The organism is Modestobacter roseus, from assembly GCF_007994135.1.
Taxonomy (GTDB): Bacteria; Actinomycetota; Actinomycetes; order Mycobacteriales; family Geodermatophilaceae; genus Modestobacter; species Modestobacter roseus.
On sequence record NZ_VLKF01000001.1, the window covers coordinates 1321842 to 1379512 of the forward strand.

Annotated in this window: 52 protein-coding genes and 1 pseudogene (2 of these 53 cut by a window edge); 29 read left to right on the forward strand and 24 right to left on the reverse strand. The window is 74.3% G+C overall.

What is annotated here, in order from left to right; all coding sequences use genetic code 11:
• On the forward strand, positions 1-483 hold the 3' portion of the coding sequence (locus JD78_RS06300; RefSeq protein WP_153360968.1) for a LysR family transcriptional regulator. The gene continues 480 nt to the left of window position 1, outside the view; only the last 483 of its 963 coding nucleotides appear in the window; its start codon lies beyond the left edge, outside the window; its stop codon occupies positions 481-483.
• A gap of 495 nt (positions 484-978) precedes the next feature.
• On the opposite strand, the gene JD78_RS06305 is transcribed toward JD78_RS06300, so the two are convergent.
• From JD78_RS06305 to JD78_RS06325, 5 genes are all read right to left on the reverse strand, one after another.
• Positions 979-1782, reverse strand: coding sequence for an HpcH/HpaI aldolase family protein (locus JD78_RS06305; RefSeq protein ID WP_153360969.1), 804 nt, complete (start codon positions 1780-1782; stop codon positions 979-981).
• Entirely contained in the window at positions 1767-2552 is a 786-nt protein-coding gene (hpaH, locus tag JD78_RS06310; protein WP_153360970.1) for a 2-oxo-hept-4-ene-1,7-dioate hydratase, read from the reverse strand. The genes JD78_RS06305 and hpaH overlap by 16 nt, the downstream gene beginning before the upstream one ends.
• A gap of 39 nt (positions 2553-2591) precedes the next feature.
• Complete coding sequence (hpaD, locus tag JD78_RS06315; protein WP_153360971.1) at positions 2592-3758, reverse strand: 3,4-dihydroxyphenylacetate 2,3-dioxygenase; 1167 nt, start codon at positions 3756-3758, stop codon at positions 2592-2594.
• A gap of 72 nt (positions 3759-3830) precedes the next feature.
• A complete protein-coding gene (gene hpaE, locus JD78_RS06320) occupies positions 3831-5387 on the reverse strand; it encodes a 5-carboxymethyl-2-hydroxymuconate semialdehyde dehydrogenase (RefSeq protein ID WP_153360972.1) in 1557 nt (518 codons plus the stop codon).
• 77 nt (positions 5388-5464) lie between these two features.
• Positions 5465-6982 (reverse strand): fumarylacetoacetate hydrolase family protein, encoded by a 1518-nt coding sequence (locus tag JD78_RS06325; protein WP_153360973.1) that lies wholly within the window; start codon positions 6980-6982, stop codon positions 5465-5467.
• A 109-nt stretch (positions 6983-7091) separates the two neighbouring features.
• Here JD78_RS06325 and JD78_RS06330 point away from each other — a divergent pair, with 109 nt between their 5' ends.
• Positions 7092-8564, forward strand: coding sequence for an NAD-dependent succinate-semialdehyde dehydrogenase (locus JD78_RS06330; RefSeq protein WP_153360974.1), 1473 nt, complete (start codon positions 7092-7094; stop codon positions 8562-8564).
• A 37-nt stretch (positions 8565-8601) separates the two neighbouring features.
• On the opposite strand, the gene JD78_RS06335 is transcribed toward JD78_RS06330, so the two are convergent.
• Positions 8602-9885 carry an Nramp family divalent metal transporter gene (locus JD78_RS06335; protein ID WP_243730988.1) on the reverse strand — a complete coding sequence of 428 codons (1284 nt, stop codon included), beginning with the start codon at positions 9883-9885 and terminating at the stop codon, positions 8602-8604.
• A gap of 153 nt (positions 9886-10038) precedes the next feature.
• Between JD78_RS06335 and JD78_RS06340 the strand changes: the two genes are divergently transcribed.
• Positions 10039-10710, forward strand: coding sequence for a GntR family transcriptional regulator (locus JD78_RS06340; protein ID WP_194290542.1), 672 nt, complete (start codon positions 10039-10041; stop codon positions 10708-10710).
• Between the two features lie 20 nt (positions 10711-10730).
• Here the strand turns inward: JD78_RS06340 and JD78_RS06345 are convergent, their stop codons facing one another.
• From JD78_RS06345 to JD78_RS06375, 7 genes are all read right to left on the reverse strand, one after another.
• Positions 10731-11681 (reverse strand): AraC-like ligand-binding domain-containing protein, encoded by a 951-nt coding sequence (locus JD78_RS06345; protein WP_153361883.1) that lies wholly within the window; start codon positions 11679-11681, stop codon positions 10731-10733.
• 173 nt (positions 11682-11854) lie between these two features.
• Complete coding sequence (locus tag JD78_RS06350; RefSeq protein ID WP_228395343.1) at positions 11855-12439, reverse strand: TetR/AcrR family transcriptional regulator; 585 nt, start codon at positions 12437-12439, stop codon at positions 11855-11857.
• Positions 12440-12495: 56 nt separating this feature from the next.
• Positions 12496-14466: a primary-amine oxidase gene (locus tag JD78_RS06355; protein ID WP_153361885.1), complete on the reverse strand. Its 1971-nt coding sequence runs from the start codon at positions 14464-14466 to the stop codon at positions 12496-12498.
• Between the two features lie 19 nt (positions 14467-14485).
• The gene (locus JD78_RS22530; protein WP_153361886.1) at positions 14486-15763 is read right to left on the reverse strand and encodes a 2Fe-2S iron-sulfur cluster-binding protein; all 1278 of its coding nucleotides are present in this window, start codon (positions 15761-15763) and stop codon (positions 14486-14488) included.
• Positions 15764-15925: 162 nt separating this feature from the next.
• Positions 15926-17008, reverse strand: coding sequence for a ferritin-like domain-containing protein (locus JD78_RS06365; RefSeq protein WP_208104006.1), 1083 nt, complete (start codon positions 17006-17008; stop codon positions 15926-15928).
• Positions 17009-17114: 106 nt separating this feature from the next.
• A complete protein-coding gene (locus JD78_RS06370) occupies positions 17115-17972 on the reverse strand; it encodes a phosphate/phosphite/phosphonate ABC transporter substrate-binding protein (protein WP_153361888.1) in 858 nt (285 codons plus the stop codon).
• Entirely contained in the window at positions 17972-19144 is a 1173-nt protein-coding gene (locus JD78_RS06375; protein WP_153361889.1) for an acyl-CoA dehydrogenase family protein, read from the reverse strand. The genes JD78_RS06370 and JD78_RS06375 overlap by 1 nt, the downstream gene beginning before the upstream one ends.
• Positions 19145-19301: 157 nt before the next feature.
• On the opposite strand from JD78_RS06375, the gene clsA reads away from it, so the two are divergent.
• The 10 genes from clsA to gcvP all read left to right on the forward strand — a co-directional run bounded on the left by clsA (position 19302) and on the right by gcvP (position 28550).
• A complete protein-coding gene (gene clsA / locus JD78_RS06380) occupies positions 19302-19967 on the forward strand; it encodes a cardiolipin synthase ClsA (RefSeq protein ID WP_153361890.1) in 666 nt (221 codons plus the stop codon).
• Between the two features lie 163 nt (positions 19968-20130).
• Positions 20131-20895: a DUF881 domain-containing protein gene (locus JD78_RS06385; RefSeq protein ID WP_243730989.1), complete on the forward strand. Its 765-nt coding sequence runs from the start codon at positions 20131-20133 to the stop codon at positions 20893-20895.
• 3 nt (positions 20896-20898) lie between these two features.
• Entirely contained in the window at positions 20899-21231 is a 333-nt protein-coding gene (locus JD78_RS06390; RefSeq protein ID WP_153361892.1) for a small basic family protein, read from the forward strand.
• The gene (locus JD78_RS06395; RefSeq protein WP_153361893.1) at positions 21228-22010 is read left to right on the forward strand and encodes a DUF881 domain-containing protein; all 783 of its coding nucleotides are present in this window, start codon (positions 21228-21230) and stop codon (positions 22008-22010) included. The genes JD78_RS06390 and JD78_RS06395 overlap by 4 nt, the downstream gene beginning before the upstream one ends.
• Before the next feature lie 51 nt (positions 22011-22061).
• Positions 22062-22466: a glycine cleavage system protein GcvH gene (gene gcvH / locus JD78_RS06400; RefSeq protein ID WP_153361894.1), complete on the forward strand. Its 405-nt coding sequence runs from the start codon at positions 22062-22064 to the stop codon at positions 22464-22466.
• Positions 22467-22651: 185 nt separating this feature from the next.
• Positions 22652-23266 (forward strand): oxoglutarate dehydrogenase inhibitor Odhl, encoded by a 615-nt coding sequence (odhI, locus tag JD78_RS06405; protein ID WP_279526830.1) that lies wholly within the window; start codon positions 22652-22654, stop codon positions 23264-23266.
• A gap of 117 nt (positions 23267-23383) precedes the next feature.
• The gene (gene ftsR / locus JD78_RS06410; protein WP_153361895.1) at positions 23384-24097 is read left to right on the forward strand and encodes a transcriptional regulator FtsR; all 714 of its coding nucleotides are present in this window, start codon (positions 23384-23386) and stop codon (positions 24095-24097) included.
• Positions 24098-24212: 115 nt separating this feature from the next.
• Positions 24213-24704, forward strand: a complete 492-nt coding sequence (locus tag JD78_RS06415) for a bifunctional nuclease family protein (protein ID WP_153361896.1) — start codon at positions 24213-24215, stop codon at positions 24702-24704.
• A gap of 219 nt (positions 24705-24923) precedes the next feature.
• The gene (locus JD78_RS06420) at positions 24924-25523 is read left to right on the forward strand and encodes a MerR family transcriptional regulator (RefSeq protein WP_208104007.1); all 600 of its coding nucleotides are present in this window, start codon (positions 24924-24926) and stop codon (positions 25521-25523) included.
• Between the two features lie 87 nt (positions 25524-25610).
• Positions 25611-28550: an aminomethyl-transferring glycine dehydrogenase gene (gene gcvP / locus JD78_RS06425; RefSeq protein WP_208104008.1), complete on the forward strand. Its 2940-nt coding sequence runs from the start codon at positions 25611-25613 to the stop codon at positions 28548-28550.
• Between the two features lie 13 nt (positions 28551-28563).
• Here the strand turns inward: gcvP and coaA are convergent, their stop codons facing one another.
• A complete protein-coding gene (coaA, locus tag JD78_RS06430; protein ID WP_153361897.1) occupies positions 28564-29529 on the reverse strand; it encodes a type I pantothenate kinase in 966 nt (321 codons plus the stop codon).
• Positions 29530-29621: 92 nt separating this feature from the next.
• On the opposite strand from coaA, the gene JD78_RS06435 reads away from it, so the two are divergent.
• The gene (locus JD78_RS06435) at positions 29622-30461 is read left to right on the forward strand and encodes a GNAT family N-acetyltransferase (RefSeq protein ID WP_153361898.1); all 840 of its coding nucleotides are present in this window, start codon (positions 29622-29624) and stop codon (positions 30459-30461) included.
• A gap of 4 nt (positions 30462-30465) precedes the next feature.
• Here the strand turns inward: JD78_RS06435 and JD78_RS22060 are convergent, their stop codons facing one another.
• From JD78_RS22060 to JD78_RS06460, 5 genes and pseudogenes are all read right to left on the reverse strand, one after another.
• Positions 30466-31674: an amidohydrolase family protein gene (locus JD78_RS22060; RefSeq protein WP_194290543.1), complete on the reverse strand. Its 1209-nt coding sequence runs from the start codon at positions 31672-31674 to the stop codon at positions 30466-30468.
• On the reverse strand, positions 31671-32993 hold the full coding sequence (locus tag JD78_RS06445; protein ID WP_153361899.1) for an ABC transporter permease: 1323 nt from the start codon (positions 32991-32993) through the stop codon (positions 31671-31673). Before JD78_RS06445 ends, JD78_RS22060 begins: the two co-directional genes overlap by 4 nt.
• Positions 32994-33168: 175 nt before the next feature.
• A pseudogene (locus JD78_RS22850) lies at positions 33169-33972 on the reverse strand (ABC transporter permease); the annotation flags it as partial.
• Between the two features lie 134 nt (positions 33973-34106).
• The gene (locus JD78_RS06455; protein ID WP_153361901.1) at positions 34107-35645 is read right to left on the reverse strand and encodes an ABC transporter ATP-binding protein; all 1539 of its coding nucleotides are present in this window, start codon (positions 35643-35645) and stop codon (positions 34107-34109) included.
• A 2-nt stretch (positions 35646-35647) separates the two neighbouring features.
• Positions 35648-36691 carry a BMP family lipoprotein gene (locus JD78_RS06460; RefSeq protein ID WP_166521034.1) on the reverse strand — a complete coding sequence of 348 codons (1044 nt, stop codon included), beginning with the start codon at positions 36689-36691 and terminating at the stop codon, positions 35648-35650.
• Positions 36692-36858: 167 nt separating this feature from the next.
• Between JD78_RS06460 and JD78_RS06465 the strand changes: the two genes are divergently transcribed.
• From JD78_RS06465 to JD78_RS06480, 4 genes are read left to right on the forward strand one after another with little or no spacing between them, the layout of a single operon-like run.
• A complete protein-coding gene (locus JD78_RS06465) occupies positions 36859-37881 on the forward strand; it encodes a LacI family DNA-binding transcriptional regulator (protein WP_153361903.1) in 1023 nt (340 codons plus the stop codon).
• Complete coding sequence (locus JD78_RS06470; protein ID WP_153361904.1) at positions 37878-38633, forward strand: glutamine amidotransferase; 756 nt, start codon at positions 37878-37880, stop codon at positions 38631-38633. Before JD78_RS06465 ends, JD78_RS06470 begins: the two co-directional genes overlap by 4 nt.
• Positions 38630-40024, forward strand: a complete 1395-nt coding sequence (locus tag JD78_RS06475) for an amidohydrolase (protein ID WP_153361905.1) — start codon at positions 38630-38632, stop codon at positions 40022-40024. Before JD78_RS06470 ends, JD78_RS06475 begins: the two co-directional genes overlap by 4 nt.
• Before the next feature lie 52 nt (positions 40025-40076).
• Entirely contained in the window at positions 40077-40814 is a 738-nt protein-coding gene (locus JD78_RS06480; protein WP_153361906.1) for a creatininase family protein, read from the forward strand.
• A gap of 30 nt (positions 40815-40844) precedes the next feature.
• Here JD78_RS06480 and JD78_RS06485 read toward each other — a convergent pair whose 3' ends face one another.
• Entirely contained in the window at positions 40845-41390 is a 546-nt protein-coding gene (locus tag JD78_RS06485) for a YbhB/YbcL family Raf kinase inhibitor-like protein (RefSeq protein WP_166521035.1), read from the reverse strand.
• Positions 41391-41841: 451 nt separating this feature from the next.
• Here JD78_RS06485 and JD78_RS06490 point away from each other — a divergent pair, with 451 nt between their 5' ends.
• The 6 genes from JD78_RS06490 (at position 41842) to JD78_RS06515 (ending at position 49719) form a co-directional block, all read left to right on the forward strand.
• Complete coding sequence (locus tag JD78_RS06490) at positions 41842-43440, forward strand: ABC transporter substrate-binding protein (RefSeq protein ID WP_228395418.1); 1599 nt, start codon at positions 41842-41844, stop codon at positions 43438-43440.
• A 52-nt stretch (positions 43441-43492) separates the two neighbouring features.
• A complete protein-coding gene (locus JD78_RS06495) occupies positions 43493-45172 on the forward strand; it encodes an amidohydrolase (RefSeq protein WP_153362259.1) in 1680 nt (559 codons plus the stop codon).
• Between the two features lie 121 nt (positions 45173-45293).
• Positions 45294-45872: a MarR family winged helix-turn-helix transcriptional regulator gene (locus JD78_RS06500; RefSeq protein ID WP_208104009.1), complete on the forward strand. Its 579-nt coding sequence runs from the start codon at positions 45294-45296 to the stop codon at positions 45870-45872.
• A 34-nt stretch (positions 45873-45906) separates the two neighbouring features.
• Positions 45907-46638, forward strand: a complete 732-nt coding sequence (locus JD78_RS06505) for an HAD family hydrolase (protein ID WP_153362260.1) — start codon at positions 45907-45909, stop codon at positions 46636-46638.
• Complete coding sequence (locus tag JD78_RS06510; protein WP_194290570.1) at positions 46635-49007, forward strand: glycoside hydrolase family 65 protein; 2373 nt, start codon at positions 46635-46637, stop codon at positions 49005-49007. Before JD78_RS06505 ends, JD78_RS06510 begins: the two co-directional genes overlap by 4 nt.
• 10 nt (positions 49008-49017) lie before the next feature.
• Positions 49018-49719, forward strand: a complete 702-nt coding sequence (locus JD78_RS06515) for a hypothetical protein (RefSeq protein ID WP_153362261.1) — start codon at positions 49018-49020, stop codon at positions 49717-49719.
• Positions 49720-49728: 9 nt separating this feature from the next.
• Here the strand turns inward: JD78_RS06515 and JD78_RS06520 are convergent, their stop codons facing one another.
• Positions 49729-50451, reverse strand: coding sequence for a M50 family metallopeptidase (locus tag JD78_RS06520; RefSeq protein WP_208104010.1), 723 nt, complete (start codon positions 50449-50451; stop codon positions 49729-49731).
• A 94-nt stretch (positions 50452-50545) separates the two neighbouring features.
• Here JD78_RS06520 and JD78_RS06525 point away from each other — a divergent pair, with 94 nt between their 5' ends.
• Complete coding sequence (locus JD78_RS06525) at positions 50546-51151, forward strand: antibiotic biosynthesis monooxygenase (RefSeq protein ID WP_153362263.1); 606 nt, start codon at positions 50546-50548, stop codon at positions 51149-51151.
• Positions 51152-51169: 18 nt separating this feature from the next.
• On the opposite strand, the gene JD78_RS06530 is transcribed toward JD78_RS06525, so the two are convergent.
• A complete protein-coding gene (locus JD78_RS06530) occupies positions 51170-51838 on the reverse strand; it encodes a response regulator transcription factor (RefSeq protein WP_208104011.1) in 669 nt (222 codons plus the stop codon).
• A complete protein-coding gene (locus JD78_RS06535; protein ID WP_153362269.1) occupies positions 51835-53187 on the reverse strand; it encodes a sensor histidine kinase in 1353 nt (450 codons plus the stop codon). The genes JD78_RS06530 and JD78_RS06535 overlap by 4 nt, the downstream gene beginning before the upstream one ends.
• A gap of 144 nt (positions 53188-53331) precedes the next feature.
• Between JD78_RS06535 and JD78_RS06540 the strand changes: the two genes are divergently transcribed.
• Both JD78_RS06540 and JD78_RS06545 read left to right on the forward strand, forming a co-directional pair.
• Complete coding sequence (locus JD78_RS06540) at positions 53332-54249, forward strand: ABC transporter ATP-binding protein (RefSeq protein WP_153362265.1); 918 nt, start codon at positions 53332-53334, stop codon at positions 54247-54249.
• Positions 54246-55046 carry an ABC transporter permease subunit gene (locus JD78_RS06545; RefSeq protein ID WP_153362266.1) on the forward strand — a complete coding sequence of 267 codons (801 nt, stop codon included), beginning with the start codon at positions 54246-54248 and terminating at the stop codon, positions 55044-55046. The genes JD78_RS06540 and JD78_RS06545 overlap by 4 nt, the downstream gene beginning before the upstream one ends.
• 56 nt (positions 55047-55102) lie before the next feature.
• On the opposite strand, the gene JD78_RS06550 is transcribed toward JD78_RS06545, so the two are convergent.
• Positions 55103-56893, reverse strand: a complete 1791-nt coding sequence (locus tag JD78_RS06550) for a glycoside hydrolase family 15 protein (protein ID WP_166521036.1) — start codon at positions 56891-56893, stop codon at positions 55103-55105.
• A 249-nt stretch (positions 56894-57142) separates the two neighbouring features.
• On the opposite strand from JD78_RS06550, the gene JD78_RS06555 reads away from it, so the two are divergent.
• Entirely contained in the window at positions 57143-57448 is a 306-nt protein-coding gene (locus tag JD78_RS06555; protein ID WP_166521037.1) for a hypothetical protein, read from the forward strand.
• Between the two features lie 37 nt (positions 57449-57485).
• On the forward strand, positions 57486-57671 hold the 5' portion of the coding sequence (locus tag JD78_RS06560; RefSeq protein ID WP_208104012.1) for a type II toxin-antitoxin system Phd/YefM family antitoxin. Its footprint extends 54 nt past the window's final position; the window shows 186 of its 240 coding nt (coding positions 1-186); the start codon lies at positions 57486-57488; its stop codon lies off the right edge, out of view.

A 57671-nucleotide genomic window follows, 5' to 3' on the forward strand; every position in this document is an offset into this window, starting at 1 on the left:
TCGGTCCTGCTGTACATGGTCCGGCCCTACGTCGTGCTGCCGGCCGACCACCGCCTGGCCGGGGCGGGCTCGGTGTCCCTCGCCGAGCTGGCGGAGGAGCCGCTGATCCTCCTCGACCTCCCGCCCGCGGCGCAGCACACCCTGCGGGTCTTCGAGCAGGCCGGGGTCACCCCGCGGGTCGCCCAGCGCACGACCGACTTCGAGCTGACCCGGTCCCTCGTCGCCCGGGGTCTCGGCTACTCGGTCCTCGTGCAGCGCCCCGCCGTCGACCGCTCCTACGAGGGGCTGCCCCTGACGGCGCTGGAGATCGACCCGCCCGTGGCCGGCGTGGGCGTGCAGATGGTCTGGCCCTCGGGGGTGCGGCTCACCGACCGGGCGCAGGCACTGGCGGGCTTCGCCGCCGCCCAGGCGCGCTTCACCGACTACCGGCACCGCAACGCCGGCGCTGCCCGCCGGGCCGACGCCGGCCCGCCCTCGCCGTAGACGCGTCGCGCCGTCGTCCCGCGTGCGTGGCGTGCAGCACGGTGCTCGCCCCCAGGCCCGCGGACCACGACGAGGGCCCGGGCCGCCGGGCCGGGGGCGTCCACCCCGGTGTCCCCACCCGATCGACGGCGCGCACCTGGTGGAGCGACGCACAGCGCGGCCCCGACCCAGCTGGCCTCGCCGGCCAGCGTCCTGGGCTCCCGTGGCGTGGACGTCCCGGTCGTCGGGAGCACGCCGGCCTGCAACCCGTCGCTGCTGGACGAGCCGTGCCGGGCCCGGGCGGACCTGCGCGCCGACGCCAGGGAGGGCGCGTGCGCGTCGGGCGACCTGACCCCGGAGGGGGTCGTCGCGGGCCTCCAGGACCTCCGCGTGCCGGGAGACCGACGGTTGTTCCCGGCACCGCTGGACCACACCGACCCGACCCAGCCGCCGCTGCGCACGGTGCACCTCGCCACGGCCGCGCGGCGCTCCCGCCCGCGCGACCGCAGCCGGGTTTCAGTAGGAGGCGCGCTCGGTCGCGTCGGGAGCCGGCACCCACTGCGCGGCCAGGGCCTCGGACCCGCGGGCCAGCAGCGCGACGTCGGCGCCCACGAGGACGAACGACGCGCCTGCGTTGAGGTAGGTGCGGGCGACGGCCGGGTCGAAGGCGTTCACGCCGGCGGCAGCGCCCTCCGACCGGATCGCCGCCAGCGCCCGGAGCACGGCGGCCGTGACGTCCGGATGGGTCTGCTGGCCCAGCAGGCCCATCGACGCGGCGAGGTCGGAGGGGCCGACGAAGACGCCGTCGATGCCGTCCACCGCCGCGATCTCGGCCGCGTTGTCGACGCCGGCCACGGTCTCGACCTGCACGAACACCGACACGTGCGTGTCCGCCTCGGCGAGGTAGTCGTCGACCCGGTTCCACCGGGCCGAGCGGGCGAGCGCCGAGCCGACGCCGCGGCGGCCGCGGGGTGGGTAGCGCACGGCCTCCACGACGGCCCGGGCCTCGGTGGCGGAGGAGATCATCGGCACGAGGACGTTCTGCGCGCCCAGGTCCAGCACCTGCTTGATGGTCACCACGTCACCGATCGGCACGCGCACCACGGGGGCGACCGGGTAGCCGGCCAGCGCCTGCAGCTGGGCCAGCACCGACTCGAGCCCGTTGGGGGAGTGCTCCATGTCGACGAGCACCCAGTCCAGGCCGGCCCCCGCGCAGATCTCGGCGACCAGGGAGGACCCGGAGCACACCCACATGCCGGCGAGCGGTCGCTGCGCGTCGCGCAGGTCGTCGCCGAACGTCGGCCTCAGACGAAGCGGCACGAGATCGCCCCCATCGTCCCGTAGTCGCACACGACGCTGTCGCCGCGGGAGATCCAGACCGGCCGCGTGAACGACCCGGCGAGCACGATCTCGCCGGCGGCCAGGCCGGCCCCGTGCTGCCACAGCTTGTTGGCCAGCCAGGCCACGCCCACCGCGGGATGGCCGAGCACGCCGGCCGCCACGCCGGTCTCCTCGATGCTCTCGTTGCGGTAGAGCAGCGCGGACACCCACCGCAGGTCGACGTCGTCGGGGCGCTTCGGGGTGCCACCGAGCACCATGCCGCCGTAGGCGGCGTTGTCGCTGATGGTGTCGACGATGGTGCGACCCTCCAGCTCGATGTGGCTGTTGAGCACCTCGAGCGCCGGCGTGACGTACTCGGTCGCCCGCAGCACGTCGAACACCGTGCAGTGCGGGCCCTCGAGCGGCCGGCCGAGGACGAAGGCGAGCTCCACCTCGATGCGCACGTTGGTGTACGCGTCGAAGGGGAGCTGCGCTCCGCTCTCCCAGACGGTGTCGTCGAACATCACGCCGTAGTCCGGCTCGGTGATGCCCGTCGCCTGCTGCATCGCCCGCGAGGTGAGCCCGATCTTGCGGCCCACCAGCCGCCGCCCCTCGGCGAGCCGCCCGTCGCGCCAGACCCCCTGGATGGCGTAGGAGTCCTCGACGGTCGCCTCGGGGTGGCGTGCGGTGATGCGCGGGATGAGCCGCCGCTCTCGGTCGGCCGCGGCCAGCTCCTCGGCGAGCCCGGTGATCACCTCGGGTGCCAGCATGGGTGTCCTCTCCTGGTCCTGGGTCGTGTCCTGCCGGGGTCAGAGCTGGTTGCCCAGCTTGTACTCGCCCTGCTTCCACGACGGCATGGACTCCTCACCCTCGGTCGGCCGGGTGTAGGAGAACCCGTCGGCGCCGATGGTCACCGCCATCTCCGAGCTCTCGGTCCGGGCGACCACCGGCTGCGGGTTGCCGTCCAGGTCCAGCACCAGGGACGCCTCGGTGTACCAGGACGGCACCACCGGGTTGCCCCACCAGTCGCGGCGCTGGTTGTCGTGGACGTCCCAGGTGACGACCGGGTTGTCCGGGTCGCCGGTGTAGTAGTCCTGCGTGTAGATCTCGACCCGGTGGCCGTCGGGGTCGCGCAGGTACAGGTAGAAGGCGTTGGAGACGCCGTGCCGGCCCGGTCCCCGCTCGATGGCGTCGGAGCGCCGCAGCGCGCCGAGCTTGTCGCAGATGGCCAGGATGTTGTGCTTCTCGTGCGTGGCGAACGCGACGTGGTGCATGCGCGGTCCGTCGCCGCCGGTCATCGCGGTGTCGTGCACGGTCGGCTTCCGCCGCATCCACGCGGCGTAGACGATGCCCTCGCCGTCCTGGATGTCCTCGGTGACCCGGAAGCCGAGGTTCTGCATGTAGGCCACGGCGCGGGGCACGTCGGGGGTGACCTGGTTGAAGTGGTCCAGCCGGACCAGCGCACCCGGGGTGTACAGGTCGTAACGCCAGGCCAGGCGCTCGACGTGGGCCACGTCGTGGAAGAACTCGTAGGGGAAGCCGAGGGGGTCCTCGACGCGCACCGAGTCGCCGATGCCGGTGGTCCAGCCCTCCGTCCGGCGCTCCACCCGGCAGCCCAGCTCGGTGTAGAAGGCGACCGCCTTGTCCAGGTCCTCGGGGGTGCGCACGCGGTAGGAGAACGCGGCGACGGCGGCCACCGGGCCCTTGCGCAGCACGAGGTTGTGGTGGATGAACTCCTCCATCGACCGGAGGTAGACCGTCTCCTCGTCCTCCTCGGTGACGACGAGGTCGAGCACGTCGACGTAGAACTGCCGGGAGGCCGCCAGGTCGGTGACGACGAGCTCCATGTAGGCGCAGCGCAGCACGTCCGGGGGCTCCGCCTGCGGCGTGGGGATCGGGTTGTCGCTGTGGATCGGCGCCTCCTGGGAGACGTAGAAGCCCGAGGAGGTCAGGGTGCGGTCACTGGCGCGGGTCATGTCGGCGTCCTTGCTCGAGTGGTGGTCCGGCGGTGAGGGGGTGGGGCGCGGGGAGCGGCGGGTGGGGGCAGCTCAGCGGGGTTCCGGGTCGTCCAGCGACGGCTCGAGGTGCTCGTGCTTGCCGAAGGTCGGGTTGTGCACCTCGCCGAGGGTGATGTGCACGGCCTGCTGGTCGGTGTAGAAGTCGATCGAGCGGTACCCGCCCTCGTGGCCCAGGCCCGAGGCCTTCACGCCACCGAACGGGGTGCGCAGGTCACGCACGTTGTTCGAGTTGAGCCAGACCATGCCCGCGTCGACGGCCTGGGAGAAGTTGTGCGCCCGCTTGAGGTCGTTGGTCCAGACGTAGGCGGCCAGGCCGTACCGGGTGTCGTTCGCCAGGGCGAGCGCTTCCTCGTCGGTGTCAAACGGGGTGATCGCCACGACCGGGCCGAAGATCTCCTCCTGGAAGATCCGGGCGCTCGGCGGGACGTCGGCGAACACCGTCGGGGCGACGAAGTTCCCCGCGGGGAAGCCCTCGGGGCGGCCGCCGCCGGCGACGAGGCGCCCCTCGCTCTTCCCGATCTCGACGTAGCTCATCACCTTGTCGTAGTGCTCGGGGTGCACGAGGGCGCCGACCTCGGTGTCGGGGTCGTGCGGGAAGCCGACCTTCACGCGCTTCGCCTGCGCGGCGTACCGCTCGACGAACTCGTCGTACACGTCGCGCTGCACGAGGATCCGGCTGCCGGCGGTGCAGCGCTCGCCGTTGAGGGAGAAGACGCCGTAGACGGTCGCGTCGACCGCCGCCTCCAGGTCGGCGTCGGCGAACACGATCGCCGGGGACTTCCCGCCGAGCTCCATCGACAGCCCCTTGAGGAACGGGGCGGCGTTGCCGAAGATGACCTGCCCGGTGCGGCTCTCCCCGGTGAAGGAGATGAGCGGCACGTCGGGGTGCTTCACCAGCGCGTCACCGGCCTCCTCGCCCAGGCCGTTCACCAGGTTGAAGACACCGCTGGGGAGCCCGGCCTCGGCGAAGATCCCCGCCCACAGGGACGCGGACAGCGGCGTGAACTCGGCCGGCTTCAGCACGACCGTGTTGCCGGTGGCGAGCGCCGGGCCCAGCTTCCAGGACTCCAGCATGAACGGCGTGTTCCACGGCGTGATCAGGCCGGCGACGCCGATGGGCTTGCGGTTGACGTAGTTGATCTGCCGCCCCGGCACCTTGAACGTGTCGTCGGCCTGGGCGACGACCAGGTCGGCGAAGAACCGGAAGTTCTCCGCCGCCCGCCGCGCCTGCCCGAGCGCCTGGGTGATGGGCAGGCCGGAGTCGAAGGACTCCAGCTCGGCCAGCCGGGCGTCGCGGGACTCGACGATGTCGGCGATGCGGTGCAGCACCTTCGAGCGCTCACGGGGGAGCATCCGCGGCCAGGGCCCCTCGGTGAAGGCCCGGCGCGCGGCGGTGACGGCCCGGTCGACGTCGGCGGCCTTGCCGGCGGCGGCCTGCAGGTACACCTCGTTCGACACCGGGTCGAGCACGTCGAAGGTCGCACCGTCCGCGGAGTCGACCAGCTCGCCGTCGACGTAGTGCTGGATGCGGGTCGGCAGGTCGGCGGGGACGTGGCCCTGCGCGCCGAGCGTGGCGGTGTCGGTCATGGGGACTCCTCGGAGTGGGGGAGAGGCAACGGCCTCGCGGGGTGGGGGAGCGTCGGGTCAGCCGGGCGGGGGCGCCGTCAGGGCGTCGCTGTCCGGCCGTGGGCCGCGTCGTACCGGGCCCGCCACGCGGCGTTCATCGGGAACAGCCCGTCGACCGGGTGCCCCTCCGCGACCCGAGCGGCGATCCAGGCGTCCTCGTCCTCCTGGGCCAGGGCGGCGTCGACGACCTCCTCGACGAGCGCGGGCGGGATGACGATCACGCCGTCGGCGTCGCCGACGACGACGTCGCCGGGCTGCACCGTGGTGCCGCCGCAGCCGATCGTGACGTCGAGGTCCCACGGCACGTGGCGTCGCCCGAGCACCGCCGGATGCGCGCCGGCGGAGTAGACCGGGATGCCGACGGCGGCGACCGCGTCGTGGTCCCGCACCCCGCCGTCGGTGATGATCGCGGCGGCCCCGCGGGCGTGCGCCCGGATGGCGAGCACGTCACCGAGCGTCCCGGAGCGGGTCTCGCCGCGCGCCTCGATGACGACGACCTCGCCGCTGCCCACCGCGTCGAACGCGCGCTTCTGGGCGTTGTAGCCACCGCCGTGGGAGGCGAACAGGTCCTCCCGGTGGGGCACGAAGCGCAGGGTGCGGGCCGTGCCGACCACCTTGCGGTCCGGGTGCATCGGGCGGACGCCGTCGATCGTGACGTCGTTGAGGCCGCGCTTGCGCAGCTGCTGGGACAGGCCGGCGACCGGGGCCCGCTCCAGCTTGGCCCGCAGCTCGGGGGTCAGCGCGCCAGCGGGGTGCGGCTCAGCGGGGAGTCCGGCGGCCTCGCGCGAGCCCCAGGCCTCGGCGCGCTGCGTGTCGTCCACCGCGGGGAGCGACCCGAGGGACCCGTCGAAGGGCACGGCGCCCTGGGTCACCGTGGTGACGAGCCGCCCCGACGTCGGCGCGCCGGGGGCGCCCGGCGCGTCGACCTCGACCTCGACCACGTCTCCGGGGACCACGACCGAGGACCCCGCGGGGGTGCCGGTGAGGACGACGTCGCCGGCCTCGAGGGTGAGGTGCTGGGACAGGTCGGCCACCAGCTGGGGCAGCGGGAAGAGCAGCCCGGCGGTGGTGTCGTCCTGGGCGAGGTCGCCGTTGACCCACACGCGCACGCGGAGCGCGTCCGGCGCCACGGTCCGTGCGTCGATCAGCTCCGGCCCGATCGGCGTGAAGCCGTCGCCGCCCTTGGAGCGGACGTTCGAGCCGCGGTCGTTCGCGCGCAGGTCGTACAGGCCGAAGTCGTTGCTCGCGGTGACCCAGGCGACGTGCGACCAGGCGTCGGGAACGGAGACCCGGCGGGCGGGCGTGCCGATCACGAGCGCGACCTCGCCCTCGAAGGCCAGCAGCTCGGTGCCTTCGGGCCGCTCGATCGAGCCGCCCGACGCCGCGACCGAGCTCGACGGCTTGAGGAAGTAGGACGGGTGGGCCGGCCGTCGCCCCCGCTGGTCGGCGCGTGAGGGGTAGCTCAGGTGCACCGCGATGATCTTCCCGGGGCGCTGGGGGAGACCGCCGAACCGCGGGTCGGCATCGTCCGGGTGGTTGCCCTCGTCGGTGGTCATCGCCGTCCCTTCGTCACCCGCGAAATCGTATATAGTCCGCTCCGGGGCGGTCAAGGCGTGCCGACGGCTCCGTGCCAGGCAAGTCCGACGACGACGGAGGAACGCTGCCGTGAGCGAGAGTCGCGAGTCCGCCCTGCTGGCCGACGTGCCCGACGGGCTGTTCATCGGGGGGCGATGGCGTGCGGCCGAGGGCGGCCGGACGCTCACGGTCCGCGACCCGGCCACGGGGCAGCCGGTCAAGACGATCGCGGACGCCTCCGTCGCCGACGGCGCCGCGGCGCTGGACGCCGCCGATGCGGCGTTCCCCGCCTGGTCCCGCACACCGCACCGCGAGCGGGCGGAGCTGCTCCGCCGCGCCTTCGACCTGCTGCAGGAGCGCAGGGAGGACGTCGCGCTGCTGATGACCGTCGAGATGGGCAAGCCGCTCGCCGAGGCCCGGGGCGAGGTCACCTACGGCGGGGAGTTCCTCCGGTGGTTCGGTGAGGAGGCGGCGCGGATCCAGGGGCGCTACGGAGCCAACCCCGAGGGCACCGGCCGGATGATCGTCTCGCGGCACGCGGTCGGCCCCTGCTACCTGATCACGCCGTGGAACTTCCCGCTGGCGATGGCCACCCGGAAGATCGCCCCGGCGCTCGCGGCCGGCTGCACCGTGGTGATCAAGCCGGCCGAGCTGACGCCGCTCACGACGCTGTACTTCACCAAGCTCCTGCAGGACGCCGGCCTCCCGGCGGGTGTGGTCAACGTGCTGACCACGTCGCGGAGCGGCGCGGTGTCCGAGCCGATCATCCGCGACCCGCGGCTGCGCAAGCTGTCGTTCACCGGCTCCACCCCGGTCGGGCAGCGGCTGCTGGCGCAGGCCGCGGAGGGGGTGCTCCGCACCTCGATGGAGCTCGGGGGCAACGCGCCGTTCCTGGTGTTCGACGACGCCGACCTGGACCGGGCCGTCGACGGCGCCCTCGCCGCCAAGTTCCGCAACGTCGGTCAGGCGTGCACCGCCGCGAACCGCTTCCTGGTCCACCGCTCGGTCGCCGACGAGTTCGCCGCGCGGGTGACCGAGCGGGTCAGGGAGATGCGGATCGGGCGCGGCACGGAGGAGGGGGTGGTGATCGGCCCGCTCATCGACGACCGTGCCGTGGCCAAGGCCCACGCCCTCGTCACCGACGCGGTCGAGCGCGGCGCCACGGTGCGCACCGGGGGCAGGGAGGTCCCCGGGCCCGGGACCTTCTACGAGCCGACGGTCGTCTCCGACGTCCAGTTCGGATCGGACATCCTCCGCGAGGAGATCTTCGGCCCCGTGCTCGCCATCGTGCCCTTCGACGACGAGGACGAGGCGGTCCGCCTGGCCAACGACACCGAGTACGGCCTGGTCTCCTACGTCTACACCGAGAGCCTCGCCCGGGGACAGCGGATGATCGACCGCCTCGAGACCGGGATGATGGGGCTCAACGTCGGGGTGCTCTCCAACGCGGCCGCGCCCTTCGGCGGCTGGAAGCTCTCGGGGCTGGGCCGCGAGGGCGGCGCGGAGGGCATCGACGAGTACCTGCAGACGAAGTACACGCTGACCGCCGACCCCTACGCCTGACCGCACCCGCCCGTCCGGGCCCGCCCGGACGGGCGGGTCAGGGGAGCACGAAGGTCACGACGAGGTGGCCGTTGAGGGCGATGATCAGGAGGGCGACGACCGAGCCGGTGGCCGTCGTGACCCGCCGGTTGACCCAGCCGCCCATCACGTCCGCGCGGGAGGTCAGCCAGAGCAGGGGCACCAGCGCGAACGGGATGCCGAAGCTCAGCACGACCTGCGACCACACCAGTGCCGTGGTCGGGTCGGCGCCGACCAGCAGCACCGCCAGGGCGGGGGCGAGGGTGATCAGCCGGCGGGCCAGCACGGGGATCTGCCGGCGGAGGAACCCGGCCATCACGACCTGCCCGGCGTGCGTGCCCACCGACGACGAGGCGAAGCCCGAGGCCAGCAGCGCGAGGGCGAACGCCACGGCCGCGCCGGTGCCCAGCTGGTCGCCGAGGCCCGCGTGGATCCCCTCGAGGGTGTCCGCGTCGTCGCCGGCGGTGAACAGCTGGGCGGCGACCACCAGCATCGCGGCGTTGACCAGCCCGGCCACGCCCATGGCGAGCAGCACGTCCAGCCGCTGCGCACGCAGGAGCCCCCCTCGGCCCCGGGCGGTGCGCCCGGCGGAGACCGCGTCGCCGTAGCGGCCCGGGGTGAGCGCGGAGTGCACGTAGATCACGTGCGGCATGACCGTCGCGCCCAGGATGCCCGTGGCCAGGACGATGCTCTCGGCGCCCTGGAAGGAGGGCACCATGCCCCCGGCCGCGCCCGCCACGTCGATGCCGGCGCCGAGCAGCGTGTAGCCGAAGCCCAGGCCCACGACCAGCAGCAGTCCGGCGATCACCCGCTCGAAGGGCCGGTGGCCGCGGGACTGGGCGGCCAGCAGCACGAAGGCGACGACGGCGGTGATCAGCCCGCCGATCGGCAGCGGCACCCCGAACAGCAGGTTCAGCGCGACCGCGCCGCCGACGATCTCGGCGAGGTCGGTGGCGATGGCCACGGCCTCGGCCTGCGCCCACAGCCCCCAGGTGACCGGGCGGGGGAGCCGCTCGCGGCAGTTGGTGGCCAGGTCGCGGCCGGTGGCCAGGCCGAGCTTGGCGGTGAGCGCCTGGATGAGCATCGCCATCAGGTTCGCGGCGACGATCACCCACAGCAGCGTGTAGCCGAAGGAGGCGCCGGCAGAGAAGTTGGTGGCCACGTTGCCGGGGTCGACGTAGGCGACGGCGGCCACGAACGCCGGTCCCAGCAGCGGCCAGATGCGCCGCCGGGAGCGGTGATCGCCCGGGCGCGCCGCCGGGCCGGTCGGCTGACCGGAGGTGACTGTCTCCGACACGGACACCGGCAGGTCCTCTCGACACGTCGTTCCCGCTGGCCCGCAGGCAACGTGCCGAACAACGTATACGATCCCGGGCGCTCCGGGAAGAGGAACCGGACGCCTCGTATACGCTCAGTGCATGGCCTTCGGCGCTCGCGGTGCGGACGATCCCGGGTGATGACCAGCGCTGTCCCCGGGGTGTCGCCGAGCAAGGCGCAGCTCTCCTACGAGTGGATCCGCGAGCAGATCACCAGCGGGCGCTTCACACCCGGCTACCGGCTCGTCCTGGCCCAGATCGCCGGCGAGCTGGGCGTCAGCGTCGTGCCCGTGCGCGAGGCGGTCCGGCTGCTCGAGGCCGAGGGGCTGGTCACCTTCGTGAAGAACGTGGGGGCCCAGGTGGCCCTGGTCGACGAGGCCGAGTACATCAACACGATGCAGACCCTCGCGCTGGTCGAGGGCTACGCGACCGCGCTGGCTGCTCCGCTGCTGTCCGCGGAGACCATCGCCGCGGCGCGCGAGGTGAACGACCAGATGCGCGCGTGCCTGGAGGACTTCGACCCGCACCGGTTCACCGAGCTGAACCGGGCCTTCCACGGCCTGCTGTTCGAGCGGTGCCCGAACCCGCACGTGCAGGACCTCGTGGGACGTGGCTGGAGCCGGCTCGCCGCGCTGCGCGACTCGATCTTCGGTTTCGTCCCCGGCCGCCCGCCCGCCAGCGTGGCCGAGCACGAGGAGATCCTCACGGCGATCGAGGCGGGGGCGGACGTGCTCGAGATCGAGCTCGCGGCACGGCGACACCGGCTCGCGACCCTGCAGGCGTTCCTGGCCGCGCGGTCGTCGGTCGACTGACGACCGCCGGCCGACGCGGGTCAGCCGGCGGCGAGGTGGCGGTAGGCGCTCGGTGAGAGGTCGAACGCCTCCTTGAAGGCGCGGCTGAAGTGGGTCGGGTCGGAGAATCCCCGCCGGGCGGCGAGCGCGGCGACCGTCCTGTCGCTCTGCAGGGGATCGAGCAGGTCGCGCCGGCAGTGCTCCAGGCGACGCGCCCGGATCCAGGCGGCCACCGTGGTCCCCTCGGCGCTGAAGACGTTGTGCAGGTGCCGGGTCGAGATGTGGTGCGCAGCGGCGACCTTGTCCGGGCAGAGGTCCGGGTCGCCGAGGTTGGCCTCGATGTAGGCCCGGATCCGGGTCACCAGTCGGCGGTGCGGGTCGGCCTCGCGGTCGGCGCCGAGCTGTTCCCCCAGCAGCGTCGACACGAGGTCCAGGGCGCTGTGCGCCAGGCGGAGCCCGCTGGGTCCGGACACCTGGTCCATGTGCTGCGCCAGCTGGCTGAGGAACGGGCTGACCACCCGGGCCAGGCCGGCGTCGGCTGCCATCCGCACGGCGGTCAGCTGCCCGATCAGGTCGGCGGGGAGGTCGAGCAGGTCGCGGGGGAACATCAGCACCATCGACTCGACGTCCTCGTCGAAGGCCAGCGTGTAGGGGCGGCTGGTGTCGTAGACCGCGAGGTCTCCCGGGGTCAGGACGGCTTCCCGGCCGTCCTGGACGAGCAGGCACGTCCCCGCCAGCTGCACGCTCAGCTTGACGTGGACCGGCTGCGCCGAGCCGATCAGCGCCTGGGTGCGGCGGACGGTGTGGCTGGCTGCGCTGATCCGGCACAGCGTGGCGTCCCGCAGCTCACGACTCTGCAGCACGGCCCGGAACGGTGCCGGGCGGCGACGGGTGATCGAGAGCGGGACGAAGGAGCGGGACACCAGGTCCTGCCACTCCGTGAAGGACGAGGCGACGGAGACGGCGAGGGCGCCGGCGACGGGCTGCACCATTCTCTTCCCCTGACGGTGACACGGCCCGGCTCGGCCCCGAGCGTGGCGGGCAGCATATACGATCCAGCGCCGGAATCGGGAGGCCGCGAGCGCGCTCCCGCACGGGTCGCCGGCGCACCGCGCACGGCCGTCCGGTGACGGGCGCGACGGCCGTGCGCGGTGCGCCGGGTGTCTCAGGTCGCGCGGAGGGCAGCCACGGCCAGGTCGAGCATCTGCAGCTGGGTCTCCGGCGACGCGGGGGAGCCGGGGAGGAGCGCCAGGACCTGCAGGCCGTAGGCGGTCGCGAGCAGCTGCTCGGCGACGACGGTGTCGGGGGTGGCCACGGTGACGTCGCCGTCGGCACGGCCCTGGGCGAGGAGCGAGGCCAGTTCGTCGCGCCAGTGCTGCGCCGTGGCGTCCATCAACCGGGCGAGCCGGTCGTCGGTGACCATCCGGCTCCAGAAGGGCAGCACGATCCGGGCCTCCGAGCGGGTGAGCTCGGTGGTGGGCAGCACCTCCACGAGGAACGCGCGCAACGCCGCGACCCCCCGCAGGCCGGCGAGGGCGGACCGGATCCGGTCGTTGGTGCGCTCGAACACGAAGAGGTAGGCGGCCTCGACCAGTTCGTCCTTGTTCGCGAAGTACGGTGCGAGCGCGCCGTTGGCGTAGCCGGCCTCACGTGCGATCTCCCGCATCGTGGCGGACTCCGCGCCGCGCGTGGCCATGATGCGCCAGGTGACCTCGAGGATCTCCTGGCGCCGTTCGTCGCGGTCGACCATCTTCGGCATGGGACCCCCGTTCGTCGTCGGCGACCGGAGTCTTCCCCACGGCGGGATCAGCCGTGGCAGCAGCCGTCGTCCGGGCTGTCGCCGCCGCCGGCCGCCCGGGAACGGCAGTGCGAGCTGGCGTTCGGGGGCACGTCGAGGGTCGGGTTCCGGTCGAAGAAGCCGACCGGCTTGAGCCGGAAGCCGGTGTAGTCGACCGGCATGACCGGCCAGTCCTCGGGCCGGGGGACGTGGGTCAGCCCGAAGGTGTGCCAGACGACGAGGTCGGTGCCCTCCAGCTCGCGGTCGCCGGCCACGTACTCCGGGAGACCGGCACCGCCGGCGTGCTGGTTGACGAAGTCCCCGGCGGCGTACCGCTCGGCGGGGTCGTAGCGGGTGACCCACAGGTGCTTGGCGGCGAAGGTGGCCCGGCGGTGGATCGGGCTGCCCGGGTCGGCGAGCAGCGTCGGCTGGCCCTCGGGGAGGAGCGCGTAGGCGACCGGGTCGCCCAGGCGGTTGCGGCTCTGCGGGTTGGTGATGTGCCAGACGCGCCCGATGCTCTGGTCGGCCATCCGCTGTGCCTCGGACTCCCGGCGCAGCGGCGTCCGCTGCTGGCGGAAGGCGTTCCCGCGCGGGTTGTCCGGTCCCATCGGCACCCGGACGAAGTCGAGCTCCTCGACCGTGTTGGTCGGGCCGTCGACCATCATGTCCAGCCGCGCGCTGAACAGGTGCTGGTGGAACGGCGCCCCGAGCCCCGGTGCCAGCTGGGAGGCGTAGGGGTAGCCGGCGCCCGGGTAGGCGGAGGTGAAGACGACGCCGGTGGCCTTGACCTCGAACCCGATGGTTCCGTCGAGGTAGAGGTACCAGTAGAAGCCGTAGTCGTAGTTGCCGATGGTGGTGAAGAAGCTGACCACCATCCGGCGCTGGCGGCGGGTCTCCGCGGAGCCGGCCCACAGGTCGGTGTGCTTCCAGAGGACGCCGAAGTCCTCCTCGTGCATGCAGATGGCGTTGCGGAGGACCTGCGGCGCGCCGAGCTCGTCGGCGATGACGGCGTCCATGTAGGTGATGTCGCCGAGGCAGTCGCAGCCCAGTTCCAGGGCGTTGGCGTAGCGGCCGACCAGGTACTCGCCGGTGTCGAAGTAGTTCTGCCAGGACCGGACGGGGGAGGGGTCGGCGTAGGGCACCACCATCTCGGCGATGGAGGCCCGGTGGATGACCGGCCGCAGCCGGCCGCCGTCGGTGAAGCCGATCTGGTGGAGGGTCAGCCCCTCGCGGGCGTCGAAGCCGACGCGCAGCTGCCAGCCCTCCCAGGTGAGCAGGTTCCCGTCGAGGGTGAAGCTCGGCCCCTCGGGCTGGGTGATCTCGATGGGCTTCTGCGTGGTGCGCATCGGGCCGGTCACGCTGGGGTCGTTGAAGTTGCCCGACTCCTCGGGGACCGGCACCGGGCCGAGGTCGATGACCTGGTCGACGGTCCTGTTGACGACGTCCACGTAGGCGACCAGCCCGTCGATCGGGTGCGCCCACGGGTGGTCGGCGGGGTGGTCCTGGCGGAAGGCGAGGCCGCGCAGGATGCGCCGGCCCTCCTCCTCCGGGTACTCGAAGACCCCGGCGGAGAGCGGGGCGACCCGCACGTCGGCCACGTCGAGCTCGCGGGCGGCCAGCGCGGCCAGCCAGCGCGGGTCGGTGGCGAGCACCTCCTCGACCACGCCGAACTCGGAGTCCAGGACCGGCAGCTGCCCGTCGGTCGCCGCGTCCAGGTCGCGGCGGCTGACCACCTCCCGTCGCGTCAGCGACACGACGACGTCGCGCGCGGCCGGCTGCGCCGCGCCCTCGTGCAGGAGGGCCCGGACGGCCCGGTCCGGGGTGCCCGCGTCCGCGTACAGCACGTCCTTCGGTGGCTCCTCCAGCCCCAGGTAGACGAAGCGGGTCCCGTCGGTGACGAGACCGGCCTCCACGAGCACCGCGCGCGCCTCGACGACCTCGTCCGCGGTCAGCTGGGCGAGCGGGTGGGTGGCGGTCGTCGAACTGGGGACGGTGGTCATGACTCTCCCGATCGTTCGTCTACGCGTGTAGAAAGAAGGCGTGAGTCAGGTTACATCCCGCGCACCGTCGTGGGAAGGTCGTGCCACCACCTCCACCGCGGCCGGGCGGCCGGGCCGCGGTGGGTGGCTGGCGCTGCCGGCCGCCCTCGCGATGGCCGCGTCGGTGGCCGTCCACCTGGTGGCTGCGGCGGGCATGGCCGCCCACTCGACCGTCCACGCGCTCGCCGTGCTCGGCATGGCGGCGCTGTGCGTGCCCTGCCTGGTGCACCTGGTCCTGGTGCCCGGACCACGGGTCTGGCGCCGGGTCGCGGCGTGGTCCGCGGGGATGCTCGCCGGGCACCCGGTGCTCCTGCTCACGGCAGCGCACCCGCACGGGGCGGTGGCGCTCCCGGTGGCGGCCGGCATGGTGCTGGCGCCCGCGCTGGCCCTCGGCACCAGCGTCCTCGCCACCCGGAGCGGGGGGCAGGTGGCGCCCTGCAGCCCGGCGGTGGGTTGCTCGTCTCACCGGGCGGGTCCGGCAGGTGAGCACGTACCCGGCGGCCACCTCGGCGGCGCTGAGCTGGTGGTTGGTCACCAGCTCGACCTCGCAGTCGACGACCCGGGTCCGGCAGATCCCGCACGTGCCGCTCCGGCAGGAGAACGGGACGTCGGCGCCCGCGTCCCGCGCGGCGTCGAGCAGCCAGGTGGACCGGGGCACGGTCGTCACCGTCGCGGCACCGCCGGCCCGCACCCGCACCGTGCTCAGCCCTCCGACGGGCGCCGCCGCGGTGGGTGCGACGGCGAAGAACTCGGTGTGCACCCGCCGGTGCGGCACGCCCGGTGACGCCAGCACCGGCCGCAGCCCGCCCACCAGGCCAGCGGGCCGGCACAGCCACACGCCTGCCATCCGCGGCAGCGGGCCGTCGGCCGCGATCAGGCGGCGCCAGTCGTCCGCCGTCGGGCGGGTCGCACCCGGTGTGCGCGTGCAGACCCGGGTGACGGAGAGCCGCCCGGCGTGCTCCTCGGCCAGCCGGTCGACCTCGGCTCCGAACACCCGGGTCGACGGCGTCCGGTCCACCTGGACCAGCCGGATCCGGGCGCGGACGGCGACCCACCGTCCGGGCCGGAAGGCGAACCGGCCCCGGACGGCGGCCGCCACCTCGAAGGTGACGGCCGCCGCGTGCGGGCCCAGCCGCTCGACCCGGGCGACGGGCAGCGGGTGGGGGATGGGAGAGGCCCAGACCTGCCGGTACACGTCGCTGCGGGTGTCCCCGCCCCACAGCGACTCGTCGTCGAAGCTGGACTGGTCGACCTCCACCGAGTCGATGTGCGAGGCGTCGGACGTGCGGCTGGGTGCCCTGGTGGGGCGGACGGCTGCGGACCCACCGCGCCGGGGGCGGGGCCGCCCCCGGGTCCAGCACCCGGCCCCGCCTGGGTCACCACCGGGTGTCCGGAGGGGCCGCCACCTGCTGGTGCCGGGTCACATGAAGTTGCGGGTGTGCAGCGCGGAGAGCTCGGTGGCCTCGTCGTCGGGGAAGCCGAGCCGGTGCAGCCGCTGCCGCCGGCCGTCGTCCATGGTCGCGTGCAGCCGCTGCACCGCCGCGTGCCCGCGGGCGATCGCCTCCGGCGTCCACTCGCCGGCGGCGAGCACCACGAGGGAGTCGAACACGTCGGCGTTGAGCCCGGCGGTGTCCACCAGCGCGTCGTGCCGGCGTTCGATCGCCGCGCGCAGCCGGCCGCGCAGGGTCGGGTCCAGCGCGCCCTCGTGCTCCAGGTGCGCGACGCCGAAGGCGACGTGCCGCGCCTCGTCGACCCGCGCCAGCCGGGTCACCTGCCGGGTCACCGGGTCGGGGGCGTGCTCGTCGAGGAAGCCGAGCAGCGACAGGAAGCTGCCCTCGCCGAGCACCGAGAGCAGGAACGAGGCCAGGGAGAAGTCGGCCTCGTTGAGCAGCGAGTTCAGCGACTCCCGCCCGCCGGCCGAGGAGGTGCCCAGCTGCCCACCGGTCATCAGCGCGCGACGGGTGAACACCTCCATGTGCCGGGCCTCGTCCGCCGCCTGGACGGCGAGCAGCTGCAGCACTTCCCGGAAGTGCGGGTGCACCCGTGCCAGCAGCCGCGCCGGGATGACGAGCGCGGCCTGCTCGTTCTCCACCAGGTACGTCATCACCTGCACGACGGCCGCCTCGACCTCGTCGGTGAGCGGCTCGGGGATCGTCCAGTCGACGGCGGTGGCCGGGTCCCACTGGGCGGCCGCGGCGTGCGCGTACAGCCGGGGTGCGAGGTCGGCCCAGACGACGTCGCGGTCGGCGATGTCGAACCCCGGTGCCGGCCCACCGGCCTCGACGAGGGCCCCGCGGGCGGCCAGGCCCCAGTGCGCGGGCGGGCGCCGGACGACGCCCTGCGGGGACGGGTCCCCGGCCCGCTCGGCGCCGGCCCAGCGCAGCTGCTCGGCGTCCCCGCGCACGACGTCGTACCCGCCGTCGGGGTCGACGCCGAAGCCGTGGCCCTCCGACCGGCACCAGGCGCGCAGGTGCACCCCCAGGGCCGGGTCGTCGCCACGCACCCGCAGCCGCCCCCGATCGGCACCCCGCGCAGGCCGCGCCGCACCAGCAGGTGGGCGCCGGCGTCGAAGCCCAGCCGGTGCAGGTCGACCAGCGCCGCCGGGGTGCTCACGGCCGGTACCCCAGGGCCAGCACGCTCCCGTCGGGTCCGTAGAAGCCCGACTCGTCGACGGCGGTGGACAGCGGGCCGAAGCCGCTGGTGCGCCCCACCCGCCACTGGCGCAGCCCCTCCAGGTCCAGCAGCGGGCGCACGACCGGGTCGCCGTAGGACATCGACAGGAGCAGCTCGACGAACCGGTCGGCCAGCCCGGGTGGGGCGGTGTCGACGATCGCCATCGTGCAGTGGTCGAACACCGGGGTCTGGGCCAGCACGCGGGTGGCCCCGGCCGGCAGCACCCCCTCCTGGGTGAAGAGCAGGTGGTTGCCGTCGATCATGCAGGCGGCGTCGACCTCGCCGGCCATCAGCGCGCGGGCCGCGTCCCGCTCGCCGCCGACGTGGTCACCGTGCAGACCGACGCCCACGTCGAACCGGCGCACGGTCACGTCGGCGGTGTCCAGCCCCTGCCCGCGCAGGAAGGACAGCGGGAGCAGCGTCGCCTGCGGCGAGTCGACGGCGCCGGTGCCCACGGTGCGGCCGCTCAGCTCGGCGACGGCCCCGATGCCGGAGTCGGCGCGGACCACCACGACCGAGGTCAGGTCCTGGTCGGTGTCGCGCATGACCGCCGAGCGGACGCGGCGGCCCCGGGCGGCAGCCAGGCGCTCGGCGCGCACCCAGGCCAGCGGGGAGTTCCAGGCGGCGTCCAGCGACCCGGCGACCAGGTCCTCGACCTGCCGCTCGTAGTTCGAGTAGAGGACGAAGTCGAAGGGCAGGCCGGCGTCGGCGAGCCAGGCGCGGAACCCCGCCCAGATGGTGACCACCTTCGGGTCGTAGGCGACTGCGCCCATCACCAGCACGTCGCCGGGCATCAGGCGGCACCGTCCTGGTCGGCCGCGGCGTCGAACAGCGGGAGGCCGAGGCTGAGCCGGCCGACGAAGTCGTGCAGTGCGGCGGTGGTGGGGGCCATCACCCGGGCGGCCAGCGAGTCGCGGAACCGGCGTTCGACCCCCAGCTCCTTGCGGAAGGCGGCGCCGCCGCACAGCCTCATCACCCCGTCGGCGACCTCGGCGGCGGCCTCGGCGGCCACCGCCTTGACCTCCAGCACCCGCAGCGTCGCGTCCGGGCGGCCGGCGCCCAACGCGGCGAGCGTGTCGGCGAGGAACGCCCGGACGCCGTCGACCCGCAGCTTGAGCCGGGCGAACTCGGCGCGGGGGAGCGGCTGCTCGGCCAGGGTGACACCCAGGTGCTCGAGCCGGGTGCGGGTGAGGTGGGCGACGGCGTCGGCGAGCAGGGCCTCCATCAGGCCGAGGGAGAAGGCGGCGTTGCCGACGAGGAAGGTCGGCAGCACGGTGCCGAGCGCGATGTCCAGGCCGGCGCCGTCCGGACCGAGCTGCGCCGACGCGGGGACGAGCGCACCGGCGGCCCGCACCGGCCGGGAGCTGTTGCCGCGCAGGCCCACGCCGTCGAAGTCGCCGGCCACGGTGACCTCGGGGGTGTCGGACGGCACGAGCCACAGGGTCATCGGGCCGGGCGCGGCCAGTGGCCGGCTCGACCAGACGTAGCTGTCGGCCTCGCCGGCGGAGGTCACCCAGCTCTTGGCCGCGTCCAGCCGCACCCGGTCCCCGTCGGCGGCGGCGCTGCCCAGCGGCGTCCAGAAGTGGCTGCGCGACCCGGACTCGGAGAACGCCAGCGTGCTCAGGTGCTCGCCGCGGGCCACCGCCCGGCGGACGTCCTCGGGGCCGTGGGCCTCCAGGGCAGCGGTGGCCGCGTAGTGCATCAGCAGCACCATGCCGGTCGAGCCGTCCGCGGCGGCGACCTGCTCGACCACCTGCGCCACGTCGGCCAGCGTGCCGCCGGCCCCGCCGACCTCCGGCGCGCTGAGCAGGCCGAGCGCGCCCGCCCGGGCCAGTGCGTCGATGCCCTCCCGGGGGAAGCTCCCGGTCGCGTCGACCGTCGCGGCGGCGGGGGCGATCGTCTCGGTGACGACGGCGGTGACGCGGGTCAGGAGCTCCGGTCCGGGTGGGTTCGCAACGGTGATCATGACCCGATCCTGCCGTGCGGCGTCCCGCCCGCCCACCCCGGTTTCCGGTCGGTCCGGTCCGGACGCCGGGGACCGCTGGCAACCGTCCGGGCCGGTCGCGACGGGGCTGGTCACCGGCGAGCACTAACCTGATCCGCGAGGTGGAGGGGGAGCGGGGATGACGAGGGCGGACGACCAGGCGGCCGGGGTCCCGGCGGGGCCGGCGACGGCAGCCGGTCGGGCGGGGCAGTGGGACCGGGACCAGCTCGGCGACCGCGTGTTCACCCTGCCCAACGCCCTCTCGGTGCTGCGGTTGCTCGGGGTCCCGCTGTTCCTCTGGCTGCTGCTGGGCCCGGAGGCCGACGGCTGGGCCGTCCTCGTGCTGATGGTCGCCGGGTTCACCGACTGGGCCGACGGGAAGCTGGCGCGGGGGCTGGGCCAGGCCAGCCGGCTCGGCGCGCTGCTCGACCCGGCCGCCGACCGGCTCTACATCGTCGCCACCCTGGTCGCCTTCGCGCTCCGCGAGGTCGTCCCGCTGTGGGTGGTGCTGGCCCTGCTGGGGCGGGAGGTCGTGCTCGGGGTGACCCTGCTGGCGCTGCGCCGTCGCGGGTGGCCGCCGCTGCAGGTGCACTACCTCGGCAAGGCCGCCACGTTCCTGCTGCTGTACGCCTTCCCCCTGCTGCTGCTGGCCGACGGCGAGGGCGCGCTGGCCTCGGCCGCGCGCCCGGTCGCCTACGCGCTCACCGTCTGGGGCGGCGCGCTCTACGTCCTGGCCGGGGCCTTCTACGTCGTGCAGGCCGTCGGGCTGCTGCGCGGCGAGCGGCGCGGCGGGGCCCGGCGATGAGCGCACCGCCGCGGGGCCCCCGCTCACTGGGCTCCTCCCTGCTGGACCAGGTGCTCGCCGAGACGCTCGACCCCTCCTACGCGGAGGCCGCCGCCGCGCGGGCGGCCCGTGCGGCCGCCCAGCCCGGGCCCGGCGGCCCCGGCCGCGTCGCCGGCGGGGGCAGGTGCTGGTCGCCGCCACGCTCGCGGTGGCCGGCTTCCTCGCCGCGGTCACCTACCGCGAGGCCGCCGCCGGCGCCCAGGGCCGCGAGGTGGTGCGCGAGGCGCTGCGCGAGGACGTCCTCGACCGGTCGGAGACCACCGACGAGCTGGCCGTCCAGCTGGAGCGGCTGACCGGCGAGGTCGCCGACGCCCGGGAGGCCGCACTGGCGGCCAGCGTGGTCGGCCAGCGCGCGCTGGACCGGCTGGCGGTGGCCGAGCAGCAGGCGGGCACGGTGCCGGTCGAGGGCCCCGGCGTCGTGGTGACCCTGGGCAACGCGCCCCCGACGGCGGACAGCGACCCGGTGGGCGGGTCCGAGGAGGTCGAGTTCGCCGGCATCGTGCAGGACCGCGACCTCCAGCAGCTGGTGAACGCCCTGTGGTCCGTCGGCGCCGAGGCGATCAGCATCAACGGTCAGCGGCTGGGCCCGACCTCGGCCATCCGGCAGGCCGGCGACGCCGTCCTCGTGGACTTCCGCCCGCTGGCCAGCCCGTACGAGGTGTCGGCGATCGGCGACCCGGACACGCTGACCCGGGACCTGCTGAGCACGCCGGAGGCCACGCTGCTGGCGCAGTACACCCTCGACTTCGGCATCGTGTTCGAGTACGTCCGCGAGGACTCCCTGGAGCTGCCGGCGGGCACCGGCGCCGAGCTGCGGCACGCGACGGTGCTCGACCCGCCCACCGGCTCGGGCTCGTCCGCGCCCTCGACCCCCAGCGACGGAGGCTGACGCGTGATCCCGATCATCGGACTGGCGATCGGTGTGGTGCTGGGGCTGGTGCTGGACCCGAGCGTCCCGCTCTGGCTGCAGCCCTACCTGCCGATCGCCGTCGTCGCCGCGCTGGACGCGGTCTTCGGTGGGGTGCGCGCCCGGTTCGACGGCATCTTCGACGCCAAGGTCTTCGTGATCTCGTTCGTCTCCAACGTCGTCGTCGCCGCGCTGATCGTCTTCCTCGGTGACCAGCTCGGCGTCGGGGCGCAGCTGTCCACCGCCGTGGTCGTCGTCCTCGGCATCCGGATCTTCGGCAACGCGGCGGCGATCCGCCGCCACCTGTTCCGGGCGTGACCGAGCCCAGCCCGGCGCCGGGCACCCCGCCGGCGGACGGGCCGCCCGGCCCGACCCCGCTGCCGGCCCCGTGGCGGGGGCGGTTGGTCCGCGGGCGCCGGGGTCTGGTGGCCGCCGGCCTGATCAGCGTCCTGACCCTGCTGCTGGGCTTCGCCTTCGCGGTCCAGGTCCGCAGCGCCGACACGGCGGCCGCGCTGGCCGGCCAGCGGGAGGAGGACCTGGTCCGCATCCTCGACGACCTCACCTCCCGCGAGCAGCGGTTGCGTCAGCAGCTCGAGGACCAGCGGACCGCGCAGGAGCAGCTGGGGAGCGCCGACAGCGCGTCGGCGGCCGCCCTGGCCGAGGCCCGGGAGCGCTCCCGGACCCTCGGGCTGCTCAACGGGACGCTCGCGGCGCAGGGACCGGGGCTGGAGATCAGCATCGCCGACGCCGGCGACCGGATCGGGCCGGCCGACCTGATCAACCTGGTCCACGAACTCCGCGCCGCGGGCGCCGAGACGATGCAGATCGACGGGGTGCGGATCGGGGCCGACAGCGAGGTCACCGGCACCGCCGGGGACCTGTCCGTCGACGGCACGCCCGTGGAGGAGCCCTACACGGTGCTGGTCATCGGGCCCCCGCAGTCGATGGAGACCGCGCTGAAGATCCCCAACGGCTCGGTCGACCGGCTGACCCGGCGGCTGGGCACGGTCGCCATCCGGCAGTCCGACCTGGTGGTGGTCGACGCGTTGCGGCCGGTGCGCACGCCTCAATACGCTGAGCCGTCCGACTCGGACTGACCCCACCGCGGGGCGCCGTGCCGGCAGCCCGCGACCGACAGGAGCTGCCGCATGACCACCCCCGACGACCGTCGTTACACCGACCAGCACGAGTGGGCGCTGGTCCACCGGGCCGACGGCGGCGCGACGGTGGTCCGGGTCGGCCTCACCGACCACGCGCAGAGCGCGCTCGGGGACATCGTGTACGTCCAGCTGCCCGCCGTGGGCGACGACGTGGCGCCGGGGGCCCCGATCGGCGAGGTCGAGTCCACCAAGTCGGTGTCGGACGTCTACTCGCCGGTGGCCGGGGTCGTGAGCGCGGTCAACGACGCGCTGGCCGACACCCCGGAGACGGTCAACGGCGATCCCTACGGCGCCGGCTGGCTGGTGGAGGTCACCGTCTCCGGTGGCACCGGCGACCCGACCGAGGGCCTGCTCGACGCCGCGGCCTACCAGGCGCTCGTGGACGCCTCCTGAGCGCGCTGCCGGCGGGCTGAACGCGGCCCGGGCCCCTCCCGTCCCGCCACCGCGGGACGCGATCACTATCATCACCGCAGAGGTCGGGCGCTGCACCTGAGCGGCCGCACTCTCACCCTGTACGTGCGGTTGACCCTCGGGTCGGCCGCTGGTTCCATGATCCCCGGCCCGACCGCGACCCCGCGGTGGCCGACCAGCGACGGGCCGTCCGGCTCGTCGTCCGCCGGCCGACCGCGGCCCTCCAGGCCGCGGCGGTGCCGCCTGCACCGGAGGAGACCGACGTGCTCTGCACTCGATGTGGCCACCAGAACCCCGAGGGCAGCCGCTTCTGCGCCCAGTGCGGGGCGGCGCTGAGCCAGGAGCGCGTCGGAGAGTCGACCAGCATCATCCCGAAGGTCGGCGGGGAGGACTCCGGGGAGCAGGCCGAGGCGGTCGACACCACCGCCGACGCCCACGCCGGCGCCGTCGAGTCGCTGCCGGCCGGGTCGGCCCTGCTGGTGGTCAAGCGCGGGCCGAACGCCGGCAGCCGGTTCCTGCTGGACCAGGAGGTCACCACCGCCGGCCGGCACCCGGACTCCGACATCTTCCTCGACGACGTGACCGTCAGCCGGCGGCACGTGGAGTTCCACCGCGAGGGCGGCGGCTTCACCGTGCACGACGTCGGCAGCCTCAACGGCACCTACGTCAACCGCGAGCCGGTCGACGTGGCCTCGCTGGCCGGCGGCGACGAGGTGCAGATCGGCAAGTTCCGGCTGGTCTACCTGACCGGGCCCCGCACCGGCGAGACCGCCGGCGCCTGACCCGGCCGCGTCGCCCGGCGCCCGCTGGCGCCGGGCGGCGCACTGCCGCGGACGAGAGCCGCGGACGACGACCGCGGACGAGGCCGCGAACGAGGGAACGAGGGGCGGGTCGGGACGATGAGCGCGGTGCCCCGGCGGGACACCGGGGGCAACGGTGCCCTGCTGACGATCGGCGAGGTGCTCGCGGCGCTGCGCGGTGACTTCCCGGACGTCACGATCAGCAAGATCCGGTACCTGGAGTCCGAGCAGCTGGTGCACCCGCAGCGCACCCCCTCGGGCTACCGGAAGTTCTCCGCCGCCGACGTGGCCCGGCTGCGCTACGTGCTCGCCGCCCAGCGCGACCAGTACCTCCCGCTGCGGGTGATCAAGGAACACCTCGAGGCGCTGGACCGGGGTGAGCCGCTGCCCGGGCAGGCGGAGTCCGGGGCCGGGCCGGCCACCGACGAGGCCCTCGCGGCCGCCGGGCCCATGCCGGCGGCCGAGTTCGCCGAGGCCGCCGGCGTGGACGAGCGGCAGCTCGCGGACTTCGTCCAGTTCGGGCTGGTGGGCACCGACCGGCGCGGCCGGCTGCAGGCCGTCGACCTGCCGGTGGCGCGGGCGGCCGCCGCCCTGGCCCGGCACGGCCTGGAGGCGCGGCACCTGCGTGCCTGGCGCACCGGGGCCGACCGGGAGGCAGCGCTGCTGGAGCAGCTGGTGGCCCCGGTGCTGCGTGCGCGCTCGGACGAGGCCCGTGGCCGGGCCACCGAGCAGGTGCAGGAGCTGGCCGGGCTGTCCGCCCAGCTGCACACCGCCCTGCTGGAGGCCCGGCTGCGCGAGGTCCTCGGCGGCTGAGGCGGCAGGGGCCCTGGCGTACCGTTGGCCGCAGCGGAGCGCCGCGGACACCGGCCCGGGCGGGCCGTCGTCGGCACGGTCCGGGCAGGTCAGCAGAGCGGGAGGGGAGCCAGCCGTGCAGGAGCTCAGAGTCGTCGGCGTCCGGGTCGAACTGCCCGGCAACCAGCCGATCCTGCTGCTGAAGGAGACCCAGGGGGAGCGCTACCTCCCGATCTGGATCGGTGCGGTGGAAGCGGCCGCGATCGCCTACGAGCAGCAGGGGGTGCGCCCGGCCCGGCCGATGACGCACGACCTGCTCAAGGACGTCGTCGCCGCGCTGGGGGCCAGCCTCGAGGCGGTGCACATCACCGAGATGCGCGACGGCATCTACATCGCCGAGCTGCAGCTGGGGGAGGGGCGCACCGTCAGCGCCCGTCCCTCCGACGCCGTCGCCCTCGCCGTCCGCACCGGGGCACCGATCTTCGGTGCGGAGACGCTGCTCGACGAGGTCGGCATCGAGATCCCCGACGAGCAGGAGGACGAGGTGGAGAAGTTCCGCGAGTTCCTCGACAACATCAGCCCGGAGGACTTCGGCGCCGGTTCGGGTTCGGGCGGGGCGCCCTCCTGAGGGGTCACGTCACGGGCTGGGACTGCCGAGGTGGATGGTGCCACCCCTCCGGGTGAGCACCACGACACGCCGCCCGCCGCGGTTGACCGGGTGTCCTGCCCCGGCCTACCGTCAGGCGAATTCACCCAGCTGTGACTCCACGGTCGCGCCCGGGTGGCCGACCCGGCGCGAGCCGGGCACGGCCCCCGTGCTGGGTGCAGATCTGGAGGAGGCGCTGACGTGAGCGACCTGGACAACGGTTCCGGCCGCCGGCCGTTCAGCGGGGACCAGCAGGGGCAGCTGTTCAGCGACGCCGCGGTGGGCGCGCTCTCCTACGACGAGGTCGACACCGACGAGGTCGGCTACCGCGGGCCCACCGCGTGCGCCGCCGCCGGCATCACCTACCGCCAGCTCGACTACTGGGCGCGGACCGGACTGGTCGCCCCTTCCGTGCGCACCGCCACCGGCTCGGGCACCCAGCGGCTGTACTCCTTCCGCGACATCCTGGTGCTCAAGGTGGTCAAGCGGCTGCTGGACACCGGCGTCTCGCTGCAGAACATCCGCAAGGCCGTCGACCACCTGCGCACCCGCGGGGTCAAGGACCTCGCCAACATCACGCTGCTCTCCGACGGCGCGACCGTGTACGAGTGCACCTCGGCCGAGGAGGTCGTCGACCTGCTCGCCGGCGGTCAGGGCGTCTTCGGGATCGCCGTCTCCGGTGCGCTGCGCGAGCTTTCCGGCGAGCTCGCCGAGCTGCCGGCCGAGCGGCTGGACGGCAACGGCCAGCAGGTGGACGACGAGCTCTCCGCCCGGCGCCGGCGGCGCGCCGCCTCCGCCTGACGGTCCGCTCGCCCGGCCCACCGCCGGGGCGCAGCCGTCGTCCCGCTTTCCGTGACACGGAAGGTTCGGCTGGGTAACGTTCGCCCGGTGCCCGACCTGACCGCTGGTCCCGATGCCGTCGCGTCACCCCCGCTGAGCGGTTCCCTCCCGGCGCTCGCCGAGCTCTCCCCGAGCGGCTCGTTCGCCGGCCGGCACATCGGTCCGCGCCCGGCCGAGACCGCCGCGATGCTCGAGGCCGTCGGCCACCCGTCGCTGGCCTCGCTCGTCGACGCGTGCGTGCCCGAGGCGGTGCGCGACCGCAGCGCCCTGCGCCTGGCCCCGGCCGCCGACGAGGCGACCGTGCTGGCGGAGCTGCGCGAGCGGGCCGCGGCCAACGAGGTGTTCACCTCGCTCATCGGCCTCGGGTACAGCGGCACGATCACCCCGGCGGTCATCCAGCGGACCATCCTGGAGAACCCGGCCTGGTACACCGCCTACACGCCCTACCAGCCCGAGATCAGCCAGGGCCGGCTGGAGGCGCTGATCAACTTCCAGACGATGGTCGCCGACCTCACCGGGCTGCCGGTCGCCGGTGCCTCGATGCTCGACGAGGCGACCGCCGCGGCCGAGGCGATGACGCTGGTCCGCCGGGCCGGCCGCGCACGGGCCGACGCCGTCTTCGTCGTCGACGCCGACACCCTGCCGCAGACCCTGGCCGTGCTGCGCACCCGCGCCGAGCCGCTGGGCATCGGCCTGCACGTCGCCGACCTGTCCGCCGGCTGGCCCACCGACCTGCCCGGGGCCGGCGCGTTCGGCGTCCTGCTGGCCTACCCCGGCGCCAGCGGCGCGGTGCGCGACCACCGGGCGCTCGCCGCCGCCGCGCACGAGGCCGGCGCCGCGGTCGTCGTCGCCGCCGACCTGCTGGCGCTGACCCTGCTGGAGGCGCCGGGGGAGTGGGGTGCCGACGTCGCCTGCGGCACGAGCCAGCGCTTCGGCGTCCCGATGGGCTACGGCGGCCCGCACGCCGGTTACCTGTCCGTGCGCGAGGGGCTGGCCCGCCAGCTGCCCGGCCGGCTGGTCGGGGTCTCGGTGGACGCCGACGGCGCCGTCGCCTACCGCCTCGCGCTGCAGACCCGCGAGCAGCACATCCGCCGGGAGAAGGCCACCAGCAACATCTGCACCGCCCAGGTGCTGCTGGCCGTCATGGCCGGCGCCTACGCGGTCTACCACGGCCCCGAGGGGCTCACCGCCATCGCCGCCCGGGTGCACCGGACGGCGCTGGCGCTGGCCACCTGGCTGCGCGCCGGTGGACTGGCGCTGGACCATGCGGAGTTCTTCGACACCCTCAGCGTCTCGGTGCCCGGACGAGCCGACGAGGTGGTCGCCGCGGCGGCCGCCCGCCGGGTGAACCTGCGCCGGGTCGACGCCGACACCGTCGCGGTCGCCGTCGACGAGACCACCACCCTCCCGACGCTGGAGCTCGTGGCCGAGGCGTTCGGCGTGACCCCGGACCACGCGGTGCTCGACGACGGCGGGGCCGACGCGCTGCCCGCCGCGCTCCGCCGCCGCACCCCGTTCCTCACGCACCCGGTGTTCGCCGAGCACCGCTCGGAGACGGCGATGCTGCGGTACCTGCGGCGGCTGTCGGACAAGGACCTGGCGCTGGACCGCACGATGATCCCGCTGGGCTCCTGCACGATGAAGCTCAACGCCGCCACCGAGATGGCCGCGATCACCTGGCCGGAGTTCGCCGGCATCCACCCCTTCGCCCCGTCCGCGCAGGCCCGCGGCTACCGGCAGCTGATCGACGAGCTCTGCGCGTGGCTGGCCGAGGTCACCGGTTACGCCGCGGTCAGCGTGCAGCCCAACGCCGGGTCGCAGGGCGAGTTCGCCGGCCTGATGGCCATCCGCGGCTGGCACCACAGCCGGGGCCAGGCGCACCGCGACGTCTGCCTCATCCCGTCCTCGGCGCACGGCACGAACGCCGCCAGCGCCGTGATGGCCGGCATGCGGGTGGTCGTGGTCGGCTGTGACGAGGCGGGCAACGTCGACCTCGCCGACCTGCGGGCCAAGGTCGACGCCCACGCCGAGCGGCTCGCCGCGATCATGATCACCTACCCCTCGACGCACGGGGTGTTCGAGGTCGAGGTCCAGCAGATCTGCGCCGCGGTGCACGACGCCGGCGGGCAGGTGTACGTCGACGGGGCGAACCTCAACGCGCTGGTCGGACTGGCGCGGCCGGGCCGGTTCGGCTCCGACGTCAGCCACCTGAACCTGCACAAGACCTTCTGCATCCCGCACGGCGGCGGTGGCCCCGGCGTCGGCCCGATCGGCGTCGCCGAGCACCTGGTGCCCTTCCTGCCCGGCCACCCGCTGGTGGAGACCGGCGGTACCGGGGCGCCGGTCTCCGGGGCGCCGTGGGGCTCGGCCGGCATCCTGCCGATCTCCTGGGCCTACCTGCGGCTGATGGGGCCCGACGGACTGCTCCGGGCCACCGAGCACGCCATCCTGGCCGCCAACTACGTCGCCGAGCGGCTCCGCCCGCACTACCCGGTGCTCTACACCGGGGCCACCGGCCTGGTGGCGCACGAGTGCATCCTGGACGTCCGTCCGCTGACCAGGTCGACCGGCGTCACCGTCGACGACATCGCCAAGCGGCTGATCGACTTCGGGTTCCACGCGCCGACGGTCAGCTTCCCGGTGGCCGGGACGCTGATGGTCGAGCCGACCGAGAGCGAGGACAAGGCCGAGCTCGACCGCTTCGTCGAGGCGATGGTGGCCATCCGCGGGGAGATCCAGCAGGTCGCCGCCGGGGTGTACGACCGCACCGACAACCCGCTGCGCAACGCCCCGCACACGCTGACGATGCTCGCGGGGGAGTGGGACCGGCCCTATCCGCGGGAGGTGGCCGTGCACCCCGTCCCGGGGCTGGTCGGGCGGAGCTACCTGGCGCCGGTCCGGCGGATCGACGGCGCCCACGGCGACCGCAACCTGGTCTGCTCCTGCCCGGCGCCGCAGGCGTTCGAGGAGCCGCTGCCGGTGCGCTGAGGAGGCGGGCCGCTCAGATCTTGCGCAGCAGCACCCGGCGCACGGAGTGGTCGGCCGCCTTCTGCAGCACGAGCCGCGCCCGGGAGCGGGTGGGGGCGATGTTCAGCCGCAGGTTGGGCTCGTTGACCGCCGACCAGATGCCGCGGGCGGTGGTCTGCGCCTGGTCGTCGGTGAGGTCGGCGAAGCGGTGGAAGTAGGCGGCGCTGTCGGCGAAGGCCGTGCGGCGCAGCGCCAGGAACCGCTCCACGTACCACTGCTGGATGTCGGCCTCGGTGGCGTCGACGTAGACGGAGAAGTCGAAGAAGTCCGAGAGGAACACCTCCGGCACGCGCCCGTCGCCCCGCCCGCCGCCGGCCTGGAGCACGTTGAGGCCCTCCAGCACCAGCACGTCGGGCCGGTCGACCACCTGCCGGGTGCCGGGCAGCACGTCGTAGGCGTGGTGGGAGTACGTCGGCGCGCTCACCTCCCGCTTGCCCGACTTGACGTCGGCCAGGAAGCGCAGCAGCGCACGTCGGTCGTAGCTCTCCGGGAAGCCCTTCCGGCCCAGCAGCCCGCGGGCCTCCAGCTCGGCGTTGGGCAGCAGGAACCCGTCGGTGGTCACCAGGTCGACCCGCGGGGTGTCCGGCGCCGCGGCCAGCAGTGCCTGCAGCAGCCGGGCGGTGGTGCTCTTGCCGACGGCGACGCTGCCGGCCACCGCGATCACGAACGGCACCTTCTCCGTGGGCGAGCCGAGGAACGCGGTCTGCGCGGCCCACAGCCGGCGGCTGGCGGTCACGTGCAGGTGCAGCAGCCGGGCCAGCGGCAGGTAGACCGTCGCCACCTCGTCGCGGTCGATGCGGTCGCCCAGCGTGGCCAGGGCGCGCACGTCGGCGTCGTCCAGCGGCAGCTCACCTCCGGCCGCCAGCGCCCGCCAGGAGTCGCGGTCGAAGGCGGTGAAGGGCGAGACCTGGGCTCGCGTTCCGGCCGTCACGCCGCCCATCGTGCCGTCCGTGCCGTTGCCGCCCCCCGACGGGGTGGTCCCCGGACGGCTGCCCACCCCTCCCGGACGCCGGGGCGGCTAGGGTCCAGGGCGTGTCGTCCACCGGGCTCCTCGACCGGATCGAGCGCTACTTCTCCCTCGCCCCGGAGGCCGACGGGCTCACGCGGATCGAGTCCGTCGGCGGGCTCGTCGTGCCGGTCGGTTCGCCCGAGTGGCCCTACCCGGCGCGTCCGCGTCCCGGGCAGGAGGACGCCGTGAGCGTCGAGGACGTGCGCGCCGCGGTGGAGCTGCAGGAGTCGGCGGGGCTCCCGGCGTCGGTCGAGTGGCTGGGTGACCGCTGCCGGGGGCTGGCCGGGGTGGCCCGGGCCGCCGGCCTGCACGTCGAGGAGCTGCCGCTGCTCGTCGTCGACGACCCGGTCGAGATCCTGCTGCCCGACGAGGTCCGGCTCTACCTGGTCGGGGCCGACGACCCGCGGCTGGGCCTCTACCAGCGGCTGGCCGCCCTCGCCTTCGCGGCGCCCGCGGACCGGCCGGACGCCGGTGCGGGCCGCGCGGGTGTGCCCGAGGTGGCGGTGGGCGATCCCGGCCCGGCCGAGGTGCCGCCGACGGAGCTGCTCCGCGAGCGGGTCGCCTCCGGCCGCACGGTGATGATGGTCGCCGTCGACGGCGGGGAGCCGGTGGCGATCGGCTCCCACCAGCCGGTCGACGTCGACGGCAGCGAGGTCAGCGAGGTGGTCGGGGTGGCGACGCTGCCCCGGTTCCGTGGCCGCGGGCTGGGCGCCGGGCTCACCTCGGCGCTGGTCGACCACGCCCGGCAGACCGCCGACCTGGTGTTCCTCTCCGCCGGCGACGACGACGTGGCCCGGGTGTACGAGCGGGCCGGCTTCGCGCGGGTCGGTACCACCTGCGTCGCGGAGCGCCCGTCCCGCTGAGCGGTCACCCCGGCAGCGACCCGTGCACCACCCGGCCGCGGGAGACGACGGCGACGATCCGCCCGACGTCCAGCGCGGCGAGGTCCGCGGTCGGGTCGCCGTCCACGACCACCAGGTCGGCGGCCGCGCCGGGGACCAGGACACCGAGCTGCCCGGCCCGGCCGATCGCGGCCGCGGCGCGGGACGTCGCCGCCTCAAGCGCCCGGGCCGGCGACCAGCCGAAGACCGTGACCATGGCGCGCACCTCCGCCAGCTGGTCACCGAACTGCACGTGGTGACCGTTCGCGTCGGTGCCGAGCACGAAGTCGACCCCGGCGTCGGCGGCGGCGCGGAGCCGCGCGTCCCGGCGGTTCACCAGCTCGGCCGCCTTGGCCACCTGCTCCGGCCCGCTGCCGGTGAGCCCTTCGGCGATGCGGTCGTTGATGAGCAGCGTGGGGGCGACCGTCACCCCGGCAGCGACGGCGGCCTCGGCCTGCGCACCGGTCATCAGCGTGCCGTGCTCGATCGAGTCCACCCCCTCGGCCAGCGCGACGTCGACGCCGGTCTCGGTGTGCGCGTGGGCGGCCACCCGCATGCCGAGGGCGTGCGCCTCGTCCACGATGGCGGCGATCTCCGCCCGGGTGTGGTTGCGCCAGGCGTGCCGGTCGCCGACGGACAGCACCCCGCCGCTGGTGGCGATCTTGATGCCGTCGGCGCCGGCCCGGGCCCAGTGCCGGACCAGCGCCCGGCACGCGTCCGGGCCGTCGGCCACCGGCTTGCGCACCGGGGCGGCCGGCGGGATGAACATGTCGCCGTGACCGGCGGTCATCCCGACCATGCCGTGGGCCAGCAGCCGGGGGCCGGTGACCACGCCGTCGTCCAGCGCCCGGCGCAGCGAGAACTGGACGTCGTCGGCGGCGAGGTCCCGCAGCGTCGTCACCCCGGCGCGCAGCGCCGCCGTGGCGTGCGCGAGGGCGTGCAGCACCTGCTCCTCCGGCCGGGTCATCAGCGGCCAGGTCAGGAAGTCCGCCGGCCGGGCCGAGGCGTTGCCGACGAGGTGCACGTGGGTGTCGATCAGCCCCGGCAGGACGGTGAACCGCGCAGGCGGACCCGCGTCGTGGGCGGCGTCGACGGCGGTGAGGGCGCCCTCGGCGGACCACGTGACCGTCCCGGTGCCGCGGTGGTCGGTGCCGTCCCAGACCGCGACCCCGGACAGCGCGCCGCCGGTGGTCACGACCGCACCCCCGACCGCGGGAACAGCGTGCCGAGCGCCGCCGGCGGGCGCATGGCCGTGCCGGCCACCACGAGCACCGCCAGGGTGACCAGGTAGGGCGCGGCCGTGGCCAGGCCGGAGGGGAGCGGCACGAACAGGAAAGCGACCAGCAGCAGCCCGCCCAGCACCACCGGGGCGAGCCCGGCCCGCGCCGCGCCCCGCCGCAGCCGGAGCGCGCCCAGGGCGAGGAAGGCCACCGCCAGGACGAGCAGCAGCGCCCGGAACGTCGGTGGTCGGCCCAGCCCGACGGCGTCGCTGAAGCCGAACAGCGAGGCGCCGAAGAAGACCCCGGAGGGCATCCAGTTGCCGAAGATGAGCGTGGCCAGCCCGATGAAGCCGCGGCCGGCGGTCTGGTTCTCCACGTAGGCCTGCGAGATCAGGACCAGGTAGCCGCCGGCGAACCCGGCGAGCCCGCTGCCCACCAGCACGGCGACCCAGCGGGTGCGGTGCACCTGCCCGCCCAGCGCCTGCAGCGCTGCCGGGCGTTCCCCGGCGGCGCGCCAGCGCAGGCCGAAGGGCGTGCGCCAGAGGACGTAGGCGGTGAGCGGCACCAGCAGCAGCCCCAGCACCGCGGCCAGCGAGACGTCCCGGGTCAGCCCACCGACGATGCCGCCCAGCTGGCCCACCACCGGCAGCCCGGACTCCTCCATGCGCCGGGTGAGGTCGGGGGTGCCCCAGCCACCGGAGAGGAACGGGACGCCGAGCACCGGCAGCGAACCGTCGATGCGGGGGGAGCGGGAGATCGACCCGCCCGCCACGCCGGTGAAGACGATGTCGGAGGCGAACCGGGCGAGCGCGGCGGCGACCACGTTGATCGCCACGCCGACGACCAGCTGGTTGAGCCCCAGCTCGATGCAGAGCACCGCCATGAGCAGACCGAAGACCAGGCCGCCGAGGACGCCGCCGGCCAGCGCCGCCCACGGCCCCCACAGCCAGCCGAAGACGCCGGCCATCCAGGTGCCGCCGATCATCATCCCCTCGAGCCCGACGTTGATCACGCCGGCGCGCTCGGAGAAGAGCCCGCCGACGGCGACGACGGCGATCGGCACGGTCAACCGCAGCGCCGACCCCCAGGTCGACGAGGCGGCGATGCCCGGGGCGGACGCGGCATAGGAGGCGATCACCACCAGCCCGAAGCCGAGCAGGGTCCACAGCAGCCCGGCGCGCAGCGGGCTGCGGCGGGAGGCCGGTGCGGTCGTGGTCGTGGTCGCGGTCGGGTCGGCGGGCAGTACTGCGGTACCGCCGTCCGGTGGGGGAGCGGGGACCGGCGGGGTGCTCACGGGCGGCCTCCACGGGGGCGCGGTCGGGGGTGCCGGTCCGCCGCCGGCGGAGGGCGGCCCGGAGGGTCAGGTGCTGGTCGGCGCGCTCGGCCAGCCACCAGCCGATCGCCGAGCTGAGCAGGATCACGGCGAGGAACACCGAGCCCACCTCGGTGGGCAGGTCGACGAGGCCGAGCACCTGCGAGCTGCGCTCGACGAAGGCCAGCACGAACGCGCCCAGGGCGATCCCGAGCGGGTGCGACCGGCCCAGCAGCGCCGCGGCCAGACCGGTGAACATCAGGTCGGTGGGCAGGGTGCCGTCGAAGCGGTGCGCCACGCCCAGCACGTGCGGCAGCCCGACCAGCCCGGCGATGGCACCGGAACCGAGCATCGCACCGATCACCCGGCGGTCGACCCGGATGCCGGCGGACTCCGCCGCCTCCGGGGAGAGGGCGGCCACCCGCAGGGTGTAGCCCCCGACGCTGCGGTCCTGCACGAGGTGGAAGAGCACCCCGACGGCGACGGCGACGAGCACGAAACCGGAGACGGTGGTGCGGTTGCCCAGCCCCAGGTCGAGCACGTCGGGCATCAGCCCGCCGGCGTCGATGACCGCCGAGCCGGTGTTCTGCCCGCTGCCGGAGCGGAAGACGTCGGCCAGGAGGATGGCCACCAGCGTCGTGGCGATGGCGTTCATCAGGATCGAGGTGATCACCTCGCTGACGCCCCGGTGGATGCGCAGCAGCGCCGGGACCAGCGCCCACAGCGCGCCGACCAGGCAGCTGAACAGCAGGGTGATCGGCAGCCGCAGGGCCAGGGGCAGCGGCAGGTTCGCCGCCAGCACCGCCCCGGCCAGCGCGGCCACCCGGTACTGGCCGTCGATGCCGATGTTGAACAGGCCCATCCGCAGGGCGAAGGCGGCCGCGATGCCGGCCAGGTACAGCGGGACGGCGTTGTTCAGCGCCGACACCAGCGACGCCGGCTGGGTGCCGTAGTCCCACATCACCGAGTAGGCCGAGGACGCCGAATAGCCGCCGGCGGTCAGGAAGAGGGTGGTGACCAGCAGCGCCAGCAGCACCGAGATGACCGGGCCGGCGGCGGTGAACCCCGTCCGCCGGGCGGTCGCTGCCGCGCGGTTCACGCGGCACGTCCGCGTCCGGGCGCCTGCCGCGCCCCGGTCATGTGCTCGCCCAGCTCGGTGGCGTCGACGGTGCGCGGGTCGAGCTCGGCGACGACCCGACCGCGGTAGAACACCAGCAGGCGGTCGGAGAGGGCCAGCAGCTCGTCGAGGTCGGCGGAGACCAGCAGTGTGCCCAGGCCGGCGTCCCGGGCGCGCACCAGCTCCGCCCACACGGCCGACTGCGCGCCGACGTCCACGCCCCGGGTGGGGTGGGCGGCGATGAGGACGCGGGGGTCGGACCCCAGCTCGCGGCCGACGATGAACTTCTGCTGGTTGCCGCCGGACAGCGCGGCGGCCGGCGTGGCCGGGGTCCCGCCGCGCACGTCGAAGCGGGCGATCACGTCGGCGGCGAGCGCGGTCGCCGCCGCGCGGCTGAACCACGGGCCGCGGCGCACCGGCGGCCGGGAGTGCTGCCCCAGCGCGGCGTTGTCCCGCAGCGGCAACGGCAGCACGAGCCCGTCGCGGTGCCGGTCCTCGGGCACGTAGGCCATGCCGCGGGCCCGGCGCTGCTCGGTGGTCAGCGCGGTGACGTCGGCGCCGGCCATGTGCACGGTGCCGCTGCTGGACACCCGGCCCAGCAGCGCCATCAGCAGATCCGACTGCCCGTTGCCCTCGACCCCGGCCACGCCGAGCACCTCGCCGCTGTGCACCCGGAGCGAGACGTCGTCCAGGGCCGGCACCTCCCCGGGCGCGGCGACGGTGAGGTGGTCGGCGGCCAGCACGACGTCGGTCCCCGGTGCCACCGCCCGGGGCGCGACGCTGGGCATCGCCACCTTGACCATCAGCGCGGCGAGCTCGCGCGACGTGGTCCGCGCCGGCGTGGTGTGCCCGACGACCGCGCCGGCGCGGATCACGGTGATCTCGTCGGCGAAGTCGAGCACCTCGTCGAGCTTGTGCGAGATGAAGACGACGGCGACGCCGACGCGGGTGAAGGCGCGCATCGCGGCGAACAGCGACTGCGCCTCGCTGGGCACCAGCACCGCGGTGGGCTCGTCCAGGATGATCACCTGCGCCCGCCGGTACAGCACCTTGAGGATCTCCACCCGCTGGCGTGCCCCGACCCCGAGCTCCCCGACCACCGCGTCGGGGTCGATGGGGAAGCCGTGCTCGGCCGCCAGCTCGGCCACCCGGGCCCGGGCCGCCCGGGCGTCCATCCGGAACCGGCTGCCGGGCTCGTCGGCCAGGACGACGTTCTCCCAGACACGCAGGGCGTCGGCGAGCAGGAAGTGCTGGTGCACGATGCCGATCCCGGCGCGCTGGGCGTCCCGGGGGTTGCGGAACCGCGCGGACCGGCCGGCGATCTCGATCGTCCCCTCGTCGGCCTGCTCCTCACCGGCCAGGATCTTCATCAGGGTCGACTTGCCCGCGCCGTTCTCGCCGACCACGGCGTGCACGGTGCCCGGCCGCACGGCCAGGTCGATCCGGTCGTTGGCCACGAACGTGCCGAACCGCTTGACGATGCCGGTCAGGCGCACCAGCGCCTCCTGCTCGACCACGCTCAGACCGCCGAGGGAACGGTGACGGTGCCGTCGATGATGGACTGCTCGGCCTGCTCCAGCTGGTCGGCGATGCCGTCGAGGAAGCCCCCGGAGGTGGTGTAGCCCACGCCGTCGTTGGACAGGTCGAAGGTCTGCTCACCCTCCTCGAGCGACCCGTCGAGGAAGGCCGCGATCGAGTCCTCGACCGCGACGTCGACGTTCTTGATCGCCGAGGTGAGGATGAACGGCTTGATCGAGTCGTCGACCTGCTCGTACACGTCACCGTCCACGCCGATGGCCCAGTTCTTGCGGTCGGCGGAGCTGGCGGCGGCCTGCTCGTAGACGCCCTGGCCCGAGCCGCCGGCCGCGGCGTAGATGACGTCGGCGCCGTCGGCGTAGAGCGAGGCGGCGGCCTCCTTGCCCTTCGTCGGGTCGGAGAAGCCGGTGAAGTCGCCCAGCGGGGCCAGGTAGGTCGCGTCCACGGTGATGTCTGGGTCGACGCTCCGGGCGCCGGCCTCGTAGCCGACGAAGAAGTTCTGGATGCTCGGCTGGTCCACGCCTCCCACGAAGCCGATGTGCCCGGTCGTGGAGGTGAGCGCGGCGGCGACCCCGACCAGGTAGGAGGACTGCTCGGCGGCGAAGCTGATGGTGGTGACGCCAGGGATCTCGGTGCCCCGGTCGGCGTCGACGGCGACGAACCGGGTGTCCGGGTGGTCGGTGGTCTCGGTCATCGGTGTCACGTACTGGAACCCGATGCCGATGGCCAGGCCGGCCCCCTGGGCCATCGCCAGGTCCAGGCGGTCCTGGTAGTCGTCGGTGTTGGGGCTGGAGAAGTCCAGCGGGGTGAAGTCGAGCTCGTCCTGGGCGGAGGTGAAGCCGCGGTAGGCGCTGTCCATGAAGGAGTAGTCGCCCGTGGTGCCGTACAGCATGGCGACCTTGGGGGCGCCGCTGTCGGCGTCGGTGGCGGTGTTCGCGGTCTTCCCGCCGCAGGCGGTCAGGACGACCGTCGCGGCCAGGACGATGCTGCCCGCGGTGAGCAGGCGGGAGGGCAGGGCGTGGCGCACGGGGTTCTCCTTCATCGCGGTGGACGCCCGACGCTAGAGCGCAAATCGCTTTGCTCCGTGTCGCCGATGTTTCTGCCAAGCAACAATCTTCCCCAGTCAGCCCAGGCAAGAGGTCGAATCGCCGCTGCTCTTGTGTGGACAAAACGTTTCGCGGTAGGCATGGCGGCATGGCCCCCGACACACCCCGGCACGCGCCGACGATCCGAGACGTCGCCCGGGTTGCGCAGGTCAGCGTCACCACGGTGTCGCACGCCCTGTCGGCCAAGCGCCCGGTCAGCCGGGAGGCAGTGGAGCGGATCCAGGCGGCCATCGAGCACCTGGGCTACGTCCCGTCGTCGGCGGCGCGCACGCTGCAGCGCGGCCGGACCGGGATGCTCGGGCTGGTCGTGCCCGACGTGTCCGACCCGTTCTTCGGCCGACTGGCGGTCAGCGTCGAACGGGCGGCCGACGCCGAGGGGTACGGCGTGGTGCTCAGCAGCTCCGGGGTGGCCCCGGGCCGGGACGTCCGGCACTTCGACCTGCTCCGGTCCCGCTCCATCGACGGGCTGGTCTACGTCGCCGGCGAGGTCCGGCGGGAGGACGAACTGCAGCGGCTGGCCGGCGCCTACCCGATCGTGCTGGCCGACGAGTCCTCCCCGGCGCTGGCCGGCCTCCCCTTCGTCGGGGCCGACCACGCCGAGGGCGGCCGGCTGGTCGGCCGGTACCTGGACGGCCTGGGCCACACCGACGTCGCCGTGGTGACGGGGCCGCGCGGGCTGCGGTCGGCCGAGGAGCGGGTCGCGGGCTTCGGCGAGGTGCTGCCCGGCGCGGCGGTCATCGACGGGGACTTCACCGAGCGGGTGGCCGCCGAGCGCACCGCCGCGCTGCTGGCCCGTGGTCGCGTGCCCACCGCGGTGTTCGCCTGCAACGACGTGATGGCGCTGGGCGTCATCGACGCCGTGCGCGCCGCCGGGCTGTCGGTGCCAGCCGACGTCTCGGTGGTCGGGTTCGACGACGTGCCGCTGGCCCACCGCGTCGTCCCGGGGCTGACCACGGTGCGCCAGCCGATCGACGAGGTCGGGCGGCTGGCCACCGAGGTGCTGATCCGGCTGATGGCGGGGGAGGACCCCGATCCGCCCTCCCCGCTGCCGGTCGAGCTGGTCGAACGCGGCACCGTGGCAGCGCCCCGCGCGACGGAGCCGGCCCGATGACCCGGGTCCTGCTGTTGGGGGAGTCGTGGTTCGTCCACTCGATCCACCAGAAGGGCGTGGACAGCTTCACCACCAGCGAGTTCACCCTGGGCGGTGCCGAGTTCGTCGTGGCGCTGCGCGGCCGGGGCCACGAGGTGCGGCACGTGCCCGCGCACGAGATCGTCGACGTCGTCCCGGGGACCGGCGCACAGCTGCGGGAGCTCGCCGACGTCGTGGTCGTCTCCGATGTCGGCGCGAACACCTTCCAGCTCCCACCGGCAACGTTCACCCGCTCGCTGGCGCAGCCCGACCGCACGGTGGTGCTGCGCGACTTCACCGCCGCCGGCGGCGGGCTGCTGATGGTCGGGGGCTACCTGACCTTCGCCGGCATCGACGCGCGGGCCCGCTGGGGCCGCACCCCGCTGGCCGAGGCGTTGCCGGTGACCGTGCTGGACCGCGACGACCGGGTCGAGCTGCCGGCCGGCGCCGCCCCCACCCGGGTCGGTGACCACCCGGTCACCGCCGGCCTGCCCGCCACCTGGCCGGCGCTGCTCGGGCTCAACGAGGTGCTCGCCCGCCCGGGGGCCGCGGTGCTGGCCGAGTGCGCCGGGCACCCGCTGCTCGTGGTCGGCGCCCACGGGGCCGGCCGGACGGCGGCCTTCACCTCCGACCTCGCCCCGCACTGGGCACCCCCGGGCTTCACCGGCTGGGCGCACTACCCCACGTTGTTCGACCGGACGGTGCGCTGGCTGTCCGGGGAGGAGATCGCATGACCGTCGACACGATCATCACCCACGCCACGGTGCTGACCGGCACCACGCGGCCCGCGGCGGGCTACCCCGCGCTCCCGGCCGAGGACACCGCCGCCCGCGGCACCGCGACCTTCCTCCCCGACCACGCCATCGGCATCACCGCCGGGGAGATCGCCTGGGTGCTGCCGACCGGCGAGGTCGACCCGGTCGACCTGGCCGGGGCCACGGTGCTGGACGCCGGGGGGCAGGTGGCCGTCCCGGGCCTGGTCAACACCCACACCCACTCACCTATGACGATGTTCCGCGGCTCCGCCGAGGACGTGCCGACCGCCTCCTGGTTCAACGAGCACATCTGGCCGATGGAGGTGAACCTCACCGAGCGCGACGTGACCCTCGGGGCGCGGCTGGCCGTGGGGGAGATGCTGCTGGCCGGGGTGACCAGCTTCGCCGACCACTACTTCATGGCCGACCGGATCGCCGAGGTCGTCGCCGACAGCGGCGCCCGCGCCCTCCTGGCCTCGACCTACTTCTCCAGCCAGGGAACCGAGGGCATCGCCCGGTCCGCGGAGTTCGCCGAGCGGTGGAACGGCGCCGCGGACGGCCGGATCACCACCGCGATGGGGCCGCACGCGACCTACACCGTCGACGACGCCGACCTCGAGGCGACCGCCGAGCACGCCCGCCGGCTCGGCGTCCGGGTGCACGTGCACGCGGCGGAGAGCATGTCCCAGACCCGTTCCAGCCTCGCGAGGCGCGGGGTGACCCCGGTGCAGGTGCTGCACGACACCGGTGTGCTGGAGGCCGGCGCGATCATCGCCCACGGCACCGGGATCATCGAGGACGACCTGCGCTGGCTGACCCCCTTCGCCGACCGGGTGGCGGTCGCCTCCTGCAGCAAGGTCTACCTGAAGCACGCGCACTCGGAGACCCCGGTGCGGATGCTGCACGACGCCGGCATCACCGTCGGTGTCGGCACCGACGGGCCGGCGTCGAACAACACCCTCGACGTGCTGGAGAGCATGCGGGTGCTCTCGCTGGTGCAGAAGATGGTGCACGCGGACGCGACCTGGCTGACCTCCGCGCACGCGCTGGACCTGGCCACCCGGCAGAGTGCTGCTGCCCTCGGCCTGGGCGACCGGTTGGGCGCCATCCAGCCGGGCTTCCGGGCCGACGTGGTCCTGCTCGACCTGGACAAGCCGCACCTGCAGCCGATGCACGACCTGGCGGCGGCGCTCGTGCTGAGCGTGCGGGCCAGCGACGTCACCACCGTGCTGGTCGAGGGCCGGGTGGTGGTCCGGGACGGCGCGTTGACCACGATGGACCTCACCGACACCATCGCCGAGCTGAACGCGCGGCTGCCCGGTCTCACCGACACCGCGCACGGCCGGACGATCCAGGACTACGCCCCGTGAGCCGCCGCACCGGGGGCCGCCGCACCGGGGGCCGCCGCACCGGGACGGCCCGGTGATCGACGCCGCCCGGTCACCCTGGCCGGACGTCGCGGCGCACCTGGCCGGCCCGAGCGGGCTCGCCGTCCTGCCGTTCGGCGCGCTGGAACAGCACGGTCCGCACCTGCCGCTGTCGACCGACACGCTGACCGCGGTCGAGCTGGCCCACCGGCTGGCCGGCCGGCTGGACGCCGTGCTGCTCCCACCCGTCCACTACGGCGACACCTGGAACAACGCCGGCTACCCGGGAACCGTCTCCCTCGCCCCGGGCACGGTCACCGCGATCGCGGTCGACGTCGGGCGGGCGGTCTCGGCCGCCGGCGGCCGGGCGCTGGTCGTGGTCAACGGGGACTGGGGCAACCGGGGCCCGCTGTACTCGGCCATGCGCACGCTGGCCGCCGACGGCATCCCGGCGATCACCCTGGACCACCCCGGCATGGCGGCCGCCATCGAAGCCGTGCGGGAGAGCCGGGAGGCGGCCCCGGGGCTGGCGCACGCGGAGGAGGTGGAGACTTCCCTCGTGCTCGCGATCGACCCTGCGATGGTGCGCACCGACCGGTACGTCGCCGAGTACCCGGACTTCCCGACCGACTTCGGCACCCGGCCGATGCAGCTCCACCCGTTCTCGGCGTCCGGCGTCTTCGGTGACCCGAGGACCGCGACGGCGGCCAAGGGGGAGACGCTGCTGGCGGCCACGCTCCAGGGCTGCCTGGACGTGCTGGCGGGCTTCGTCGCCGGCCTGCCGCCGCGCTGAGCCGGTGCCGCCGGCCCAGCGCGACCGGGCTCAGTCGACGCTGTAGGTGGCGACGAGCTCCCCGCGGGCGAGGGTGTGGCTGAACAGGGTGAAGCCGAGGAACGCCGGGGTGGCCTCGGCCGGGACGCCGAGGTCGTCGGTGTCCAGCGCGTGCACCACGACGTGGTAGTGGTGCGTGCCGTGCCCGGCCGGCGGGGCGGCGCCGACGAACCGGGCGAGGCCCGCGTCGTTGCGCAGCTGCACCGCGCCCTCGGGCAGACCGGAACCGGCGTCGTCGCCGGCGCCGCTGGGCAGCTCGGTGACCGCGGCGGGGATGCCGGCCACGGCCCAGTGCCAGAACCCGCTGCCGGTGGGCGCGTCGGGGTCGAAGACGGTGACCGCGAACCCCTTGGTCCCCTCGGGGAAACCGGACCAGGACAGCTGGGGGGAGACGTCCTCACCGCCGGGGCCCATGAGGCCGCTGACCTGGGCCCGCGCCAGCCGCTCGCCGTGCGCGACGTCGGTGCTGGTGACGGTGAACGAGGGCACCTGGGGGAGGAAGTCGTAGGGGCTGGGCGGCGAGGGCCGGTCGGCCATGCGGGGTCTCCTGGGCTGGGAGCTGCCCGGTCGGTGCCGGGGGAGCAGCGGGTGCCGCGCCAGCCCCGACCCTAGGCAGCCCGCACGGCACCTGCGCGTCGACAGCGAGCCCTCACCCGCTTCGACCGTTATCCCCAACAACTGGCCCGAGCAGTCACGGTTGGCGCGTCACCGATCGCCCTCCGGGCGGGAGCCCCGAAGCCGGGGCAGGGGGCCGGTGACCGGGGTGGCGCAGTTGCCGGCGTGATCCTTGACACAGCCCACGGAGCCTCCTAGCTTTCATGTCGTTCGGCCCCGAACGATCTGGCGCGGCTTCCCCTGGCGACGCCCGGACGGCGAGCCCCGCGCACGGACCGGACTCCACGAGTGACCTCTCCAGAGTGAGGACGACAGGATGACGAGCAGAGGCAGGACGCCCTCCCGGGCGAGGACGTCGTCCCCAGCGAGGCTGGTGACCGCGGTGCTGGCCGTGCTGCTGGCCGCCACGGGGTGCAGCTCCGGGAACGGGGGAGCGGTCGAGGGGACCGCCGTGGCGGGGGACGCGACGCCGCAGCGCGGCGGCAGCCTGCAGGTCCTCGAGGACGCCGGCTTCGCCGGTGCCTGGCCCACCGGACTCGACCCGGCCACCAACACCAACGGCAGCGCCACGTCCAACCAGATGCAGGCGATCTTCGGCGGGCTGTTCCTCATGCGCGCCGACGACGACGGCAGCAACGCCGCGGTCGTCGGCAACCAGGCCGAGAGCGGAGTGCTCAGCGAGGACGGCCGCACGCTCACCATCACGCTGCGCGAGGGCATCGAGTTCAGCGACGGCACCCCGATGGACGCAGCCGCGGTCATCTGGAACTTCGAGCGCGCCAGCTCCGCGACGTGCACCTGCGCGCCACGGTGGGACCTGCGCGACGACGAGCCGTTCACCTCCCCGGACCCGTTGACCGTCGAGGTGCACCTCGATCAGCCCAACGCGGCCCTGCTGAACGGCTTCCCCGCCACCAACGTCAACTGGATCGCGTCGCCGTCGGCCTTCGAGGAGCTGGGGCCGGACCGGTTCATGATCGAGCCCGTGGGCGCGGGCCCGTTCACCGTGGTGAGCAACCAGCCGAGCACGGAGCTGGAGCTGGTCCGCAACCCGAACTACTTCGAGGAGGGGCGGCCCTACCTGGACGAGCTGACCTTCACCTCCATCGGGGGCGACCAGCCGGCCCTCCAGGCGCTCCTGGCCGGTCAGGCACACGTCTACGAGGGGATGACCTCCCCGGCCATCATCGAGCAGGCGGCAGCGAACCCGCAGCTGCAGACCGTCGTGCAGCCGGGGACGTCGCCCTACCTGGTGCAGATGAACACCCGGATCGCCCCCTTCGACGACCAGCGGGCGCGCGAGGCCATCTACCTCGCCACCGACTGGGAGGCCATCAACGAGGGCCTCTTCGGCGGCGAGCCGACCATCGTGCAGGGCTTCACCACACCCGTCGACCTCTTCTACGAGCCGACCACCCCGGGCTACCGCACGTACGACCTCGAGGCGGCGAAGGAGCTGGTGTCGGAGCTGGGCGGTCTGACCGTGCAGCTGGACACCCCGGCCATCCAGACGGCCACCCAGATCACCACCGCGCTGCAGACCCAGTGGGAGGAGGCCGGCATCGACGTCGAGCTGGTGACGTTCCCGGGCAGCAGCCTGATCCAGCGGCTCACCAGCAAGGAGTGGCAGGCGGTGATCGGGACCGCCGGGGCCTGGGACCCGGCGGTCGGCACGGGCGTCGCCTTCCGCTTCGAGTCGACCTCCCCGTACTCCGGGGTCGAGGACCCGCAGCTGGACGACCTGCTCGACCAGGCGGTCGCCACCACCGAGCTCGACGAGCGCGACCAGCTGTACCAGGAGATCGCCCGGTACCTCAGCGACAACGCCTACGGGACCTTCGGGTTCGCCTTCGCGCCGACCAACGTCTCCGTGGACGGCGTGCACGGCCCCGGCCTGACGACCCAGATCCCGTCGCTGTCGATCAACACCGTCGTCCCGTGGGACGAGGTCTGGCTGGAACAGGACCGATGACCCGGCACGCGTTCCCCGCGGCCACCCCGACCCCCACCCGAGAGGACCACGCATGACCGCCACCGCCCCCGCCGACCTGGTGATCCGCAACGCGCGCGTGTTCACCGCCGCGGCCGGCGACGACCGGCTCTACGCGGGTCTCGCCGTGACCGGCGGCCGCATCACCGCCGTCGCCGCGGCCGACGCCGAGCTCGATGCGCACGTGGGCCCCGGGACGACGGTGCACGACCTCGGCGGCGCCTCCGTCGTCCCCGGGCTGTTCGACGCGCACTGCCACTACAACCACGGCGGCATGATGGTGCTGCGCGAGCTGGTGTTCCCCTCCCACGCCAGCCTGGACGAGGTGCTGGCCGCCGTCGACACCTTCGCCCGGGACCTGCCCGAGGGGGCGTGGGTCTCCGGCGGCAGCTGGGGCAGCACGCTGCTGCCCCAGCTCTCCAGCCTCGCGGCCCGGGCCCGGCTCGACGCCGTGTCGCACGGGCACCCGGTGCACCTCTACGACGACAGCCACCACAACGCCTGGGTCAACACCGAGGGCATGCGCGTCTCGGGCATGGTCGTCGACGGCAGCGGGGAGTACCCGGAGGGCACGCTGCAGGACCCGCGGACCGGCGAGCTGCTGGGGGTGCTGCTGGAGCGGGCCACCGACACCGTCCGCACCTACCTGGCGCAGGCCCAGGCACCCACGCCCGAGGAGCACCTGGAGTTCGCCCGCAAGGGGATCGAGGTGCTGAACAGCTTCGGGGTGACCGGCATCCAGGACGCCCTGATCCGGGAGGCCGACCTGGTCACCGGCCATGCCCTCGAGGAGGCCGGCGAGCTGACGCTGCACATCTCCTCGTGCCTGTGGAACCCCGGCCCGGGACGCCCGGGCCACGACGTCGCCGCGCTGGAGGCGCTCGCCGACGAGCTGGGGTCCGACCTGCTGCGCACCGACTTCGTCAAGCTCGCGCTGGACGGCGTGCCCCCGGCGCAGACGGCGGCGTTCGAGGAGCCGTACGTGCCGTCGCAGCAGTGGGGCGACCACCACTGCGGGCACGTGACCATGGACCCGGCGGAGCTGGTGGGGGTGCTGCGGCACAACTGCGAGAACGGCCGGTCGACCAAGATCCACTGCGCCGGTGACGCCAGCGTGCGTGCCGCGATCGACGGCTTCGAGGTCATGCGCCGGGAGGGCTTCGCCGACGTGCGCTTCCACATCGCGCACGGCCAGTTCGTCCGTCCCGAGGACCGGGTGCGGATGGCGGAGCTGGACGTGGTCGCCGAGATCTCCCCGTTCCTCTGGTACCCCAACGTGATCGTCTCGGCCATCTCCGAGGTGCTGACCGAGGAACGCACCGCGCGGATGCACCCCAACCGCGAGCTGACCGACCGCGGCGTCCTGGTGGCGGGCGGCTCGGACTGGCCCGTGGAACCCCTGCCCAACCTGTGGCTGGGCATCGCCGGGCTGGTGACCCGGGCCGATCCGGGATGTCGCTTCCCGGGGACGCTGTGGTCCGAGGAGGCGCTCACCGTGCCCGAGGCGCTGCGCGCCTTCAGCCTCAACGGGGCGGTCGCCGCGCGCCTCGACGACGAGATCGGTTCCCTCGAGGTGGGCAAGTGCGCCGACTTCGTGGTCATCGACCGGGACCCGTTCGCGATCGAGCCCGCCGAGATCGCGGGCACCCGGGTCCTCTCCACCTGGTTCGCGGGAGAGGTCGTGTACGAGGCCGCCTCGGTCGTGCCGGCCTGAGCGGGCTGCCCGGGCGCCGGTGGACCCGCCGGCGCCCGGGCCACGCTGGACCGCGACCGTACGATGCCCCGGTGCGGGGACAGCGGCGGCAGGGCGGCTCGCGAACGGGCAGGTGCCCGCGGTGAGCCGGTCGGAACCGGACGCGGACCCGGACTTCGTCCAGGCGCAGCAGGCACTGGCCGAGATCGAGCGGGCGGTCGCCGACCGCATGACGGCGCTGCCGTTGGGCGGGACCGACCTGGCGGCCATGGCCGCGGTGCAGGGGATCTACCGGGCTGCGACGGCGGTCCGCTACCACCTGGAGCGCGTGGTCCTCGCGCCGCACGACCTGACCTGGACCGGCTGGGTGGTGCTGTGGGTGGTGTGGGTCTGGGACGAGCTCGAGACCCGGCACGTGGCCGCCCACGCGGGCATCTCGAAGGCCACCCTGACCGGGGTGGTCAAGACGCTGGGGTCGCGTGGCCTGGTGCACCGGCGGGCCCACCCCGACGACGGGCGCCGGGTCCTGCTCTCCCTGACGCCGCAGGCACGGGAACTGATGGCGACCCTCTTCCCGCGGTTCAACGAGGAGGAGGCCTTCGTGGTCGGTTGGCTGGACGACGCGGAGTCCACCGCGCTGACCGGTGCGCTGCGGAAGGTCGTCGCCCGGGTGCAGGGCACGCGGCCGGCCGTCGAGATCCCCGGGCCGAGCGTGAGCTGAGCACGCCGCTGCTCCTGCCCGTAGCGTGAGATCCGTGCTGGGACTCCCCGACGACATCCAGGCCTGCCTCTTCGACCTCGACGGCGTGCTGACCCGGACCGCGACCGTGCACCAGGCCGCGTGGAAGCGCACCTTCGACGAGTTCCTGCGCCGGCGTGACCCGGCCGCGCGGGAGTTCAGCCCCGACGACTACAACCGCTACGTCGACGGCAAACCGCGCGAGGACGGCGTCCGCGACTTCCTGGCCAGCCGGGACATCACGCTGCCGGAGGGCACCGCCGACGACCCGGCCGACGCCGCGACCGTCCGCGCGGTCGCCACCCGGAAGAACGTGCTGCTGCTCCGCGAGCTCGACGAGCACGGGGTGGAGGTCTACGAGGGCTCGATGCGCTACCTGCGTGCGGTCAAGGACGCCGGCCTGGCAACCGCCGTGGTCACCGCGTCCGCCAACGGGGCGCACGTGATCGCCAGCGCCGGGTTCGCGGACCTCGTCGATGCCCGGGTCGACGGCGTGGTGGCCACGCAGGAGGGGTTGCGTGGCAAGCCGGCGCCGGACACCTTCCTCGCCGGCGCCCGGCTGCTCGGGGTCGAGCCGGCCCGGGCGGTCGTCTTCGAGGACGCCCAGTCCGGGGTCGCTGCCGGGCGGGCGGGGGAGTTCGGCTTCGTCGTCGGTGTGGACCGGGTGGGCCAGGCGGCGGAGCTGCGCGAGCGCGGCGCCGACGTCGTCGTGACCGACCTGGCGCAGCTGCTGGAGGGCCGGCCGTGACCGAGGGGCGCGCACACTTCCCGGTCGAGCCGTGGTCGCTGACCGAGGTCGGCGTCGACATGGCCTCGCTGGCGGTCAACGAGTCGGTCTTCGCCCTGGCCAACGGGCACATCGGCATGCGCGGCACGTTCGACGAGGGCGAGCCGATCGTGGTGCCCGGCACCTACCTCAACGGCTTCTTCGAGGAGCGGCCGATGCCCTACGCCGAGGCCGGGTACGGGTTCCCCGAGATGGGCCAGACCGTGGTCAACGTGACCGACGGCAAGCTGATCCGGCTGCTGGTCGGCGACTCCCCGCTGGACCTGCAGTACGGCGACGTCGTCGCCCACCGGCGCACCCTGGACCTCCGCGCCGGGGTGCTGCGCCGGGTCACCGACTGGCGTTCCCCGGCCGGCCGGGAGGTCCGGGTCACCAGCACCCGGCTGGTCTCGCTGGTCCGCCGGTCGATCGCGGCGATCGAGTTCCAGGTCGAGTGCACCGACGACCACGGCGACCTCTACATCGCCCTGCAGTCGGACCTGCTGGCCAACGACGACGTGATCACCACCTCCAGCGACGACCCGCGCTCGGCCGCCGCGCTGGACCGCCCGCTGGTCGGTGAGCTGCACGAGGGCCGGGGCCGGCACGCGGTCCTGGGGCACCGCACCCAGCACAGCCGGCTGCGGATGGCCGCCGGGATGGACCACGACGTCGACGTCCCGGACACCGCGACCGAGGACCTGCTGGTCTCCCCGGACCTGGCCCGGTACACCCTTGCCGCCCGGCTGAGCAACGGCTCCCCGGTGCGGCTGCGCAAGTACCTCGCCTACGGCTGGTCCAGCCGGCGCTCCGCAGCGGCGGTCCGCGACCAGGTGGAGGGCGCGCTGGCGACGGCGAAGCTGGCCGGCTGGGACCGGCTGGTCGCCGAGCAGCGGGAACTGCTGGACCGGCACTGGGACGAGGCCGACGTCGAGATCGAGGGCGACGACGAGCTGCAGCAGGCCGTGCGGGTCGGCATGTTCCACGTCCTGCAGGCGGGGCTGCGCGCCGAGCGGCAGCCGATCCCGGCCAAGGGCCTGACCGGTGACGGGTACGACGGGCACACGTTCTGGGACACCGAGACCTACGTCCTCCCGGTGCTGACCTACACCGCTCCCGGCGCGGTGCGCGACGCGCTGCTGTGGCGCCACTCGATCCTGGACATGGCCCGGCAGCGGGCGCGGGTGCTGGGCCACGACGGCGCGGCGTTCGCCTGGCGCACCATCCGCGGGGAGGAGACCTCGGGCTACTGGCCCGCCGGCACCGCGGCCTTCCACATCAACGCCGACATCGCCGACGCCGTCGCCCGCTACTGGTGGGCCACGCTGGACTCCGACTTCGACCGGGACCACGGCACCGAGCTGCTGGTGGAGACGGCCCGGCTGTGGGCGTCGCTGGGGCACGTCAACGGTGAGGGCGAGTTCCGCATCGACGGGGTGACCGGGCCGGACGAGTACACCGCGGTGGTCGACAACAACGTCTACACGAACCTGATGGCGCAGCGGAACCTGCGCGAGGCGGTGGCCGCGGTGGCGCGCCAGCCGGAGACCGCCGGCCGGCTGCAGGTGGACCCCGAGGAGGTCGACCTGTGGACCCGGGCGGCCGACAGCATGCGGGTGCCGTTCAACGAGAAGCTGGGCGTGCACGAGCAGAGCGAGGGGTTCACCCACCACGAGGAGTGGGACTTCGAGGGCACCGCGCCCGACCAGTACCCGCTGCTGCTGAACTTCCCCTACTTCGACATCTACCGGAAGCAGGTCATCAAGCAGGCCGACCTGATCATGGCGCTGCACCTGCGCGGGGACGCCTTCACCCTCCCGGAGAAGATCGCCGACTTCGCCTACTACGAGGCGCGCACCGTGCGGGACTCCTCGCTGTCCGCCGCCCAGCAGGCGGTGGTGGCCGCGGAGACCGGGCACCTGCAGCTGGCCCACGACTACTGGGGCGAGGCCGCCCTCACCGACCTGCAGAACCTGCACGGCAACAGCGGCCACGGGCTGCACATCGCCTCGCTGGCCGGTGGCTGGACGGTCGCGGTGGCCGGGTTCGGCGGCATGCGCGACCACGACGGTCGGCTGACCTTCGCACCCCGGCTGCCCCCGCGCCTGCGCCGGCTCGCCTTCCGGGTGGTCTTCCAGGGCCGGTGCCTGGCCGTGTCGGTCACGCAGCAGCAGGCGACCTACCGGCTGGTCTACGGCGACGAGCCGCTGCAGATCGCGCACCACGGCGAGCCGTTCACCGTCACCGCCGAGCCGGTCACCCGGGACGTGCCGCCGGCCCCGGACGTCGAGCCGGTGCGCCAGCCCCCGCACGCCTCGCCGCGCCGCCGGCACCGCCCCACCAGCGACTGAGGACGCCCTCGTGCCGACCGACGATCCCGAGCACCCGCACGTCGGGCGGCCGCAACGGGCGTTCGGGGGGCCGGGTCGCAACGGGCTGGGCATGACCCGTGGCCACCGCCGGGGCGTGGCCGACGACGTCTTCGCCAGCAGCGCCGACCGGCCGGGGGTGGCGGACTGGGCCTGGCGCGCCGGGTGGACGCGGGTCGAGGCGACCGGTCCCCGGTACGGCGTCGCCCAGGAGCTCGTCCGTTCGGCGCCTGTCCGCCGGATCGACGCCGACCACCGGCCTCGCGACGTGATCGCCGGCTCCGCGGGGGACCTCGACCTGCTGGCCTTCGACATCGCGGTCCGCGCGCGGACGGGGGCGATCCCCGAGTGGGCGGTGACGGCGGTGCCGCTGCCCGACGGTGCGCCGGCCGTCCGGGTCAGCCCAGCCCGGCTGTGGAGCCACGGTGCGCAGGAACTGACGCAGGCCGCGACCGGCGACGATGCACTCGATCGACGATGGCGCATCCTCGGCGACGACGACCGCGTCGCGCAGCTGGCCGGGGACCCCGCACTGCAGCAGGCGCTGCTCGCCACCGACGACGGCGACGACATCTGGACGGCAGCGGGCCACGTCGCCGCGCTCCGACCGGACGGCCACCGGCCGCAGCTGCTGGAGCACCACGCCCGCCTGCTCGCCGTCGTCCACCGCGCGCTCACCCGGTACGCCGGCTGACGACCGGCGTCAGCGCAGCAGGGCGCTCTCGCCCACCAGCCACCAGGTGCCCAGGACCAGGGCACCGACGTCGACCAGCAGGAACACCCCGACCCACACCACCCCGGGCACCCGGGTCAGGCGGGCGAGCTGGTCGGCGTCGGAGTCCCGCGCGGCCCCGCGGCGCCGCTTGGCCTGCAGCTCCCACACGGTCACCGGCGCGGCGACCAGCAGGAACCACGTGACGCCGTGGGCGAAGACGGCCTGCCACTGGGCCGGGAGCCACCAGGTCGCCGCGAAGACCAGCGTGCCGGTGACCAGCACCGACCAGAGCCCGTACCAGTTGCGGATCTGCACGAGCAGCAGCGCCAGCAGCCCGAGCAGTGCCCAGAGCAGGCCGACGGCGTACCCGGCCGCCAGCAGTGCGGCGGCCCCGAGCCCGAACAGGCCCGGCCCGGTGTACCCGGCCGCGGCGGTGAACACCATGCCGGCGCCGGTGGGGCGGCCGGCGGACACGGTGACCCCGGAGGTGTCCGAGTGCAGCCGGATCCCGGCCAGCCGGCGTCCGGTGGCCAGCGCGGCCAGGCCGTGGGCGCCCTCGTGCGCGATCGTCACCGCGTGGCGGGTGTGCCGCCACAGTCCGGGGGCGAGCACCAGCAGCAGCGCAGCGGCGGCGCTGAGCGCCAGCAGGCCGGTCGACAGCGGGGGAGAGGTGGCGCTGACCTGCCGCCAGAACTCCTCGACCACCGTCACGCCGGGCATCATCACCGTTGCGCCTGTGCAGCGCCCGTGCGCCGCGCGGGACCCTCGTCACCTGCCCGTCACAGTGGGCGGCGATCCTGGGGGCATGACGAGCACGCAGCAGGCGGTGACCGCGGACGATCTCCCGGTCACCGTCTCCTTCACCCGGCGCGCCGACCCGGCGCACGCGGTGCAGATGAGCGCCTGGATCCGGGCCGGGCTGACCCTGGCCGAGGGCGCCCCCGGCTTCCTCGGCGGTGGCTGGGTCCAGCCCCGCAACGGTGCGGACGAGTGGCACATGCTGTGCCGGTTCGACTCCCCGGCCACCCTCGCCGCCTGGGAGGCCAGCCCGGAGCGCCAGTGGTGGCTCGGCTCGGCGCAGGGCCTGGCCGAGATGACCCGCACCGAGCGGCGCACCGGCATCGAGGGGTGGTTCGACGCGCCGGTCGCCGCGGCCGAGGAGGTGGCGCCGCAGCCGGCGCCGCCGCGCTGGAAGCAGGCGACGACGATCTGGCTGGTCTTCTTCCCGCTCAACCTGCTCGCCACGGTCACGCTCGGGGCCCTGCTCGCCGACGTGCACGTGGTGGCCCGGGTCGCCGCGCTGACCATCGTGCTGACGCCGCTGATGACCTACCTGCTGCTGCCCTGGATCACGCGGCAGCTGTCCTGGTGGCTGGCCGGCCGCCGCTGGCGCGACCGCCGGGTGGGCTGACCACGGGCGCCGGCGCCGTCACACCAGGTCGGCGTCGTGGGTGAGCAGGGCGACCTGCACCCGGTTGGTGAGCTCGAGCTTCACCAGCAGCCGGGAGACGTGCGCCTTGACGGTGGCAACGCTGAGGTACAGCTGCGCACCGATCTCGGCGTTGGACAGCCCCTGCCCGACGGCGAGGGCCACCTCGTGCTCCCGGTCGCTGAGCAGGGCCAGCCGGGCGCGGGCGCGGGTGCGTCGGTCGTCGGTCGCCGGGGCCGCGGCGTCGGCGACGTGCGACATCAGCCGGCGGGTGACGGTGGGGGAGAGCATCGGCTCGCCCGCGGCCACCCGGCGCACCGCGTCCACGATGGCCGCGGGCGGGGTGTCCTTGAGCAGGAAGCCGCTGGCCCCGGCCCGCAGTGCCCGCAGCACCTGGTCGTCGGCGTCGAAGGTGGTCAGCACGATCACCTCCGGACCGCCGGACTGGTGCCGCAAGCGCTCGGTGGCGGTGAGCCCGTCGACGCGGGGCATCCGGATGTCCATCAGGACGACGTCGGGGGAGGTGGCCGCCACCGCCGCCGGCACCTCGGCGCCGTCGGCGACCTCACCGACGAGCGCCAGGCCGTCGGCACCGCCGAGCACCATGGCGAGGGCCGCGCGGACGAGCGGGTCGTCGTCGACGACGAGCACCCGGACCGGTCCCGTCACGCCGGGTGCTCCGCCGGCCAGGGCAGCTCCGCGCGCAGCCGGAACTCCCCGTCCGCCGTCCAGCCGTGCTCGAGGTTGCCACCGCCCAGGCTGACCCGTTCCAGCAGGCCCACCAGGCCGGTGCCGGCCCCGGGCAGCGCGGGTGCGGTGTCGCGCCCGGCCGGGGCCGGGTTGCGCAGCTCCACCACCAGCCCGGTGCCCGGGGCGCCCTCGACCAGCACGGTGGTGACCGTGCCGGGAGCGTGCTTGCGCGCGTTGGTCAGCCCCTCCTGCACCACCCGGTAGGCGCTGCGGCCCAGCCCCGGGGGTGCGGCGGCCAGCTCGGGCACCCGGTACTGCACGCGCAGTCGCACCCCCGCGCGGCGGCTCTCCTCGACCAGCACCGGCACGTCGGCGAGCGTGGGCTGCGGACGGGTGCCCGGGTCGCCACCGCCCGCACCACCATCGCCCTCACCACCATCGCCGTCCCCGTTGTGCCGGAGCACCCCGATGACCTCCCGCAGGTCCTCCAGCGCCTGCCGGGCGCTGGCCCGGACCACCCCGGCGGCCTGGGCGACCTCGGCGGCCGGGGCGTCGGGGCGGAACTCCAGCGCCCCCGCGTGCATGCTCAGCAGCGACAGCCGGTGGGCCAGCACGTCGTGCATCTCGCGGGCGATCCGGGTGCGCTCGGTGTGCCGGGCCTGCTCCACCCGGAGCTGCTGCTCGTGCTCGGCGCGCAGCGCCCGGTCGTGCAGCGACAGCACCAGCTGCCGGCGGGCCCGGACGAACATGCCCCAGGCGACGACGGCGGCGGTCGCGACGAGCCCCAGCAGGGTGAGCGCCCAGGTCGGCACCTCCGGGTCCGGCCGGACCAGGAGGTACACCGAGAAGGAGGCGACGCTGATCCCGGTGACGGCCGCGACGGTGGGCCAGCGGCGGTGCACGGCCACGGTGAAGAGGCTGAACAGGCAGGCGATCGCGACCATGTCGGAGAAGGACGCGACCAGCGCCAGGGCGACGGCCACGCCGACCGGCCAGCGCCGCCGCAGCCACAGCGCCGCGCAGCCGAGCGAGCCGAGCACCAGGTCGGCGAACAGCAGCCCGTCCGGCGGCGGCTCGGGCTGGCTGAGCGCGCTGCCCAGGAGCACCAGCCCGACCAGCACCGACACCACGAAGGCGGTGACGTCGACGGTCCAGTCGCGGAACGACCGGCGCACCCGGCGCCGGCCGGCCGTGCTGCCGCCGGTGTCCGGGCCGCGCTCCGGAGCCGCACCCGGATCGGCCAGCAGCTGGGCCGGCACCAGGAAGGGGTGCTCGACCCCCTGGTCCGCCGCCCCTCCGCCCTCTGCGGACCCCGGGTGGGTGGTCATGGTCACCCCCGGAGGCTACGGGCGGGGACGTGCTCCCGGAACCGACCAAGGTCTACCTCCCGGACGCCACCGGTCGGACGCCGGAGGTGATCAGCTACTTCCGGCCGATGTGCGGAGCCGATCGGGTGGAGCAGGGTCTGGCCCATGATCACCATCGAGCACCTGACCAAGAGGTACGGCGCCCAGGTCGCCGTGTCCGATGTCTCCTTCACCTGCCAACCGGGCACGGTCACCGGCTTCCTCGGCCCGAACGGCGCCGGGAAGTCGACCACCATGCGGTCCCTGGTCGGCCTGGCCACCGCGACCAGCGGCACGGCGACCATCGCCGGCCGGGCCTACCAGGACCTGCCCAACCCCGGTCGCCAGGTCGGCGTGCTGCTCGATGCCGGCGCCCAGCACGCCGGCCGCACCGGCCGCGAGGTGCTCACGCTGTCCGCGATGACCCTCGGGGTGGGGCGCCAGCGGGTGGACGACGTCCTCGGCCAGGTGGGCCTCGCCGGCCGGCCCGCGGGCAAGCGGCTGGGCAACTACTCCCTCGGCATGCGCCAGCGCCTGGGCCTGGCGACCGCGCTGCTGGGTGACCCGCAGGTGCTGGTGCTCGACGAGCCGGCCAACGGCCTGGACCCCGAGGGGATCTTCTGGATGCGCGGCCTGCTGCGGGGCTTCGCCGACCGCGGTGGCACGGTGCTGCTCTCCTCGCACCTGCTGCACGAGGTGGAGGCGGTCGCCGACCAGCTGGTGGTCATCTCCGGCGGGCGGATCGTCGCGCAGGGGACCAAGTCCGAGCTGCTCGCCGACACCGGCGGCACCCTGGTGCGCGGACCGGACCGTGCCCTGCTCGCCAAGGCGCTGGAGACGGCCGGCATCGGCGTCTCACCGGGCCCGGACGACGCCCTGGTGGCCGACGCCGAGGCGCTCGCCGTCGGGCAGGCGGTGGCGGCGGCGGGCGTCGTCGTCACCGAGCTGCGGCCGGCCGGGGGAGCGGGGCTGGAGGACCTCTTCCGGTCGCTCACCAGCTCCGACTCCGGCAACGGCCAGCAGGTGCAGGAGGTGCTGGCATGACCGCCCTGTCGTCGAACACCGCGACCCTGGACGCCGATCGGCCCGGGACCGGGGCCACTCCCAGAACGCCGTCCCTGGCCACGCTGGCCCGGGTGGAGCTGCGCAAGTCCTACGACACCCGCGCCGGACGCTGGCTGCTGATCGTCATCGGTCTGGCCGTCGTCGCCGTCCTCACCCTCGCGCTGTTCGTCCCGGACATCCCGAAGAGCTTCGCCGACCACCTCGAGTTCACCCAGTTGCCGATGAGCATCCTGCTGCCGGTGCTCGGCATCCTGCTGGTCACCAGCGAGTGGTCCCAGCGCACCGCGATGACGACGTTCACCCTGGTGCCCCGCCGGTCCCGGGTGCTCGTCGCGAAGATGCTCGCCGGTGCCGCGCTGGCCCTGCTGGGCGTGGCGGTCGCGACGCTGGCCTCCGCGCTGACGACGGTGCTCACCCCGGTGTTCACCGACGTGGCCACGGACTGGAACGTCAGCGGCGTGCTGCTCGGGCAGGTGCTCGTCGTGCAGGTGGTGTCGGTGCTGGCCGGCATCGCGTTCGGCATGCTGCTGCTGAGCTCGCCACTGGCGATCGTCACGTTCTTCGTGCTGCCGACCGTGTTCACCATCCTGGTCGGCGTGGTGCCGGCGCTGGACTGGGTGCGCGACTGGCTGGACCTCGGGACGACGTCGATGCGGCTGTTCCAGGAGGGCCTGGACGCGCAGGACTGGGCGCAGTTCGGCACCTCGGTGGCGCTCTGGGTCGCGCTGCCGATGGTGCTCGGCTGGATCCGGATCCAGCGCAGCGAGATCAGCTGAGCGCACCGGACCTGACCCGCCGGCCGGCGGCGGGGACGACCCCGCCGCCGGCCGGCTCAGGCGTGTTCGCCGGGCATGCGCCGTTCGCCGCTGAGGTGCCGGGCGGTGTTGACCAGCCCGACGTGGCTGAACGCCTGCGGGGTGTTGCCCAGGTGCCGGCCGGTGCGCGGGTCGTACTCCTCGCTCATCAGGCCCAGGTCGTTGCCCAGGCCCAGCAGCCGCTCGAACAGCTCCCGTGCCTCGGCCGTGCGGCCGATGCCGTTCAGCGCGTCGGCGAGCCAGAAGCTGCACAGCAGGAACGGCGCCTCGTCGCCCGGCAGGCCGTCGACCCGTCCGTCGGCGTGGGTGTGGTACCTCAGCAGGAACCCGTCGTCGGTGAGCTCGCGCTGGACGGCCTCCACGGTGCCCACGACCCGCTCGTCGTCCCAGGGCAGGAAACCGACCTGGGGGATCAGCAGCAGGGCCGCGTCGAGCCCCTCGGACCCGTAGAACTGGGTGAAGGTGCGGCGCACCGGGTCGTAGCCGCGGGCGCAGACGTCGTCGTGGATCCGCTGGCGCAGCTCCCGCCAGCGCTCGACCGGCCCGTCCAGCCCGTGCCGTTCCACCGCCTCGACCGCGCTGTTGACGCCGGCCCAGGCCAGCACCTTGGAGTGCACGAAGTGCCGGGGCTCGCCGCGGACCTCCCACAGGCTGTTGTCCGGGGTGTCCCAGACGCTCTCCAGGAAGGTCATCAGCTCCTTCTGCACGGCCCAGGCGTCATCGGTGGGGCAGAGGCCGGACTCGCGGGCCAGGTGCAGCCCCTCGAGCGTCTCGCCCCAGACGTCGAGCTGGAACTGCCCGGCGGCCGCGTTGCCCACCCGCACGGGAGGCGAGTCCTCGTAGCCGGGCAGCCACGGCAGCTCGTACTCCGGGATCCGCCGGGAACCGTCCAGCGCGTACATGATCCGCAGGTCGCTCGGGTCACCGGCGACGGCGCGCAGCAGCCAGTCCCGCCAGGCCCGGGCCTCCTCCAGGTAGCCGGTGCCGAGCAGCGCCTGCAGGGTGAACGTCGCGTCGCGCAGCCAGCAGTACCGGTAGTCCCAGTTGCGGCTGCCGCCGAGCTCCTCGGGCAGGGAGGTGGTCGCGGCGGCGACGATCCCGCCGGTGGGCTCGTAGGTCAGCGCCTTGAGCGTGATCAACGAACGGCGGACCGCGGGCCCCCACTCGCCGTCATAGCTGCAGTGGCCGATCCACTCGGCCCAGAACTCCTCCGTGCTCGCCAGCGCGCTCTCGGCCTCGATCGGCTCGGGCCGCGGCAGGTGCGAGGGGGAGTGGGTGAGCACGAACGGGACGCGCTCGCCGGCCACGACCTCGAACTCCGCCGCCGTGGTGTGGTCCTGCCCGTGCAGGTCGACCGGCGTCGCCAGGGACACCTGGTCCGGGCCGGCCACCGCGACCAGGACGCCGTCCACCGACCGCACCCAGGGCACCAGGTGGCCGTAGTCGAACCGCAGGACCAGGTCCATCCGCATCGCCACCCGGCCGGACAGGCCCTCCACGATCCGGACGACGTCGGCCCCCTCGCCCCGGGGTGGCATCAGGTCGATGACCCGGACGCTGCCGGTCGGCGTCTCCCACTCGGTCTCCAGGACCAGCGAGTCACCCCGGTACTGCCGGCGGGTGCAGGCACCGCCGGTGGCCGGCGCGAGCTGCCAGCGGCCGTTGCGCTCGTCGCCGAGGAGGGCGGCGAAGCAGGCGGCGGAGTCGAACGACGGCAGGCACAGCCAGTCGATCGAGCCGTCCTTGCCGACCAGCGCGGCGGTCTGCAGGTCGCCGATCAGGCCGTAGTCCTCGATCGGGCTGGGCATGGTCGTCCTCCTGGGGGTGGGTGGCCGGGGCTGGGCCGCACCGGTGGCGCACGGACGACGCCCTGGTCCACCTACCGACCAGCTCTCGTCGGCAAACCACGTCGTACGCCATCGTGACCGTTATCCCCAACTATTTGTCCAATCAAGGCTGACAGGCCACAACCGCAGCACTGAGACACGAGGCTTGCCTGCAAGCGGCCGGCTGCACGGACCGACAGAACTGTCGGCCCCGCTCACTACCGTCGCCGCATGGCGGCTGCAGCTGGCGACGGGGGAGAAGCGGTGTTCGGTGAGGACGCCGACGAGTTGGGCCGGGAGCTGATGACCATGCGGTTCGACCCCGGCAGCGGTTCTCGAGTGGTGGCAACCGGGACGTTCCGACCTGACAGCCCGCTGCTGCGCGCCATCCGAAGGGCCGAGTTCGTGGAACTGTTGAAGGACACGCGGTCCCTGGCCGACGGCGCGCGCGAACTCCGGAGCCGGGACGAGCGACGGGTCGACGCGTTCGTCGCAGTCGCGCTCGCGGTGGGAGAGGCTGCTGCAGCTCGACGATGACGATTCTGCGTGTCTCACCGGTGAGACATTGAGTGCCATGGACTCGGTGAGCGTGCGCGAGCTGCGGAACCATGGGGGAGAGGTGCTGGACAAGGTCGCCCGTGGGGCGGTCCTCGCCGTCACCCGGGACGGCACGGAGGTGGCCGAACTGCGCCCGCGGCCCCGCCGGGGACCCTCGCCGACGGAGCTGGTCGCCCGGCGGCGGTCGCTGCCGCTCGTCGAT

Excerpts from the sequence above, each read along its gene's own strand:
- hpaH (WP_153360970.1), bottom strand. The coding sequence starts at position 2,552 with ATGCTGGCACCCGAGGTGATCACCGGGCTCGCCGAGGAGCTGGCCGCG.
- hpaD (WP_153360971.1), bottom strand. The coding sequence starts at position 3,758 with ATGACCCGCGCCAGTGACCGCACCCTGACCTCCTCGGGCTTCTACGTC.
- hpaE (WP_153360972.1), bottom strand. The coding sequence starts at position 5,387 with ATGACCGACACCGCCACGCTCGGCGCGCAGGGCCACGTCCCCGCCGAC.
- JD78_RS06325 (WP_153360973.1), bottom strand. The coding sequence starts at position 6,982 with ATGACCACCGACGAGGGCAACCACCCGGACGATGCCGACCCGCGGTTC.
- JD78_RS06340 (WP_194290542.1), top strand. The coding sequence starts at position 10,039 with ATGACCAGCGCTGTCCCCGGGGTGTCGCCGAGCAAGGCGCAGCTCTCC.
- JD78_RS06345 (WP_153361883.1), bottom strand. The coding sequence starts at position 11,681 with ATGGTGCAGCCCGTCGCCGGCGCCCTCGCCGTCTCCGTCGCCTCGTCC.
- JD78_RS06350 (WP_228395343.1), bottom strand. The coding sequence starts at position 12,439 with ATGGTCGACCGCGACGAACGGCGCCAGGAGATCCTCGAGGTCACCTGG.
- JD78_RS06355 (WP_153361885.1), bottom strand. The coding sequence starts at position 14,466 with ATGACCACCGTCCCCAGTTCGACGACCGCCACCCACCCGCTCGCCCAG.
- JD78_RS06370 (WP_153361888.1), bottom strand. The coding sequence starts at position 17,972 with ATGCCCGGCGACGTGCTGGTGATGGGCGCAGTCGCCTACGACCCGAAG.
- JD78_RS06375 (WP_153361889.1), bottom strand. The coding sequence starts at position 19,144 with ATGATCACCGTTGCGAACCCACCCGGACCGGAGCTCCTGACCCGCGTC.
- clsA (WP_153361890.1), top strand. The coding sequence starts at position 19,302 with ATGACGAGGGCGGACGACCAGGCGGCCGGGGTCCCGGCGGGGCCGGCG.
- gcvH (WP_153361894.1), top strand. The coding sequence starts at position 22,062 with ATGACCACCCCCGACGACCGTCGTTACACCGACCAGCACGAGTGGGCG.
- ftsR (WP_153361895.1), top strand. The coding sequence starts at position 23,384 with ATGAGCGCGGTGCCCCGGCGGGACACCGGGGGCAACGGTGCCCTGCTG.
- coaA (WP_153361897.1), bottom strand. The coding sequence starts at position 29,529 with ATGGGCGGCGTGACGGCCGGAACGCGAGCCCAGGTCTCGCCCTTCACC.
- JD78_RS06465 (WP_153361903.1), top strand. The coding sequence starts at position 36,859 with ATGGCCCCCGACACACCCCGGCACGCGCCGACGATCCGAGACGTCGCC.
- JD78_RS06470 (WP_153361904.1), top strand. The coding sequence starts at position 37,878 with ATGACCCGGGTCCTGCTGTTGGGGGAGTCGTGGTTCGTCCACTCGATC.
- JD78_RS06475 (WP_153361905.1), top strand. The coding sequence starts at position 38,630 with ATGACCGTCGACACGATCATCACCCACGCCACGGTGCTGACCGGCACC.
- JD78_RS06485 (WP_166521035.1), bottom strand. The coding sequence starts at position 41,390 with ATGGCCGACCGGCCCTCGCCGCCCAGCCCCTACGACTTCCTCCCCCAG.
- JD78_RS06495 (WP_153362259.1), top strand. The coding sequence starts at position 43,493 with ATGACCGCCACCGCCCCCGCCGACCTGGTGATCCGCAACGCGCGCGTG.
- JD78_RS06525 (WP_153362263.1), top strand. The coding sequence starts at position 50,546 with ATGACGAGCACGCAGCAGGCGGTGACCGCGGACGATCTCCCGGTCACC.
- JD78_RS06535 (WP_153362269.1), bottom strand. The coding sequence starts at position 53,187 with ATGACCACCCACCCGGGGTCCGCAGAGGGCGGAGGGGCGGCGGACCAG.
- JD78_RS06540 (WP_153362265.1), top strand. The coding sequence starts at position 53,332 with ATGATCACCATCGAGCACCTGACCAAGAGGTACGGCGCCCAGGTCGCC.
- JD78_RS06545 (WP_153362266.1), top strand. The coding sequence starts at position 54,246 with ATGACCGCCCTGTCGTCGAACACCGCGACCCTGGACGCCGATCGGCCC.
- JD78_RS06550 (WP_166521036.1), bottom strand. The coding sequence starts at position 56,893 with ATGCCCAGCCCGATCGAGGACTACGGCCTGATCGGCGACCTGCAGACC.
- JD78_RS06555 (WP_166521037.1), top strand. The coding sequence starts at position 57,143 with ATGGCGGCTGCAGCTGGCGACGGGGGAGAAGCGGTGTTCGGTGAGGAC.